The 54231-nt window shown below is 71.0% G+C and carries 56 protein-coding genes, 2 pseudogenes and 1 riboswitch (1 of these 59 only partly in view); of the genes and pseudogenes, 26 read left to right on the top strand and 32 right to left on the bottom strand.

Going from position 1 to position 54231, the window contains the following annotated elements:
- The 5 genes from AB0N07_RS28665 to AB0N07_RS28685 all read right to left on the bottom strand — a co-directional run.
- The coding region (locus AB0N07_RS28665) for a hypothetical protein (protein ID WP_365839866.1) at window positions 1-504 on the bottom strand (504 nt) is incomplete at its 3' end.
- 239 nt (window positions 505-743) lie between these two features.
- Window positions 744-1199, bottom strand: coding sequence for a DoxX family protein (locus AB0N07_RS28670; RefSeq protein WP_365839868.1), 456 nt, complete (start codon window positions 1197-1199; stop codon window positions 744-746).
- 83 nt (window positions 1200-1282) lie between these two features.
- Entirely contained in the window at window positions 1283-3241 is a 1959-nt protein-coding gene (locus AB0N07_RS28675; RefSeq protein WP_365839970.1) for an FAD/NAD(P)-binding protein, read from the bottom strand.
- A 79-nt stretch (window positions 3242-3320) separates the two neighbouring features.
- Window positions 3321-4964: an alkaline phosphatase D family protein gene (locus tag AB0N07_RS28680; protein ID WP_365839870.1), complete on the bottom strand. Its 1644-nt coding sequence runs from the start codon at window positions 4962-4964 to the stop codon at window positions 3321-3323.
- A 157-nt stretch (window positions 4965-5121) separates the two neighbouring features.
- A complete protein-coding gene (locus tag AB0N07_RS28685; RefSeq protein WP_365839872.1) occupies window positions 5122-5766 on the bottom strand; it encodes an HNH endonuclease family protein in 645 nt (214 codons plus the stop codon).
- Window positions 5767-6143: 377 nt separating this feature from the next.
- On the opposite strand from AB0N07_RS28685, the gene AB0N07_RS28690 reads away from it, so the two are divergent.
- Entirely contained in the window at window positions 6144-6725 is a 582-nt protein-coding gene (locus tag AB0N07_RS28690; RefSeq protein ID WP_344406542.1) for a TMEM165/GDT1 family protein, read from the top strand.
- 162 nt (window positions 6726-6887) lie between these two features.
- Complete coding sequence (locus tag AB0N07_RS28695; protein ID WP_365839875.1) at window positions 6888-7547, top strand: HAD family hydrolase; 660 nt, start codon at window positions 6888-6890, stop codon at window positions 7545-7547.
- Between the two features lie 109 nt (window positions 7548-7656).
- Here the strand turns inward: AB0N07_RS28695 and AB0N07_RS28700 are convergent, their stop codons facing one another.
- On the bottom strand, window positions 7657-8604 hold the full coding sequence (locus AB0N07_RS28700; protein ID WP_365839877.1) for a peptidoglycan-binding domain-containing protein: 948 nt from the start codon (window positions 8602-8604) through the stop codon (window positions 7657-7659).
- A 168-nt stretch (window positions 8605-8772) separates the two neighbouring features.
- Between AB0N07_RS28700 and AB0N07_RS28705 the strand changes: the two genes are divergently transcribed.
- Complete coding sequence (locus AB0N07_RS28705) at window positions 8773-10854, top strand: MFS transporter (RefSeq protein ID WP_365839879.1); 2082 nt, start codon at window positions 8773-8775, stop codon at window positions 10852-10854.
- On the opposite strand, the gene AB0N07_RS28710 is transcribed toward AB0N07_RS28705, so the two are convergent.
- A complete protein-coding gene (locus AB0N07_RS28710) occupies window positions 10847-11338 on the bottom strand; it encodes a GNAT family N-acetyltransferase (protein WP_365839880.1) in 492 nt (163 codons plus the stop codon). The two genes, AB0N07_RS28705 and AB0N07_RS28710, sit on opposite strands and share 8 nt — an antisense overlap.
- Window positions 11339-11386: 48 nt before the next feature.
- Entirely contained in the window at window positions 11387-12004 is a 618-nt protein-coding gene (locus AB0N07_RS28715) for a riboflavin biosynthesis protein RibD (protein ID WP_365839882.1), read from the bottom strand.
- A 258-nt stretch (window positions 12005-12262) separates the two neighbouring features.
- Between AB0N07_RS28715 and AB0N07_RS28720 the strand changes: the two genes are divergently transcribed.
- Together AB0N07_RS28720 and AB0N07_RS28725 are read left to right on the top strand one after the other, a co-directional pair.
- On the top strand, window positions 12263-12937 hold the full coding sequence (locus AB0N07_RS28720) for a hypothetical protein (protein WP_365839884.1): 675 nt from the start codon (window positions 12263-12265) through the stop codon (window positions 12935-12937).
- 5 nt (window positions 12938-12942) lie between these two features.
- Entirely contained in the window at window positions 12943-13383 is a 441-nt protein-coding gene (locus AB0N07_RS28725) for a hypothetical protein (protein WP_365839886.1), read from the top strand.
- Here AB0N07_RS28725 and AB0N07_RS28730 read toward each other — a convergent pair.
- Window positions 13372-13824, bottom strand: coding sequence for a DUF1992 domain-containing protein (locus AB0N07_RS28730; RefSeq protein WP_365839888.1), 453 nt, complete (start codon window positions 13822-13824; stop codon window positions 13372-13374). The genes AB0N07_RS28725 and AB0N07_RS28730 overlap by 12 nt on opposite strands.
- Before the next feature lie 81 nt (window positions 13825-13905).
- Between AB0N07_RS28730 and AB0N07_RS28735 the strand changes: the two genes are divergently transcribed.
- Complete coding sequence (locus tag AB0N07_RS28735; RefSeq protein WP_365839890.1) at window positions 13906-14298, top strand: hypothetical protein; 393 nt, start codon at window positions 13906-13908, stop codon at window positions 14296-14298.
- A 22-nt stretch (window positions 14299-14320) separates the two neighbouring features.
- Here AB0N07_RS28735 and AB0N07_RS28740 read toward each other — a convergent pair whose 3' ends face one another.
- Window positions 14321-14992, bottom strand: coding sequence for an O-methyltransferase (locus tag AB0N07_RS28740; protein WP_365839892.1), 672 nt, complete (start codon window positions 14990-14992; stop codon window positions 14321-14323).
- Window positions 14993-15316: 324 nt separating this feature from the next.
- On the opposite strand from AB0N07_RS28740, the gene AB0N07_RS28745 reads away from it, so the two are divergent.
- Window positions 15317-17383 carry a bifunctional glycosyltransferase 87/phosphatase PAP2 family protein gene (locus AB0N07_RS28745; protein ID WP_365839894.1) on the top strand — a complete coding sequence of 689 codons (2067 nt, stop codon included), beginning with the start codon at window positions 15317-15319 and terminating at the stop codon, window positions 17381-17383.
- Here the strand turns inward: AB0N07_RS28745 and AB0N07_RS28750 are convergent.
- Complete coding sequence (locus tag AB0N07_RS28750; protein WP_365839895.1) at window positions 17365-18600, bottom strand: cytochrome P450; 1236 nt, start codon at window positions 18598-18600, stop codon at window positions 17365-17367. The two genes, AB0N07_RS28745 and AB0N07_RS28750, sit on opposite strands and share 19 nt — an antisense overlap.
- 250 nt (window positions 18601-18850) lie before the next feature.
- Between AB0N07_RS28750 and AB0N07_RS28755 the strand changes: the two genes are divergently transcribed.
- Window positions 18851-20020, top strand: coding sequence for a steroid 3-ketoacyl-CoA thiolase (locus tag AB0N07_RS28755; RefSeq protein WP_365839897.1), 1170 nt, complete (start codon window positions 18851-18853; stop codon window positions 20018-20020).
- Between the two features lie 46 nt (window positions 20021-20066).
- Window positions 20067-20309, top strand: a complete 243-nt coding sequence (locus AB0N07_RS28760; RefSeq protein ID WP_365839899.1) for a hypothetical protein — start codon at window positions 20067-20069, stop codon at window positions 20307-20309.
- Here AB0N07_RS28760 and AB0N07_RS28765 read toward each other — a convergent pair.
- Together AB0N07_RS28765 and AB0N07_RS28770 are read right to left on the bottom strand one after the other, a co-directional pair.
- On the bottom strand, window positions 20293-20490 hold the full coding sequence (locus AB0N07_RS28765; protein ID WP_365839901.1) for a DUF397 domain-containing protein: 198 nt from the start codon (window positions 20488-20490) through the stop codon (window positions 20293-20295). The two genes, AB0N07_RS28760 and AB0N07_RS28765, sit on opposite strands and share 17 nt — an antisense overlap.
- Complete coding sequence (locus tag AB0N07_RS28770) at window positions 20462-21298, bottom strand: helix-turn-helix transcriptional regulator (protein ID WP_365839903.1); 837 nt, start codon at window positions 21296-21298, stop codon at window positions 20462-20464. Before AB0N07_RS28770 ends, AB0N07_RS28765 begins: the two co-directional genes overlap by 29 nt.
- Window positions 21299-21426: 128 nt before the next feature.
- Here AB0N07_RS28770 and AB0N07_RS28775 point away from each other — a divergent pair, with 128 nt between their 5' ends.
- From AB0N07_RS28775 to AB0N07_RS28790, 4 genes are all read left to right on the top strand, one after another.
- Complete coding sequence (locus tag AB0N07_RS28775; protein ID WP_365839972.1) at window positions 21427-21789, top strand: ATP-binding protein; 363 nt, start codon at window positions 21427-21429, stop codon at window positions 21787-21789.
- A 12-nt stretch (window positions 21790-21801) separates the two neighbouring features.
- Window positions 21802-22329 carry a GNAT family N-acetyltransferase gene (locus AB0N07_RS28780; RefSeq protein WP_365839905.1) on the top strand — a complete coding sequence of 176 codons (528 nt, stop codon included), beginning with the start codon at window positions 21802-21804 and terminating at the stop codon, window positions 22327-22329.
- Window positions 22330-22558: 229 nt separating this feature from the next.
- Window positions 22559-22858 (top strand): hypothetical protein, encoded by a 300-nt coding sequence (locus AB0N07_RS28785; protein ID WP_365839907.1) that lies wholly within the window; start codon window positions 22559-22561, stop codon window positions 22856-22858.
- The gene (locus AB0N07_RS28790) at window positions 22845-23303 is read left to right on the top strand and encodes a pyridoxamine 5'-phosphate oxidase family protein (protein WP_365839909.1); all 459 of its coding nucleotides are present in this window, start codon (window positions 22845-22847) and stop codon (window positions 23301-23303) included. Before AB0N07_RS28785 ends, AB0N07_RS28790 begins: the two co-directional genes overlap by 14 nt.
- Here AB0N07_RS28790 and AB0N07_RS28795 read toward each other — a convergent pair.
- Entirely contained in the window at window positions 23276-25555 is a 2280-nt protein-coding gene (locus AB0N07_RS28795) for an NB-ARC domain-containing protein (protein WP_365839911.1), read from the bottom strand. The genes AB0N07_RS28790 and AB0N07_RS28795 overlap by 28 nt on opposite strands.
- A 163-nt stretch (window positions 25556-25718) precedes the next feature.
- Between AB0N07_RS28795 and AB0N07_RS28800 the strand changes: the two genes are divergently transcribed.
- Window positions 25719-26552 (top strand): alpha/beta hydrolase, encoded by an 834-nt coding sequence (locus tag AB0N07_RS28800; protein ID WP_365839913.1) that lies wholly within the window; start codon window positions 25719-25721, stop codon window positions 26550-26552.
- Between the two features lie 42 nt (window positions 26553-26594).
- Here AB0N07_RS28800 and AB0N07_RS28805 read toward each other — a convergent pair whose 3' ends face one another.
- The gene (locus tag AB0N07_RS28805) at window positions 26595-27275 is read right to left on the bottom strand and encodes a YoaK family protein (protein WP_365839915.1); all 681 of its coding nucleotides are present in this window, start codon (window positions 27273-27275) and stop codon (window positions 26595-26597) included.
- A gap of 173 nt (window positions 27276-27448) precedes the next feature.
- On the opposite strand from AB0N07_RS28805, the pseudogene AB0N07_RS28810 reads away from it, so the two are divergent.
- Window positions 27449-27736 (top strand): annotated as a pseudogene (locus AB0N07_RS28810) (alpha/beta hydrolase); the annotation flags it as partial.
- A 15-nt stretch (window positions 27737-27751) separates the two neighbouring features.
- Here AB0N07_RS28810 and AB0N07_RS28815 read toward each other — a convergent pair.
- The 6 genes from AB0N07_RS28815 to AB0N07_RS28840 form a co-directional block, all read right to left on the bottom strand.
- Entirely contained in the window at window positions 27752-28171 is a 420-nt protein-coding gene (locus tag AB0N07_RS28815) for a transglycosylase SLT domain-containing protein (protein ID WP_365839917.1), read from the bottom strand.
- Window positions 28172-28490: 319 nt separating this feature from the next.
- A complete protein-coding gene (locus AB0N07_RS28820; protein WP_365839919.1) occupies window positions 28491-29303 on the bottom strand; it encodes an ECF transporter S component in 813 nt (270 codons plus the stop codon).
- Window positions 29300-31018 carry an ATP-binding cassette domain-containing protein gene (locus tag AB0N07_RS28825; protein ID WP_365839921.1) on the bottom strand — a complete coding sequence of 573 codons (1719 nt, stop codon included), beginning with the start codon at window positions 31016-31018 and terminating at the stop codon, window positions 29300-29302. The genes AB0N07_RS28820 and AB0N07_RS28825 overlap by 4 nt, the downstream gene beginning before the upstream one ends.
- The gene (locus tag AB0N07_RS28830) at window positions 31015-32139 is read right to left on the bottom strand and encodes an energy-coupling factor transporter transmembrane component T (protein ID WP_365839923.1); all 1125 of its coding nucleotides are present in this window, start codon (window positions 32137-32139) and stop codon (window positions 31015-31017) included. The genes AB0N07_RS28825 and AB0N07_RS28830 overlap by 4 nt, the downstream gene beginning before the upstream one ends.
- Complete coding sequence (locus tag AB0N07_RS28835; protein ID WP_365839925.1) at window positions 32132-32767, bottom strand: SCO2322 family protein; 636 nt, start codon at window positions 32765-32767, stop codon at window positions 32132-32134. Before AB0N07_RS28835 ends, AB0N07_RS28830 begins: the two co-directional genes overlap by 8 nt.
- Window positions 32764-33957 carry a prenyltransferase/squalene oxidase repeat-containing protein gene (locus AB0N07_RS28840; RefSeq protein ID WP_365839927.1) on the bottom strand — a complete coding sequence of 398 codons (1194 nt, stop codon included), beginning with the start codon at window positions 33955-33957 and terminating at the stop codon, window positions 32764-32766. The genes AB0N07_RS28835 and AB0N07_RS28840 overlap by 4 nt, the downstream gene beginning before the upstream one ends.
- Before the next feature lie 327 nt (window positions 33958-34284).
- Between AB0N07_RS28840 and AB0N07_RS28845 the strand changes: the two genes are divergently transcribed.
- Window positions 34285-34941, top strand: coding sequence for an aminoglycoside phosphotransferase family protein (locus AB0N07_RS28845; RefSeq protein WP_365839929.1), 657 nt, complete (start codon window positions 34285-34287; stop codon window positions 34939-34941).
- An 8-nt stretch (window positions 34942-34949) separates the two neighbouring features.
- On the opposite strand, the gene AB0N07_RS28850 is transcribed toward AB0N07_RS28845, so the two are convergent.
- The 3 genes and pseudogenes from AB0N07_RS28850 to AB0N07_RS28860 all read right to left on the bottom strand — a co-directional run bounded on the left by AB0N07_RS28850 (window position 34950) and on the right by AB0N07_RS28860 (window position 36962).
- Window positions 34950-35285, bottom strand: a complete 336-nt coding sequence (locus AB0N07_RS28850) for a RidA family protein (protein WP_365839974.1) — start codon at window positions 35283-35285, stop codon at window positions 34950-34952.
- An 81-nt stretch (window positions 35286-35366) separates the two neighbouring features.
- Window positions 35367-35804, bottom strand: a pseudogene (locus AB0N07_RS28855) (nuclear transport factor 2 family protein); the annotation flags it as partial.
- A gap of 42 nt (window positions 35805-35846) precedes the next feature.
- On the bottom strand, window positions 35847-36962 hold the full coding sequence (locus tag AB0N07_RS28860; protein WP_365839931.1) for an MBL fold metallo-hydrolase: 1116 nt from the start codon (window positions 36960-36962) through the stop codon (window positions 35847-35849).
- Window positions 36963-37151: 189 nt separating this feature from the next.
- On the opposite strand from AB0N07_RS28860, the gene AB0N07_RS28865 reads away from it, so the two are divergent.
- From AB0N07_RS28865 to AB0N07_RS28875, 3 genes are all read left to right on the top strand, one after another.
- A complete protein-coding gene (locus AB0N07_RS28865; RefSeq protein WP_365839933.1) occupies window positions 37152-38609 on the top strand; it encodes an aldehyde dehydrogenase in 1458 nt (485 codons plus the stop codon).
- A 6-nt stretch (window positions 38610-38615) separates the two neighbouring features.
- Entirely contained in the window at window positions 38616-38849 is a 234-nt protein-coding gene (locus AB0N07_RS28870; protein WP_365839976.1) for a ferredoxin, read from the top strand.
- Window positions 38850-38916: 67 nt separating this feature from the next.
- A riboswitch (TPP riboswitch) is annotated at window positions 38917-39104 on the top strand.
- A 56-nt stretch (window positions 39105-39160) separates the two neighbouring features.
- The gene (locus tag AB0N07_RS28875; protein ID WP_365839935.1) at window positions 39161-40024 is read left to right on the top strand and encodes a tetratricopeptide repeat protein; all 864 of its coding nucleotides are present in this window, start codon (window positions 39161-39163) and stop codon (window positions 40022-40024) included.
- 49 nt (window positions 40025-40073) lie between these two features.
- Here AB0N07_RS28875 and AB0N07_RS28880 read toward each other — a convergent pair whose 3' ends face one another.
- Window positions 40074-40724 carry a TetR family transcriptional regulator gene (locus AB0N07_RS28880; protein WP_365839937.1) on the bottom strand — a complete coding sequence of 217 codons (651 nt, stop codon included), beginning with the start codon at window positions 40722-40724 and terminating at the stop codon, window positions 40074-40076.
- Window positions 40725-40934: 210 nt separating this feature from the next.
- On the opposite strand from AB0N07_RS28880, the gene AB0N07_RS28885 reads away from it, so the two are divergent.
- Genes AB0N07_RS28885 through AB0N07_RS28895 form a run of 3 tightly spaced genes read left to right on the top strand, consistent with a single transcriptional unit; the run spans window position 40935 to window position 44166 of the window.
- On the top strand, window positions 40935-42359 hold the full coding sequence (locus AB0N07_RS28885; protein ID WP_365839939.1) for a glycosyltransferase family 4 protein: 1425 nt from the start codon (window positions 40935-40937) through the stop codon (window positions 42357-42359).
- Window positions 42353-43087 carry a class I SAM-dependent methyltransferase gene (locus AB0N07_RS28890; RefSeq protein ID WP_365839941.1) on the top strand — a complete coding sequence of 245 codons (735 nt, stop codon included), beginning with the start codon at window positions 42353-42355 and terminating at the stop codon, window positions 43085-43087. Before AB0N07_RS28885 ends, AB0N07_RS28890 begins: the two co-directional genes overlap by 7 nt.
- The gene (locus AB0N07_RS28895; protein ID WP_365839943.1) at window positions 43084-44166 is read left to right on the top strand and encodes a prenyltransferase/squalene oxidase repeat-containing protein; all 1083 of its coding nucleotides are present in this window, start codon (window positions 43084-43086) and stop codon (window positions 44164-44166) included. The genes AB0N07_RS28890 and AB0N07_RS28895 overlap by 4 nt, the downstream gene beginning before the upstream one ends.
- A 10-nt stretch (window positions 44167-44176) precedes the next feature.
- On the opposite strand, the gene AB0N07_RS28900 is transcribed toward AB0N07_RS28895, so the two are convergent.
- The 4 genes from AB0N07_RS28900 to AB0N07_RS28915 all read right to left on the bottom strand — a co-directional run bounded on the left by AB0N07_RS28900 (window position 44177) and on the right by AB0N07_RS28915 (window position 47470).
- Entirely contained in the window at window positions 44177-44464 is a 288-nt protein-coding gene (locus AB0N07_RS28900; RefSeq protein ID WP_365839944.1) for a hypothetical protein, read from the bottom strand.
- A 48-nt stretch (window positions 44465-44512) separates the two neighbouring features.
- Complete coding sequence (locus AB0N07_RS28905; RefSeq protein ID WP_365839945.1) at window positions 44513-45523, bottom strand: LLM class F420-dependent oxidoreductase; 1011 nt, start codon at window positions 45521-45523, stop codon at window positions 44513-44515.
- 118 nt (window positions 45524-45641) lie between these two features.
- Window positions 45642-46421, bottom strand: a complete 780-nt coding sequence (locus tag AB0N07_RS28910) for a hypothetical protein (protein WP_365839947.1) — start codon at window positions 46419-46421, stop codon at window positions 45642-45644.
- Window positions 46422-46504: 83 nt separating this feature from the next.
- Window positions 46505-47470, bottom strand: coding sequence for an N-acetylmuramoyl-L-alanine amidase (locus tag AB0N07_RS28915; RefSeq protein ID WP_365839949.1), 966 nt, complete (start codon window positions 47468-47470; stop codon window positions 46505-46507).
- A 130-nt stretch (window positions 47471-47600) separates the two neighbouring features.
- Between AB0N07_RS28915 and AB0N07_RS28920 the strand changes: the two genes are divergently transcribed.
- Both AB0N07_RS28920 and AB0N07_RS28925 read left to right on the top strand, forming a co-directional pair.
- On the top strand, window positions 47601-47876 hold the full coding sequence (locus AB0N07_RS28920) for a type II toxin-antitoxin system prevent-host-death family antitoxin (RefSeq protein ID WP_030932105.1): 276 nt from the start codon (window positions 47601-47603) through the stop codon (window positions 47874-47876).
- Complete coding sequence (locus tag AB0N07_RS28925; protein ID WP_030932107.1) at window positions 47873-48133, top strand: Txe/YoeB family addiction module toxin; 261 nt, start codon at window positions 47873-47875, stop codon at window positions 48131-48133. The genes AB0N07_RS28920 and AB0N07_RS28925 overlap by 4 nt, the downstream gene beginning before the upstream one ends.
- A gap of 45 nt (window positions 48134-48178) precedes the next feature.
- On the opposite strand, the gene AB0N07_RS28930 is transcribed toward AB0N07_RS28925, so the two are convergent.
- A complete protein-coding gene (locus tag AB0N07_RS28930; protein ID WP_365839952.1) occupies window positions 48179-48829 on the bottom strand; it encodes a class I SAM-dependent methyltransferase in 651 nt (216 codons plus the stop codon).
- A gap of 123 nt (window positions 48830-48952) precedes the next feature.
- Window positions 48953-50686: an MFS transporter gene (locus tag AB0N07_RS28935; RefSeq protein WP_365839954.1), complete on the bottom strand. Its 1734-nt coding sequence runs from the start codon at window positions 50684-50686 to the stop codon at window positions 48953-48955.
- 283 nt (window positions 50687-50969) lie between these two features.
- Between AB0N07_RS28935 and AB0N07_RS28940 the strand changes: the two genes are divergently transcribed.
- Complete coding sequence (locus tag AB0N07_RS28940) at window positions 50970-52409, top strand: MFS transporter (protein ID WP_365839956.1); 1440 nt, start codon at window positions 50970-50972, stop codon at window positions 52407-52409.
- Window positions 52410-52415: 6 nt separating this feature from the next.
- Here AB0N07_RS28940 and AB0N07_RS28945 read toward each other — a convergent pair whose 3' ends face one another.
- A complete protein-coding gene (locus tag AB0N07_RS28945) occupies window positions 52416-53048 on the bottom strand; it encodes a response regulator transcription factor (protein ID WP_365839978.1) in 633 nt (210 codons plus the stop codon).
- 260 nt (window positions 53049-53308) lie between these two features.
- Between AB0N07_RS28945 and AB0N07_RS28950 the strand changes: the two genes are divergently transcribed.
- Window positions 53309-54231: the 5' portion of an alpha-L-arabinofuranosidase B gene (locus AB0N07_RS28950; RefSeq protein ID WP_365839958.1), read on the top strand. It continues 625 nt past the right edge of the window; the window shows 923 of its 1548 coding nt (coding positions 1-923); the start codon lies at window positions 53309-53311; the stop codon falls past the right edge of the window.

A 54231-nucleotide genomic window follows, 5' to 3' on the forward strand; every position in this document is an offset into this window, starting at 1 on the left:
GCGGCGGGATTCCCCGCGTCCCCGTTTTTCGGCCGCCGTGGACGGGGCGGCGGGGGCGCCGCGGGGCCGGTGTGGGGCGGCGGGGCGGGGGGCCCCCCCCGCGCCCAGGGAGACGACCGAGCGGCCGGCCGGGGCGAAACGGGCGAGGATGACCAGGGCGCCGCCGCCGCGGGCCAGGGCGGCGCCGAGACGTTCCTGCGCGGTGGTCAGTCGGCGGGAACGGGCGATGGCGCGGTCCAGGCGTTCGCCGCCGCGCCAGGCCAGGCGGTATGCCACCAGGTCGCCGACGACGGACGCGATGGCGGCGCAGAGCGTCAGACCCAGGATGTCGGGGACCGCGTGCGGTACCTGGCCGCTCGCCGAGCCCGCGGCCGCCGCCGTGGCGGCCGTGATCACCAGCACCCCGCTCGGCAGGACCGGCAGGAACACGTCGAGCAGGACCGACAGCGCCACCATGGCGTAGATCCATGGGCTGCCGGTCAGCAGCTCCACACTCTCCAGCACCGCGAACTCCCCGTGACTCCCCCGTGGACCGGACCGTGCCGCGAACGTCGCGAGGGAGCGGCAAGAGCGGCCATGACAGCCATACAGCGTACGCCGGGGCTGTGACGGGTGATTCATGGGGGGTGCGTGGGATCGGCACAGGACGTTCACCGCCGCCGTCGGCCCTTGAACGCACAGGCCTTGAACGTGCAGGGCCTCCCCCCACCGGCGGGGGAAGGCCCCGGGATCAGCGCACAGGATCAGGCGGCGACCGGCGCCTGCTCCGCCGCGGTCTTGTCCTGCGCCGTGGCGCGCTTTGCGAACAGCCGGTCCAGGCCGAAGGCGCCGGAGCCGGTGAAGACCAGCAGCAGCAGGGTCCAGCTGAACATCGCGGCGGCCTCGCCGCCGTTCTCGATCGGCCACAGGGCGTTCGGCTGGTGCACCTTGAAGTAGGCGTACGCCATCGCGCCCGAGGCTATGAAGGCGGCTACGCGTGTAGCGAGCCCGAGCAGCACGAGGATGCCGCCGACCAGCTGGATGACGGCCGCGTACCAGAACGGCCAGGCGCCGGTCTGGACGGTGCCGCCGTTGGTGCCGGGCACACCGCCGAGGACGCCGAAGAGCGAGGCGGCACCGTGGCAGGCGAAGAGCAGGCCGACGACGATGCGGAACAGTCCGAGGGCGTACGGCTGGGCGTTGTTGAGGCGAGCGGTCATGTGGGGGGTGCTCCTTCGGTCGGGCCGGTCCGGGGCGGACCGGCCTGGGGACGAGCCGAGCGAGTAATTCACCGTAGGTCCGCTCAATCGATGCTTGCAAGTTCAACATTCGGCCATCGGTTCGGTTCCGTTTCCGGTTCCGTTTCGCCCGTAGCCGCACGTAGCAGCGCCCTGGCCACCGCGTCCGCGTCCGAAAGTGTGACCGAATCCACTCCCGGCCGGGCCCCGGCCGCCGTCACCCAGTGCACGCCTTCCGTGGGCACCCCGAACGCGAACCGCCTTGAGTGCGGCCGTCCTTGACGGTCCGTCAGACGATAGGGCCGCTCTGTCACGTCCAGCCCGCCGGTCTCGTAACCGTCGACGGAATGCGGCCTGCACTGTCCCGTCTTCAGCAGCCGGGCGAGGAGTTCGTCGGCGGTGCGTCGCAGATCAGGTTCCGGTAGGCGGGCCTCTATGAGGGTTGTCACGCGCACCGCCGACCCCGGCACCTCGGGAGAGCGTGCCACCCATGCCCCCTGTTCGGGGCGCACTTCGAGGCGCGGCCCGAGCACCTCCACCACCCCGGCCTCCACCAGCGCGGCCAGCTCCTCGATGCGCCGCCGGGGCGGGCCGATGGACAGGAAGGCGTTGAGCGGGGTGTACCAGCGGTCCAGGTGCTCGCGGCGGGAGACACCGGTGAGGCCGCCGTGGTCGACGATCAGCCGCAGCTCGTTGCGCAGGTCGCGCAGCACGTCCAGGGCCGCTTTGAGCGGACCGTCCACATTGCCGAGGGCGGCCTGCGCCGCGTCCTCGTGCAGATACGCCAGCAGCCACGCCCGCCACTCCCGCCGATGCGTGAACTGCCCTTCCGCATACGGCCGGGAGATCCGGTCCCAGCTCCAGCGGTCGGCCGCCGGGACGCCGAACTCATCGAGTACGTACGCCTCTTGGGGATCGCGATGGGGCACGGCGAGGAAGCGGTCCGCGAAGTCCGCCCGCCCGGTGAGCGCCGCGTAGTAGACCGTCTCCACCTCCTTCGCCACCAGCGGCCATATCTCGGCGAGGAAGTCGGGCGCCTCACCGGAGTCCGCGCGCTTGCGGAAGCCCGCGATCACCTCCGGGGTGAGGATCAGCGCGGTGTGTCTGCCGTACGGCCCCTTGGCGTTGTCGCCGCGCGCCTGGTACGGGATGCCGCGCCGGGAGCCGGCGTACAGGCGCGGTTCGCGGCCGGAGGGGACGTAGCGCAGACCGCGGTGACCGGGGACGAACCGGCCGCCGCGGCCCGTGGTCAGCAGGGCCGTGTGGTCGAAGAAGTTGAGGCCGAGGCCGCGCAGCAGCACCGGTTCGCCGGGCGCTATGGGGGAGAGGTCGACGTCGGCCGGGTTGGCGGGCGGGAAGTGGAGCAGGCCGTGGCGGTCGGCGTAGTCCGCGAGGCGGCGCTGCTCCGCGTCCGCGGCGGTCGGCAGGTGGCCCTGGGCGAGGACGACGGCGGACAGGCCGGTCAGGGTGCGGCCGTCGTCGAGGGTGAGGGTCTGGCGGCCGTCGGGGGCGTCGTCCAGCCGTACGGCCCGCGCCCGGTGTGTCTCGACACGCACGGCGGGCGGCGCCTCGCGCACCACCTTCGCGAACACCCACTCCAGGTAGCGGCCGTACCGGGCGCGGGTCGGGTACTCGTCCGCGCCCAGCTCGCCGTCCGCCCACTCGTACAGGCTGGGGCCCCGCCGGACCGGCCCCGAGCAGTCCACGCTGTCGTCGGTGAACAGGGTCACCTGGCAGGCCACCGTGTTCATCAGCAGCTCGGGGGACTGGGTGGTGCGCCACACGCTGCCGGGGCCGGGCGGTGCGGGATCGACGACGTGGACGGTCAGTCGTACGCCCCGCGGGAGGAGCTCCGGCGCGGAGGCGCACAGGCGTTCAAGCACGCTGGTGCCGCGCGGTCCGGCGCCCACCACGGCAAGGGAGACGGTCGGGTGTTCTGCGAGCGGTGCAGACAAGGCGGGACTCCGGGCGTGGGGGCGCTTGGCAGCAAGACCGCCGGAACGGAAGCGGACGGTCCGCCTCATCATTGCCGTCACGCGCCACGGAAGCCAACGCGAGTCTCAGACACCCCGTTTGCCACTCATGTGTCCCGAATGTGCCGCTTCATGTGGGGGTGAGAGTGGACTCCTCCACGGTCTTCAGCACCCGGTTCGGCTGCGCCTGCTCCAGTCGCAGCCGCGCCGAACGGCCCTTCAGCGTCAGCGTCATCAGCTGGTTGCCGAACCAGGGCCCGCCCCTTTTGCGCCAGTCGACCGGCGGCCGCCCGCACCGCCCGTGCCGGGCGAGGCGCCGGCCCAGGGCGCGGGCCACCGCACTCCAGCCGAAGCGGAACCCGATCCGGATCGACAGCGGGACGGAGTTGTGGACCGGGGAACAGGTCAGCTGCAGGACGCGGGCGTCCGGTGTGGTGGAGGGCCAGACCGGCTCGGCCACATACGCGTGGTGCACGTCCCCCGACAGGACGAGCACCGTCGCCGGCGCCTCCGCTCCCGAACCGGCCTCGGCGATCAGCGCGGTCAGCGCGGTGAAGGAGGCCGGAAAGGCCGCCCAGTGCTCCAGGTCGGCCCGCCGCCGCAGATCCTCCCCGAACCGCGCCCAGCGCGCCCCGCGCTCGCCCCGGCACAGCGCCGCGTTCCACGCCTCGGCCTCGTGCACCAGGTGCGGCAGCAGCCAGGGCAGGGAGGTGCCGATGAGGAGATGGTCGTAGGACCCCCGTTCCGTCAGGGCCTGCTCGCGCAGCCACTCGCTCTCCCCGGGGTCGAGCATCGCCCGGTCGTCCTCGTCCAGGACGCGGGCCGCCCGGGTGTCCACCATCAGCAGGCGTACGCGGCCGAAGTCGCGCCGGTAGCTCCAGCGCACCGCGCTCGGGTCGGCGTCGGCCTTGCAGGCGAAGGCGCGCAACTCGTCCGTGCCGTCCGGCAGTTCGCGTACGCTCGCATACAGCGGGTCGGCCGCCAGCTCGGCCGGCGATAGGTTCCCCAGGTGCTGGTGCACCCAGTACGACATCAGGCCGCTCAGCAGCCGCTCCCGCCACCAGGGGGTGGCCCGCATGTCCTCCAGCCAGGCGGCGGAGGTGTTCCAGTCGTCGACGACGTCGTGGTCGTCGAAGATCATGCAACTCGGCACGGTGGACAGCAGCCAGCGCACCTCGGGGTCGAGCCAGGACTCGTAGTAGAGACGGGTGTACTCCTCGTAGTCCGCGACCTCGTTGCCCGGCGGGTCGCTCAGGTCGCGGCGGGCGGCCAGCCAGCGGCGGGTCGCGTCCGAGGTCTCGTCGGCGTACACCTGGTCGCCCAACAGCAGCAGCACGTCCGGCCGTTCGCCGTCCGGGTCGGCCGCGATGCGCGCGGCGAGGGTGTCCAGGGCGTCCGGGCCCACGGGGTCGTGCTCATCCGGCGGCGGGGCGGCCCAGCGGCAGGAGCCGAAGGCGACGCGGACACCGTCGCCGTCGTGCGGGGTGCGGATGACGGAGGGCGGGAACCTCCGCGGGGAGCCGGCCGCGTCGGGCGTCGGCCACACGGGCGTGCCGTCGAGGAGGACGTCGTACGGCGTCGCCGTGCCCGGTGTGAGGCCGGTGACCGGCACGAGGGCGTAGTGATGGCCCGCGATCTGGAAGGTGCGGGCCTCGCCGCGGGCGCCGTCAGCGCAGCGCACCTCGGCGGTGCACGGACGGCTCGCCTCGACCCAGACGGTCGCGGACGAGCCGTCGGCATACCTCAGCAGTGGACCCAGGCGCAGTTCGGCCACGTCATGCCCGCCCTTTCCATGGTCGGGCTCGCCTCCGGGGCGCCTCAGCCGGCGTCGCGCCCCTTCGGCTCGCCCTCCTCCGTCGCCCCGTACGGTACGGAACCACGGGGGCCGGCGGGGAGGTTCCTTTACAGAATCCGCCGCAACATCCGCGGGATCAGCAGCCGGAGAGGTAGCTGGTCAGCGCGGACTTCTCGGCGGAGTCGACGGAGAGGTCGTAGTAGTACTTCACCTGGACCCAGGCGCGGACGTAGGTGCAGACGTAGGCGGAGCGGGTGGGCACCCACTCGGCCGGGTCCTGGTCGCTCTTGGAGCGGTTGGAGCTCGCGGAGACGGCGATCAGCTGCGGGCGGGTGACGTCGTTGGCGAACGCCTGGCGCCGGGCGGTGGTCCACCCACTCGCGCCGGAGTCCCAGGCCTCGGCGAGCGGGACCAGGTGGTCGATGTCGAAGGTGCTGGGGTCGGTGGTGGTGACCCCGTCGTACTGCGAGTACCAGGAGCCGCTGGTGGCGGTGCAGGCGGAGTCGGTGACGACGTTGCTGCCGTCCCGCTTGATGACGTACTCGCGGGTGTTGCAGGTCCCCGAGATCGTGATCCAGGTCGGGAAGAGATCGCGGTCGTAGCCGGTGCGGTTCTCGCTCGCCACGGTGAGCGAGGCGAGGTAGGTGCGGGCGGTGGCGGCGCTGACCGGGGTGGGAAGCGCGGCGGAGGCGGCCGGACTGTTGAACAGTCCGGCGGAGGCTATGAGTCCGGTAAGAGCCGCGAGTATGCTGAGCCGTCGACGCGCGTAGAACTTCGTCATGCGAACTCCCTTGGGCTATAGGGGCGTTGGGTGCGAGCAGGGGAATGCTCGCGGCACCGCGTTGCGGAGAGGTGAGCGTTCGGTAAGAAGCTAATGTCGTGTGCATGACATGACAAGGTTTACGGTCGAACTTTCGCCCGCCGAGCGGTCGCGTACGATGAGTGGTGCAGAAGGGGAGTAGCTCTTCGCCGGACCGTCGACATACTGCTCAGCTCGTCTGAGCCGGCGCCCGGAGGCAGGCCTCGTCACGGGGCCGGCCAGCGAGACCTTCGGCAAAGCAGTGCACAACCGTGTCTTCCGCTGTGTGCTGCCGTGCCGAGGTGTCGTATCGCAGTCACAGCACTCTCGGCGGGGCGGCCCCGACCGATTGAGGAACCTTGATCAGCTTCACCGTCACGGCGCTGGTGTTCGGCGTCGTCTTCCTTGCCGAACTGCCGGACAAGACCGCGCTCGCCGGGCTGGTGCTCGGCACCCGCTACCGCGCCTCGTACGTCTTCGCCGGCGTGGCCGCGGCCTTCGCGCTGCATGTCGCGCTGGCCGTGGCGGCCGGAAGCGTGCTCACCCTGCTGCCCCAGCAGATCGTCCACGCGCTGACCGGCGTCCTCTTCCTGGGTGGCGCGGCGGTCCTGCTGATGAGGAAGGGCGAGGACGAGGAGGAGATCCGGGGGCCCGGCAACCAGTCCTTCTGGAAGGTCGCGGGCGCCGGGTTCATGCTCATCCTGGTCGCCGAGTTCGGGGACCTGACCCAGATCATGACGGCGAACCTCGCGGCCCGTTACGACGACCCGCTCTCCGTCGGCCTCGGAGCGGTACTGGCGCTGTGGGCGGTCGCCGGGCTCGGGATCGTCGGCGGGAAGGCCCTGATGAAGCGGGTGCCGCTGGCCCTCATCACCAAGGTCGCGGCGCTGCTGATGCTGGCGCTCGGTGTGTGGAGTCTGTGGGAGGCCGTCGCCGGGTGAGTCGGGCACCGGGTGAGCTGAACACCGGGTGAACTGTCTCCGGGGGTACTGGCGGATGCCGGACGCGTTTTGTACCGTAGAGAAACAAAGTGGCTCCCGCTCGTTTTCCCTGACCGGCGGGCGGGGCCGCCTTGTTTCCTCCCTCGCGCCTTGGAGCTGCCGATGACGGTCACCACCGTCCTCACCGCCCGCGCCCTCCTGCTGGACATGGACGGCACCCTCGTGAACTCCGACGCCGTCGTCGAGCGCATCTGGCGCCGCTGGTCCGAACGGCACGGGCTGGACGCCGACGAGGTCATGAAGGTGGTGCACGGGCGCCAGGGCCATGCCTCCATGGCGCTGCTGCTGCCCGACCGGCCGATGGAGCAGAACCTCGCCGACAATGCGCGCATGCTCGCCGAGGAGACGGCGGACGTGGACGGTGTCGTGGCGATCCCCGGCGCGCCGGAGTTCCTCGCCTCGCTGCGGGGGCTGCCGCATGCCCTGGTGACGTCGGCCGACCTGGCTCTCGCCACGGCGCGGATGGGGGCGGCGGGGTTGTCGCTGCCCGAGGTGCGGGTGACTGCCGAGTCGGTAGGGGCGAGCAAGCCGGATCCCGAGGGGTTTTTGAAGGGGGCGGCTGAACTGGGGGTCGAGCCGGGCGAGTGCGTTGTCTTCGAGGATTCCGCTGCGGGGATCGAAGCCGGGCGGGCTGCGGGGATGCGGGTTGTGGGGGTGGGGGCTCGGGCGGATCTGTACGAGCCGGACGTGGTGGTGCGGGATCTGACGCGGGTGCGGGTTGACGCTGCGGCCGGCGGGGGGATTCGGCTGCACGTCGGGTGACCTGTGCCGGGGGTTGGGTCTTCAGCCCGTCCGGTGTTTGAGGACGAGGCCGTTCAGGCCGACAGCGGGGGTCTGGGGGCGGCAGCCCCCAGACCGGGGGCGCGCGGCCTCACGGCTGCGTCGTCTCCGACTCCAGCCGCGCACGCGTCACCGCCCCGTACACCCCCAGCTCGTCCCCCTGGATCCCCCGCGCCCACTGGTAGCGGCTGACCGCGTCCTCGACGCCCTGGTCGTAGTGGCCGGTCGGCGTTCCCGTGTAGAGGCCGAGCTGGGTCAGGCGCAGTTCGAGTTCGACGACCTCGGGGCCCTCGGAGCCGCGGCGCAGCACGGGAGGTGCCGACTGGCGGCTGTCGCTCGCGCCGATGCTGGCGCTCGCCGTGGCCGTCGGCGGGGTCCGGCTCGGCTCGGGCGAGCGGGACGGGCTCGACGAGGCGCTCGTCGCCGACGGAGACGGCGAGAGCGACGGGCGCGCGCTGTGCACCGGTGCCGGCGGTGCGGGCCGTACCGACGTGGCGCTCTTCGACGGTGATGCGGACTCCGGGCTCGGCGACACGTCCGGCACGCTCGCCCGTACGTCGTCGGGCAGCGCGGTGTCCCGCGTCGGCGCCTCGTAGGAGAACAGCCCGCTCGCCATCCCAGCCGCCGTCATCACCGCCACGACCGCCCCACCGACACCGAGCAGCACGGTGCGGCGTCTGCGCCGCGCCCTGCCCGCTGCGTCGTCCTCGTCGTACGGCTCCTCGGTGCCCTCCGTGCCCGCGCCGTCGAACAGGCGTAGCTCGCCGGCGCCCGGCACCTCGGCATCCACCGCCCGTAAGCGCATCGTCGCCTCGACCGCCGGCATCGGAGGAGGCACCGCGGGCTCGTTCCCCGCGCCCTCCAGCTCGACATACGGCCGTATCCGCAGCGGGTCGAAGTCCTCCGCCGCGGCCTGCTCGGCCGTACGGGCGGCGCGCAGGGCGTCGGACGCCCGTTGAGTGCAGCCGCAGGACGGGGTGTTGTCCACCCCTCTGGGCGCCCCGCACTCCGGGCACCGGTGACCTTTCGGGTCTGTCACGCGTTCGTCCCTCCCTTCACGCTCCCCTCGCGAACTTCAGAGGTTATCCAGATCATCTTCATGCCGTGCCGGTAGCCCCCGGAATATCGGCTTCCATGAGGACTCAACAGGCCATAACCGGTCACACCGACCACCATGGACGTGTAACGAGAGCCGCAGGAGGTCTTCATGGCCGGGGATGCGCACGGTATGACGGGGAATGTGCGAGGCGCACAGGCATCCGCGAAGCCCCCGCAGCGGGGCAGCGCCGCCCAGGAGCACGTGTCCGGGAACGTACTCGTGTCGATCGGCGCCCTGCTCCTCGGGATGCTGCTCGCCGCCCTCGACCAGACCATCGTCTCGACCGCGCTGCCCACCATCGTCAGCGACCTCGGCGGCCTCGACCATCTGTCCTGGGTGGTCACCGCGTATCTGCTGGCCTCGACCGCCGCGACCCCGCTGTGGGGCAAGCTCGGTGACCAGTACGGGCGGAAGAGGCTGTTCCAGGCCGCGATCGTGATTTTCCTCATCGGTTCCGCGCTCTGCGGAATGGCGCAGAACATGCCCCAGTTGATCGCGTTCCGGGCGGTGCAGGGACTGGGCGGCGGCGGGTTGATGGTGCTGTCGATGGCGATCGTCGGGGATGTCGTCCCGCCGCGTGAACGCGGCCGCTACCAGGGCCTGTTCGGGGCCGTCTTCGGCGCGACCAGCGTGCTGGGACCCCTGCTCGGCGGGCTGTTCACCGAACACCTCAGCTGGCGCTGGGTCTTCTACGTCAACCTTCCCGTCGGCGTCGTCGCGCTCGCCGTGATCGCGACCGCCCTGCGCATCCCGCGCCGGACCGCGCAACACGCCATCGACTACCTCGGCACCTTCCTCATCGCGGCGGTCGCCACCTGTCTGATCCTGGTCGCCTCCCTGGGCGGCACCACCTTGGGCTGGGGTTCGCCGCAGATCATCGGGCTGATCGTGCTGGGCGTCGCACTGGCCGTCGTGTTCGTGGCCGTGGAGCGGAGGGCCGCCGAACCCGTTCTGCCGCTCAAGCTGTTCCGCATCCGCACCTTCGCCCTCTCCGCGGTCATCAGCTTCATCGTCGGCTTCGCCATGTTCGGCGCGATGACCTATCTGCCGACCTTCCTCCAGGTCGTCCAGGGTGTGACGCCGACCATGTCCGGCGTGCACATGCTGCCGATGGTGTTCGGCATGCTGCTGTCGTCCACCGCGTCCGGCCAGATCGTCAGCCGCACCGGCCGCTGGAAGGTCTTCCCGATCGCGGGCACGGGCGTCACCGCACTCGGCCTGCTGCTCCTGCACCGGCTCGACGAGCACAGCTCCACGGCCGAGATGAGCGTCTACTTCTTCGTCTTCGGCCTCGGACTCGGCCTGGTCATGCAGGTGCTGGTCCTCATCGTGCAGAACGCCGTCTCGTACGAGGACCTCGGCGTCGCCACCTCGGGCGCGACCTTCTTCCGCTCGATCGGAGCCTCCTTCGGCGTGGCGATCTTCGGCACGGTCTTCGCCGGCCGCCTCGGCGACAAGCTGACGGACGCCTTCCGCGGTGCCCGGCTCCCCGCCGGTATCTCCCCGGACGCGCTCAAGTCCGACCCGCGTGGCATCGGTTCCCTGCCGCCCGCCCTGCGCGGGCCCGCTCTGCACGCATACGCGGCGTCCATCGCCGACGTCTTCCTGTACGCCGCCCCCGTCGCCGTTCTCGGCTTCGTACTGGCCTGGTTCCTCAAGGAGGACAAGCTGCGCGGCTCCGTCACCGCCCCCGACGTCACGGAGACCCTGGCCAGCAATCCCGTCCAGCGGTCCTCGTACGACGAGGTGTGCCGCGCGCTGTCCGTGCTGGGCACGCGGGAGGGCCGGCGCGAGATCTACCGGAAGATCACCGAACGGGCGGGCTACGACCTGCTGCCCGCAGCGAGCTGGCTGCTGCTGCGGATCAAGAAGCACGGGTGGGCGGAACCGGCCGTGCTCGCCGAGCGCAGCACGCTGCCGCTCCAGGTCGTCATCGCCGCCGCCCGCCAGGTCGAGGAGCGGCGCCTTGCCACCCGGGAGGGTCTCGATCTGCTTCTCACCGAGCAGGGCCTCGAGGTGGCCGAACGGCTCGCGCAGGCCCGTGAGGAGTCGCTCGCGGAGCTGCTCGGCGACTGGTGGGGCCCGGACCGGCCGACCGATCTGAACCGGCTGGTCAAGGAGCTGAACGAGGAGATGTGCGGCTCGGACCAGGAGCAGCCGCACAAGGAGCCGGCGGCGAGGTTCAGTTGAGGTTCTTGCGGAACCAGTGCTCGGCGTACATGTCGTCGTTGTGCGGCCCGGTCTCCGTGTAGCCGAGCCGTGCGTACAGGGCGCGGGCCTCCGTGAGGTCGCTTCGGGTGTCGAGGACCAACTGCTCGGCACCGAGGTCCCGGGCGGCCTCCTCGGCGGCGCCCACGAGGAGCGCGGCCCCGCCCCTGCCGCGCATCCCCTCGTGCACGAACACCCGGGTGAGCTCTGCGGTCGTGGCGTCCAGCAGCCGTACACCCGCGGACCCGGCGGGCTCGCCGCCGTACCGTGCGATCAGCAACCGCCCGGTCGGCGGGGCGAGTTCGGCACCGGTGTGGGCCGCGATCTCCCGCTCCAGCTCGGCCGGATCGGTCCGCCGCCCCTCGTGCAGGAGGTAGTAGCGGTCGCTGACCTCCGTGTAGTACGCCCGCCAAAGGGCGGCGGCCGCGGGGGAGTCGACGGGTTCCGGGGCGATCGTCCAGGTCATCCGGTCATTGTGCGGAGACGGTGTGCGGGGCGCGCAACCGAATATGGGTCACCCCCGGCGAGTCCAGGACCTGGGTCTTCTCCCACTCGATGTGCTGGTCGCCCAGGTCGTCGAAGAGCCTGCGGCCCCCGCAGGCGAGAACCGGCACGACGTGCAGGAGGAGCTCGTCCAGCCATCCCGCCCGGATGAACTGCTGCACCGGTCCGCGCCTCCCCCAGCCCTTAAGGGGCCGGGGGGACCCCCAGCCAGCGACACGTCCTTGGCCCCGGCCGCCTCCCTGGCCAGCTCCAGTGCCCGCCCCGGGCCCTCGGTGACGAAGTGGAAGGTGGTGCCGCCCTTCTTCACCAGCGCCTCGCGGGCATGGTGCGTGACGACGTACACCGGCGCGTGGAAGGGCGGCTCCTCGCCCCACGGGATCTCCCCGGTGATGTACATGCCGTGCCCCATCACGACCGCACCGGGCCGGGCGACATGCTCGGCGATCAGGTCGGCGTCCGGTCCGGTGTCCCCGCCCTGCATCCCCTGCATCTGCCGGAACGACCGCAGCCCGAACACCCACGAGTGCAGCCGCTCCCCACCGATCCCGAGCGGGTGCTCACGCCCCGACTCGGGCCCCGCGATGTACCCGTCGAGCGACATGGCCAGCCGTGCGATGACCTCACCCATGACAACCTCCTCAGTGCGCCTGCGAACCTCTGTACCCCTGCGTCGATCGGCGGCCCGCGGAATCGACACACCGCTCGCATGAATCCGAAGCCGCGTGGCCGCGGTCCCGGGGGAGGCGACCGGCGCGGTGCCGCGCCGGCGGCTTCGGTGCCCGTCTGTGCGGCGAGGGCGGGAGCGGGCGGCCGCCGTTTGAGGGGTGGCTTGTGGGCAACCCGGTCGAGGAACCGGCCCGAGGGGCCGACACACCGGAAGGCACCCATGTCCACAGGCATGATCATTGCTCTGATCGTGATCGTGGCGGCCGTGGTCGTTGTCGCGGCCGCCCTCACTCTGCGTGCCCGGGGCGGGTACGGCGGCCGGGACCTGAAGCGGCGCTTCGGGCCCGAGTACGACCGGACGCTGGCCCGGCACGACGGGGACACCAAGGCCGCCGAGCGTGAGCTCACGGAGCGCGTGCAGCGGCACGGATCGCTGCGCGAGAAGCCGCTGGAGCCGGCAAGGCGCGAGGAGCTCACGGCCCGTTGGACGGCCGCGCAGGAGCGCTTCGTCGACGCGCCGCGGGAAGCGGTCACCGAGGCGGACCGGCTGCTCGCCGAGCTCGCCGCCCTCCGCGGCTTTCCCGACGCCGGCCACTACGAGGAACAGCTCGCCGCCCTCTCCGTCCACCACGCCGACCACGTCCACGGCTACCGGCACGTCCACCGTGTCGCACGCGTCGGCGTGAGCGGGCAGGACGGCGACCGGGCCGCCGACACGGAGGAGATGCGCGAGGCCATGGTCGAGGCCCGGGCCCTCTTCGAGGACCTGACCGCCCCGCCCCGCCGCACCGAGAAGGCTCCGGCGTCCACCGCCACCCGCACCAAGGCCCACAGGCACGAGAGCCGCGGCCATCTGCCCTGGGCCATCAACCGACGTCATGCCAAGGGGAGTTGAGCCATATGACGGACGCGACGACCGGCCCCGCAGCCGAAGGCACCGAGGCCGAGGACAGGACCAACCGCACCACGGTGACACCCACCCCGCACGAGGTCACGGAGGAGGCAGGCCAGGGTGGGGCCCGCGAAGGCACGGCTTTCGGCCGGACCACCGGGACTCCCGGCACCACAGCGCCCACCAGCGGCCGTCTCCTCCCGCAGGACGAGTGCGACAAGCTGGATCTCCGTCTTCGCCAGGCGGTCTCCGGGTTCGTGGACGGGCCCCGGGACTCCGTCGAGGAGGCCGACCACGTGGTCGAGGAGATCGCCGGGCGGTTCACCGAGGCCCTGACCCGGCGCCGCCGCACCCTGCGCATGTCCTGGCAGGACGGCGAGGACACCGAACAACTCCGGCTGGCCCTGCGGGACTACCGCAACCTGGCGGAACGACTCCTACACGGGTGACCCGTTCGAAGTACCCGTATCCCTCTCAGGATTCCCTGCCGCCGCCCGGCGCTCCCGCCACTCCCGTACGACCTCCTCGACGTCGTACGGCTTCATCCCGAGCGGGGGGCCGGGCGGCGGCTTGAACATCATGTCGCGGATCTTGACGTTGACGTCGGTGACGATCTTCCGCGCGATCCGCTCCGAGGGCGCCGCATACGCCGCCGCCAGCGCATCCTCGGCCTCCTTGCGCAGGGCGAGCGTGGGCGGCAGCACGGACAGGCCCTCGCGGGCCATCTTCTGCTTGACCCACCACAGTTCGTCGTACGAGGTGTCGGTACCGGAGGGCAACGGCTTGCCCGCGCCGGGCAGTCGGGCGAACTCGCCGCGTCCGACGGCATCACGGATCTGCTTGTCGACCCAGGACTCGAACGGCACACCCGGTGGCTTTCGCTCGGTCATGACTCCATTGTGCCGGACGCGGCATGCCCGGGCGATTTATCATGCGGCCGCCGTGTTAGGACACTTCAAGAGGAGCAGCGCGTGCTCGAACTGACCATGGCCACCGTCTCCGGGGCGGAAGAGGGGGCCACGGCCGGCATGCTCATGGCCGACGCACCCAGTGAGCCCGGCGCCGTGCTGCGGGTGGGGCGGGACACCTCCGTGTGCCGGCTTGCGACGCCCGACGACTGGCTGTTCATCTCCCGGGTCCACCTGGAGTTCCTGTGCGGCCCCGAGGGGACCTGGCAGCTGACCTGGCTGCGCGGCTCACAGCCCGACCCGTCCTCCGAGGTCCGGCTGATCGTCGGCGAGTACGCGCAGCCGCTCGTCTACGGCGGGACCGTGGCGCTGCCCAGGGGCGGCAGCGGCGAGATCGTCGTCCAGGACCGCACCGCCCCGCGCAGCGTCAACGTCGGCTTCTACCACGAGTTCTGAGCAACAGCCGAGGACGCAAGGGCTACGCCAGCACGCGCGCCAGCGCGAAGCCGTCGTAGCCCTTGCTGCCCACCGTCTGGATCGCCGTGCCGCTCAACCGCGGGTGCGAGCCGATCAGTTCGAGGGCGGCGCGGCTGCCCAGCACGTCGGGCGATTTGCTGTCCGCATCGGCGATCCGGCCGTCACGTACGACGTTGTCCACGACGATCAGGCTGCCCGCGCTGGTGAGTCTGAGGGCCCACTCCACATAGTTCGGGTTGTTGACCTTGTCGGCGTCGATGAAGACCAGGTCGAAGGGGGGCGGGTTCTCGTCGGCCAGCTTGGGCAGCGACTCCAGGGCGGGGCCGACCCGCACCTCGACGATCCGCTCCAGGCCCGCGCGCGCGATGTTGCGACAGGCGACCTCGGCGTGCTTTGCGCTGTACTCGAGCGAGACCAGACGACCGTCCTCGGGCAGCGCACGGGCCAGCCAGATGGTGCTGTAGCCGCCGAGGGTGCCGATCTCCAGGATGTTGCGGGCGCCCTGGATCTGGGCGAGGAGCTGCAGGAACTTGCCCTGGAGCGGGGTGACCGCGATCTGCGGGAGCTCGGCGGCGTCGCTGTCGCGGAGGGCCGCTTCGAGGATGTCGTCGTTCCGTGAGAGGTGGGTGGTGAAGTACTCGTCCACGTCGTCCCAGAGCTGCGGCTCGCTCATTCGCTGTGCCTCCCGTGTTATTTCTTAGCGCTTCTAACTAGCTGCCCTAATGAATATAGCCGCGGGCCGGTGCCCCGTCAGGGAGATCATGACGGCCGGGTTCAACTGATCGGTGGAGGCGCGTGCGCAGCCGACCCTCGTAGATCGCCTGCTGGAACGGGGTGCCCGCGGCCGACTCGGCCGGCGGGCCCGACCTCGCGATGACCCGTCCGCCGCCCTTCCCCGAAGTCTGCGTGCCGCCGTGGACAGGGCTTCACCCGGTACGGGGGCCGTGGCGGTTCCGGAGGCGACCCCATGTCGGGCGCACTATGGTCATCCCGACAAATGGAGCGAAAGCGTCAGGTGAACGTGGAGCACAGCGGGCGACCGGCGGAAAGCTTCGAAGCGGCAGCCGTCGAAGGCGCTCCCAGACACCTGCATGTGGTCCGCCTCGGCCTGTGGCTCGTCACGGCCGTGCTCGCCTTACGCCAGATGACCGTCGTCCTCAGTACGCCCAGTGGTGAACGGCTGACGGATCTGGAGACCTGGGTCGGTCCCCACGGCGTCCTGCATGTGAAGGACTCGCTGTACGACTCGACGCGCTTCACCGGCACACCGTTCGCCGGGCTCGTCCTCAAGCCCCTCACCCGGGCGGCCGAACAGGCCCTCGGCTGGGGCTGGACCTTCGGCACGCTGCTGCTGGTGGTCGCGCTCGGCCTGATCGTGGCCCGTGCACTGCCGCAGCCGGTGAGCCGGCGGTCCTCCCTGTTCGCCGCGCCGCTCGCGATCAGCCTGCTGATGCTGTCCCTGCCGGTGCGCAACACGCTGTGGCTCGGACAGACCAGCATCATGCCGGTCCTGCTGGTGCTGGTCGGCTGCTTCGTCGTCCGTGGCGAGCGCGCCGGCGGTCTGCTGATCGGGCTCGCGGCCGCCCTCCAGCCGACCGTGCTGCTCTTCGCCCCGCTGCTGTGGTTCACCGGGCGCCGCCGCGCCGCCGCCACCACCGGGATCACGTTCACCGCCTGCATGGTGCTCGCGTGGGCCGCGATGCCGCACGACTCGTCCATCTACTGGGTGCACCACATGGCCGGCGCCGGTCTCGGCGGCAGGGCCGACGGCCTCGCCAACCAGTCCCTGCACGGCGCGCTGCTCCGGCTCGGACTCTCCGGCCCCGTGGAGATCGTCCTGTTCTTCGCGCTGGGCGCGGCGGTCGCCGTTCTCGGGGTGCGCCGCGCCGTGCGCTACGCGCGCGACGGACAACTGCTCCTCGCCGTCGCCGTCACCGGCTGCGCGGCCATCGCGGCGTCGCCGACCGCCTGGCAGCACCAGTTGGTGTGGGTGCTGCTCGCGGTGGTCGGACGGGTCGGCGAGCGGGCGTCCGACCGGTATGTGTGGCCGGTCGCCGTCATCCTGGTGATGACACTGCCGGCGGACATGATGCTGCCGCACCTGGAGCTGCTGTTCACGCTGCAGGACAACATGGTGCTGGTCGCCGCTCTCGCCGCGGCCACCTCCGTGCCGTTCCTGTCCCGCACCTCGCCGCACTACCGGTCCCCGGTCCCGGCCGAGTACGCCGCCCCGGTCCCGTCCCGCTTGCGGCACGTGCCCGTCGTCCCGTTCCTGCGCCGGGTCCTCACCCGCCCGAACCTGCTCCTCGAACTCCTCCTGATGCGCGTCACCTACGCCGCCTACCAGCAGGTCCGGGTGGGGGTGACCGGCGACCGGGCCACCGCGGAACGCCACGGGCACCAGATCCACCGGATCGAGCAGTGGCTGTCCGTGGACTTCGAGCACTGGGTCAACCACGCCGTCGTCAAGGTCGGCTGGCTGCGCGGTTTCCTCGACTACTACTACCTGTCGTTCCACTTCGCCGTCCCGCTGACCGTCCTCGCCGTGCTCTATGTGCGGCGCCCGGCGGGCTACCGCTGGGCGCGCTCGGCGCTGGGCCTGGCCACCGTCTTCGGGCTGATGGGCTTCTGGCTGTACCCGCTGGCGCCGCCGCGCCTGATGCCGGGGCTCGGGTTCATCGACACCGTGCACGGCGTCCAGGACTTCTCCAAGCCGAACTACGGCATGCTGACCGAGTACACCAACCAGTACGCGGCCATGCCGTCCCTGCACTTCGGGTGGGCGCTGTGGTGCGGCATCGTGATCGTGGTCCTGGCGCCGTGGTGGATGAAGCCCGCGGGGCTGCTGTATCCGCTGTTCATGCTGTTCTCGATCATCGCGACCGGCAACCACTGGTTCCTGGACGCGGTCGGCGGTGCCGCCGTGGTCGGGGCCGGCTTCGGGCTGCAGTCCCTGCTGTGGGGTCCGCGGGCGGCCACCCGAGCAGGGACGGGCCGGCGGCGCCGGGAGGCCGCCGGCCCGAGACCATCGTCAGCCGGACGCGGTCAACGGACCTCGACCTGAAGGTGCTTCACTCCGTTGATCCAGGCCGAGCGCAGCCGGGACGGGTCGCCGGCCAGGGTGAGGCCCGGCAGGGCGTCGGCGATCGCGTTGAAGATCAGGTCGATCTCCAGGACGGCCAGGGACTTGCCCAGGCAGTAGTGCGGGCCCCCGCCGCCGAACCCGAGATGGGGGTTGGGGTCGCGCAGGATGTCGAACGCGTCGGGGTCGGTGAAGACCTCCGGGTCGTGGTTGGCGGAGGCGTAGAAGATCCCGACCCGGTCCCCCTTCTTGATCTGCTTCCCGCCCAGTTCGGTGTCCTGGGTGGCCGTCCGCTGGAAGGAGTTGACCGGGGTCGCCCACCGCACGATCTCCTCGGCGGCGGTCTGAGGGCGCTCCCGCTTGTACAGCTCCCACTGTTCGGGATGGGTCAGGAACGCGTGCATCCCGTGGGTGATGGCGTTACGGGTCGTCTCGTTGCCTGCGACGGCCAGCATCAGCACGAAGAAGCCGAACTCGTCGGAGTTGAGATTGCCCTCGTCCTCGGCCGCCACCAGCGTGGTCACGATGTCCTTGGCCGGGCACTGCTTGCGGTCGGCGGCCATGTTCATGGCGTAGGCGATCAGCTCGGTGGCCGACTCGGCGCCGACCTCCTCGGTGATCGCGTACTCCGGGTCGTCGTACGAGATCATCTTGTTGGACCAGTCGAAGATCTTGGCCCGGTCGTCCTGCGGGATGCCGATGAGCTCGGCGATCGCCTGCAGGGGCAGTTCGCAGGCGACCTCCGTGACGAAGTCGAAGGAGCCGGTCTGTGCGCGGGCGGTCCGCGCGATGGCGTGGGCGCGCTCGCGCAGCCGGTCCTCCAGCGCCCGTATGGCACGCGGAGTGAAGACGCGCTGCACGATCTGGCGGACCCGGGTGTGCTCCGGCGGATCCATGTTGAGCAGGATCAGCCGCTGGGCGTCGATGGCGTCGCGCTCGATGTGCTCGTTGAAGCGGATGATCGCCGTGTTGAGGTACGAGGAGAACAGCTCCGGGTGGGTGGAGACGTACTTGACGTCCGCGTGCCGGGTGACGGCCCAGTACCCCTCGTCCTGGAAGCCGGCGAGGTTGCCCGACTGCGGGATCCAGCGGACCGGTTCGGCCCGCCGCAGCTCGGCGAACTCCGGCAGGGGCACACGGTGGTGCAGCAGGTCGGGGTCGGTGAAGTCGAACCCGTCGGGAAGAGCTGGACAGGACATGGGCGACTCCGGCTCGAAATTCTGACGGACCATCAGGTATCAGGTTTGCCGTGAAGGTAGTAACGGGTTCTACAAGAGGCAAGAGGTGCGACAAGCTGAATTGGAGCCGTATTGCATGCACGGCTCTTGCGGTTGTGGATGCGCTGTCAGCAGACTGCTGCCAGAACTAGAACACGTACTAGTTCAGCGTGGCGGGGTCGGCCGGGACGCCCCCGCGCCGCGCGGGTACCGGAGGAGAGGATCCCCCACCATGGCCGCGGAACCCGTCATCGTAGAAGCCGTACGCACCCCCATCGGCAAGCGCGGCGGCGCGCTCGCCAACCTCCACCCCGCCTACCTCCTGGGCGAGACCTACCGTGAACTCCTCGGCCGCACCGGCATGCCCGCCGACGCGGTCGAACAGATCGTCGGCGGTACGGTGACGCACGCCGGCGAGCAGTCCATGAACCCCGCGCGCACGGCCTGGCTGACCATGGGCCTGCCGTACGAGACGGCGGCGACGACGGTCGACTGCCAGTGCGGCTCCTCGCAGCAGGCCTCGCACATGGTGGCCAACATGGTCGCCGCGGGCGTGATCGACGTCGGTATCTCGTGCGGTGTCGAGGCGATGTCGCGGGTGCCGCTGGGCTCGGGTTCGAAGCACGGCCCCGGAAAGCCGTTCCCCGACGAGTGGAACGTGGACCTGCCGAACCAGTTCGAGGCGGCGGAGCGGATCGCGCGCCATCGCGGCCTGACGCGCGAGAACGTCGACTCGCTCGGCCTGATCTCGCAGGAGCGGGCCGCCGCGGCCTGGGCCGAGGAGCGCTTCAAGCGGGAGACGTTCGCGGTCCAGGTCCCGACGACGGAGCAGGAACAGCGCGCCGGACAGGGCATGTGGCGGCTCGTCGACCGGGACGAGGGCCTGCGCGACACGACCATGGAGGCGCTCGCGGGCCTGAAGCCGGTCATGCCGACGGCCATCCACACGGCGGGCAACTCCTCGCAGATCAGCGACGGCGCGGCGGCGATCATGTGGGCGTCCAAGCGGATGGCCCGCGCGCTGAAGCTGAAGCCGCGGGCGCGGATCGTGGCCCAGGCGCTGGTCGGCGCCGACCCGCACTTCCACCTCGACGGACCGATCGACGCGACACGGGCGGTGCTGGGCAAGGCGGGCATGTCCCTGAAGGACATCGACGTCGTCGAGATCAACGAGGCGTTCGCGTCGGTGGTGTTGAGCTGGGCGCAGGTCTTCGAGCAGGACCTGGAGAAGGTCAACGTCAACGGCGGCGCGATCGCGCTCGGGCATCCGGTGGGGGCGACGGGAGCGCGGTTGATCACCACCGCGCTCCATGAACTGGAGCGGACGGACAAGGAGTTCGCGCTGATCACCATGTGCGCGGGGGGTGGGCTGGCCACGGGCACGATCATTCAGCGCCTGTAAGCGTAAGTCGGTAGCGCGGATTGACGCGGACTGGTCAACTTGCCCAATGCTGATCAACGTAATCCTCCGCGTCCTGCCCTTCTACCTCCGCGAACCCATCATCATCGCCATCAGCCTGTCCTTCGCCGGCCTGGCCCTCTACTACTTCGTGCAGGTAGGAGGCTGGGGCCGGGGCGGCTTCGGTCTGCTGTTCCTGGCGATCGCGGTCCTGCGCGCCTACTTCTTCCGCAGGGAGTGGAGAGCCCACCGGGCGGCGAAGGCAGGGGGTGCGGTCAGACCTCAGGTGTAGTGCCGCTCCAGGAGACGAAACGGCGGAACGCGTCGGGCCGGAGGGTCAGTACCGGCCCGGCGGGGTTCTTGGAGTCGCGGATGGCGATGGTGGAGTGGGGGGATTCGGCGACTTCGAGGCAGTTGCCGCCCTGATCGCCGCTGTAGCTGGACTTACGCCACTGAGTCGCTTGGTTCTCCATAGCGCTCCTCCATTACTCGCCGCATCAGCTCCGCCGAGTCCTTGAGGGAGAGCGCGGCGGCTTGGAGATGATCGTAACGGAGCGAGCAGTCCTTGACGGTGTCCGGATTGGCGGTCGGATGCCCGCTCCCGTACCCCTCGGTGTAGACGATGGTCGGGTCGCTCGAAAAACGGTAGACGTCGAACGAGCCCTGCATGCCTGCATGGGCCCCGGCGGAGAACGGTAGGACCTGGATGTTGATCCGGGGGTTCTGCTCGAAACTCAACAGGTGGGCCAGTTGGCCACGCATGGTCTCCCGACCGCCGATCTCCTGATACAGGGTGCCCTCGCTGAGGATCGCCCAGAAGACGGGCGACTCGTCCTTCTCGAAGACACTCTGGCGGGCCAGCCGGACGGCGGTGCGGTCCTCGAGGTTGCTCTGGTTCAGCACACCGAGCACGGCGCGCGCGTACCCGGCGGTCTGCAGGAGACCGTGGATCAGGTGGTCCTCGAAGGAGCAGATCTCCATGGCCCGCGCCTGCAGCTCGGCCACCTGCCTGAACCAACCCGGCAGTTGACTCCGCATCACCAGCTCAACGAGCCGCGACAGCGCCCCGCCCGTCCCCAGCGCCGCGTCCGCCCGCTCGCTGAAGTCCTGTGTCGGCAGTTTTCTCGCCGTCTCGATCTGGCCGATCATCGAGCCCGTGTAGTTGACGATGTCCCCGAGCTGCCGCTGCGTCAGCCCTGCGGCGTCGCGATACCGACGCAACTCGTAGCCGTAGTAGTCGAGCGGCGAGGCGCCCGGGTCGAGGGTGTTGATCTGGGTCACGTGTACGGCCCCCTGCCTGTGCAACAACTCCGCCCACTGCGGGACTGGTTGTGCTCGTCCCGTAGCCCAGAGTAGTTGCGCAAGGTCAAGCTCGTCCTGTGAATCAATTCATTCCCCCCACCTACCGCATGAGCCTCACCGTCGGCGCCCACTCGGCCGGCCACATCCGCCGTATCGTCCGCTCTCTGCTCGACGAGTGGGAACTCGCGGAGCTGACCGACGCCGTGGAGCTCGGCGTGACCGAGCTGGTCGCCAATGTCGTACGGCATGTTCCGGGCAGGCGCTGTGTGCTGCTGGTATTGCGGTCGGCGGCCGGAGTCAGGGTGGAGGTGACCGACGGATGTCCTCAACTGCCATGTATTCCACACGAGTTGTCACCAGAGGTGGAAGGTGGCCGAGGACTCGTACTCCTCGACGCCGTGGTCGACAAATGGGGCGTGGGTCCGGCGCTCGGCGGTGGTAAGACGGTGTGGTTCGAATGCGTGAGGTGAGGTGGTGGGACCGTGGACGGGGTGACGGTGCGTGAGTTGACGCCGGAGGACGAGCCGCAGGTGGCAGCTCTGTTCGCGTCCTGCGAGGACTACTTCGTCGCCGCGACCGGCGGTCCGGCCCTCCCGGCGGACGTACAGAGCCTGTACTACGCGCTTCCCGAGGGCGCGGACCTCGACCAGAAGCGGCTGCTGGTGATGTGCCGGGGCGCGGATGTCGTCGGGCTGGTCGACGTCGTCGACCGGCATCCCGATGCGGAGAGCTGCGCGGTCGGGGTGTTCCTCGTCGCTCCCGGGGCGCGGCGCGAGGGAGTCGGTACGGGAGTCGCCGTTCGGTTGCTGGAGGAGGTCGCCGGGCGGGGGATGCGGAGGGTGACCGCCACGTGTCCGGCGGGGTGGGAGACGGGGCTCGGCTTCCTGCGGAGCCTGGGCTTCGAGGTCGTGGCGGCGCAGGACGGGGCGGGCGCGACGGTGGGCAACCGGACGCGCGGTCGTGGGGAGACAGGCCTGTGCGCGGCGACGCTGAGTCTCGGGGACCGATGAGTTTCCCTCGCGGCCGCCGTCTGCCTCTGTGAGAAGGAGGTGTTCGCGATGGACGCGACGGCACGGCAGGAAGCCCTGAAGCGGCTGGAGGCGCTGGTCGGGGAGTGGGTGGTGGAGGCCGAGTTCCCGGGGCTCGAGGTGCCGCCCGGCCGCTGTGTGTTCGAGTGGAGTCTTGACGGGCACTTCCTGGTCCAGCGCTCCGAGGCCCCCCCATCCCGTTCCGGACAGCATGTCGGTCATCGCCGCCGACCCGGAGACGGGCGGGTACACGCAGCACTACTTCGACTCGCGGGGAGTCGTACGGACGTATGCCATGACCTTCGACGGTGAGGTCTGGCAGCTGCTGCGCGAGTCGCCCGACTTCTCGCCGCTGAGCTTTCGGCAGCGGTTCGTCGGGCGGATCGGTGACGACGGCGACACCATCCGCGGCGCCTGGGAGAAGCGGACGGACGCATCGGCCGACTGGGAGTTGGACTTCCCGCTCTCGTACCGCAGGAGCAGCGCGGGAGCCGTCGATGAACCGCGGTGAGATCGCCCGCGCGGTCGTCGACGCCGGCCTGTACATGGTGCTCGCCACCGCCGACGGCGACGGACGGCCCTGGAGCTCCCCGGTCTACTTCGCTCATGAGGGCCACCGCGCGTTCTTCTGGGTCTCATCGCCTGACGTCCGGCACTCCCGCAACATCGCCGTGCGGCCCGAGGTGGGGATCTCGGTCTTCGACTCGTCGGCGGCCATCGGCACCGGTCAGGGGGTGTACATGTCCGCCCTCGCCGCGCGTGTGGAGGGGGAGGGCCTCGCGCACGGGCTGGACGTCTTCTCCCGGCGTTCCGTACGGCACGGCGGGCGGGTCTGGACAGCCGAGGACGTCCGGGGCGAGTCCGGCATGCGGCTGTACCGTGCCGTCGCCGACGAGCACTCGATCCTGGCCAAGGACGGGCAGCCCGATCATCGGGTGGCGGTCGACCTGGGGTGACGGGCGGCGTCGGCCGGGCGGGTCCGCTCGATCGCGGCCGCCGTCTGTGCGGCGGAGGTCGTGTCGCCGAGCGCGGTGTACAGGGCGTGGGCCCGGGTGTAGTGGGTGTGGGCCTCTGCCAGGTCGCCGCAGTGTTCCAGGGCGGTGGCCAGGCCGGAGAGGGCGCGGGCCTGGAGGTGGTCGATGCCCTTGTGGGTGGCGGGGACGGTGACGGCCCGGTAGGCCTCGGCGGCTTCGGGCCAGCGGCGCAGGGCGAGCAGGTCCAGGGCCGTCTCGTGCTGGAGGATGGCCCGCATGTAGTTGTCGAGGTCGGGCACGTCACCGGCCCGGGCGCCGAGCAGGGCGCGGTGGATGGCCAGGGCCTCCTCCGGGCGGCCGGCTTCGCGCAGTGCGCTGCCGCGGGCGCGCTGGGCGACCGCCTTTCCGGTGGTGTCGCCGGTGGCCTCGAAGAGCCGTATGGCGTTCTCGGCCGCCTGCTCCGCCTCCGCGGGGCGTTCCAGGTTCATGCGGGCCCCGGTGAGGTAGGCCCAGGCCCAGGCCTGCTGCCCGACGTCGCCGGCCTCGGTCGCCAGCGCCAGGGCGCGTTCGGCGAGTTGCTCGGCCTGCTCGTACTGGTAGCTGAACGAGTGCGCCCAGGCGAGACAGTTGAACTGGTGGGCCTCGGCCGCCCGGTCCCCGAGCGCCGCAGCGCTCCGGGCGCCGTACGAGAACAGGCTCTGCCACTCGGGCCACTGGTCCCAGCGGTCGGAGAACCAGTACAGGGTGCGTGAGGTGTGGAGGATCTCCCGGTGCCGGCCCGCCTCGAACATGAGGGGCAACGCGCCGACCCAGTGGGGCCGTTCGGCCGTCAGCCACGCCTCCGCCTCGTCGGCCGACGCGGGCGCGAAGGCCGGGACCTCACCGGGCCACGGCTCAGGCGCACCCGGCGCCTCGAACCAGCGGCCCGCCGCGGATGCCGAGCGCAGCAGCCAGTCCGCCATGCGGAGGCCCACCGACCGTGTCTCCTCCTCGTCGAGTTGCTCACGGGCGAAGAGGCGCACCAGGTCGTGCAGGCCGTACCGGCCCGGTGCCGGCTCCTCCAGCAGGCCGCGGTCGACCAGGACGTCGAGGGAGTCCTCGGTCGTCCACACGTCCTCGCCGGTCAGGACGGCCGCGAGGCCGGGGCCGGTGTCGGGCCCGGGCAGCAGCGCGAGCCTGCGCAACAGCAGCCGGTGCGGGACGGTGAGCTGGCCGTAGGAGAGGGCGAGGGCGCTGCGCACGGCGAGGTCGCCCGCGACCAGGCCGCTCAACCGCCGCTCCTCGTCGCCGAGTTGGTCGGCCAGCCGGGACGGGGTCCAGCCCGGGCGGCTGGAGAGGCGGTTGCCGACGATCCGCAGGGCCAGCGGCAGATGCCCGCACAGTTCGGTCAGCCGGGCGATCGCCTCGGACTGGCCGTCGGTGCGCGGGGCGCCGAGGATGCGCTGCAGCAGCGTCGCCGACTCCCGGCCGCTGAGTCCGCCGAGCCTGATGCGCCGTACGCCTTCCAGTCCGGCCAGCGGCCGCCTGCTGGTGACCAGCACGAAGCTGCCCTCGGCGTCCGGCAGCAGCGGTCTGGTCCGTTCCTCGTCGGCCGCGTCGTCGAGGACGATCAGCGCTCGGCGGGAGGCCAGGGTGGACCGGTAGACGGCTTCCCGGGCGGCCAGGTCCACCGGGATCCGGTCGGGCGGGTGACCGAGCGCCGTCAGCACCAGCACCAGTGCCTCGGTGGCGGGCAGCGGTGACTCGCTCATGCCGTGCAGCCGCACACCGACGCAGCCGTCCGGGAAGTGCCCGGCCAGCCGCCGCACGGCCTCCGCGGCGAGCGTCGTCTTGCCCTGCCCGCCCGGCCCGAAGAGCACCGCGGCCCGGGAGCCGGCGGTGGTGGCGAGTGCCTCCAGATCGGCCAGTTCCCGCTCGCGGCCGGTGAAGTCGGCGACGGTGCGCAGGAGATGGGGCGGTGTGGTCGGGCCGCCGCGTCCGCGGCCGGCGTCGGCCAGCCGCTGTAGGCGCTCGCGCTGTCCGCCGTCCAGTTCGAGGGCGGCGGCGAGCGCGTCGACGGTACGGCGCTGCGGTCCGCGGCTGCGGCCGCGCTCCAGGTCGCCCAGCGCGCGGACGCTCACCCCGGACGCCTCGGACAGCCCTTCCAGTGTCAGCCGGGCGGCCCGGCGCAGGGAGCGCAGCGTGACGCCGAAAGCCGTACCGCTCTGAGAAACATCCGGATCATTTCTGGTCATCACGGCAATTAGAACAAGCATCCATCCGTCGTGGAGCCGGAATGTCGGACGCCGTTTGGCCGATCGACCGTACTTCCGCCTGTGCTTCTGCCTGGTGACCACGAATCACCGGTGGTGTGCTGGTGGCCGTTGGCAACGTCCCGCCCATGGAAGGGGAACCGACATGCCGTACATCACCGTCGGCGAAGAGAACAGCGCGCCCATCGAGCTCTACTACGAGGACCACGGCACCGGACAGCCGGTCGTGCTCATCCACGGCTACCCGCTCGACGGCCACTCCTGGGAGCGGCAGGTGCCCGCGCTGCTGGAGGCCGGCCACCGGGTCATCACCTACGACCGGCGCGGCTTCGGCCGCTCCTCGCAGCCGACCAAGGGCTACGACTACGACACCTTCGCCGCCGACCTGGACAAGGTGCTGACCACGCTGGACCTGACGGACGCGGTCCTGGTCGGCTTCTCGATGGGCACCGGCGAGGTCGGCCGCTACCTGGGCACCTACGGTTCCGGCCGAGTGGCGAAGGCCGCCTTCCTGGCGTCGCTCGAGCCCTTCCTGCTCAAGACCGACGACAACCCGGCCGGCGTCGACCAGCAGGTCTTCGACGGCATCCTGGAAGCCGTCAGCAAGGACCGGTACGCCTACTTCACCGCGTTCTACCAGGACTTCTACAACCTGGACGAGACGCTCGGCAGCCGTATCAGCGAGGAGGCCGTGCGCAACAGCTGGAACGTGGCGGCCGCTGCCTCGGCGCACGCCTCGGTGGCCTGCGTGCCGACCTGGATCACCGACTTCCGGGCGGACGTGGCGAAGGTCGACGTGCCGACGCTGATCCTGCACGGCACCGGCGACCGCATCCTGCCGATCGACTCGACCGGGCGGCCCTTCCGCGCCCTGCTGCCCTCCGCCGAGTACGTGGAGATCGAGGGCGCCCCGCACGGCCTGCTGTGGACCCACGCGGAGGAGGTCAACACCGCGCTGCTGGCCTTCCTCGGCAAGTGATCGGCAAGTGATCGGCAAGTAAGCGGCACCGGTGCGTCGGGGTCACTCCCGCCCCGACGCCACCACCGCCAGCACGGCCACCGCCACCGCCGCGACCAGCAGCGGAATGCCCAGGCCGTGGTGGAGGACCAGCCAGGCGCCGAGGCAGGCGCCGGCGGCCATCGCGACGACCGCCGCCGAACGGCGCGGCGAGCGCCGGCCCGAGCCGCCGCCGGCCCGGGAGTCGGCGGCCAGGCTCGTCAGCGTCATCGTCAGGACGGTCGTCGTGGTGAGGCCGGGGACGTCGAGCTTGCGGACCGTCGCGTTGCGCAGGCCCATCGCGACGGCCGTGAGCCCGATGACGGCGTAGCGGGTGGCGGTGGCGTGCGGGGCGGCGAACGCGGCCGCGGCGGCCCCGCCCACCAGCACCGCCTCGACGGCGAGCGTCAGCCGCGCCCAGGTGCGCTTCGGACCGTCGCCCAGCCGCCGCGTGACCCGCCCCCCGGCCACCGCGCCGAGCAGGAAGCAGACCAGCGAGGTCGCGGTGTGCGGTACGGAGAACCCGGGCGCCCCGGCGGCGGCGAAGCCCAGCACCACCACATTGCCGGTCATGTTCGCGGTGAAGACGTGCCCGAGCCCCAGATAGCTCACCGCGTCGATCAGCCCGCTGACCACGGTCAGCCCCAACAGCACGAACACCAGGCGCAGTCCGCGCGCCCCCTGTTCGCTCTCACTCACGCTCATCAACTCTCCGGGCAGCCGGACGGGCAGGGTGCACTCAAGTCCACCACGGACGCGGGGGCCGCTCGGATGCCGACATCCGACGCGCGTCCGTAGCGTCGACGCCATGACCGATCAGATGCACAAATCCTATGAAACACCGGCCAGTTGGCGGACCCGGAGGGCTCTCGCCGCCGCCCGCCTTCCAGGAGCGGCTGCGACACCTGTCGGGCGGGCTGCTGGAGGCGACGCGCGCCGCCGACCACACCTGTGACTGGAAGCCGGACGTGCCGGTGCGGCTGTACGCCGGTGCCGACGACACCGACGTGCCCATCGGCAACGCCCGCACATGCGCCCGCACCCTCGCCGGTCAAGGAGCGAGGGTGCGGGTGGTCGATCAGGGAGCCGTGGACCACTTCGGTTCCTTCGCCGTGTCGGCCCCGCAGGTGGTGCGGTTCTTCGACGGCGTACGGGCTCGGGGCTGAGCCGGGTCCGGCGGCTCAGTACCAGTTGTGGGCCTGCCAGAACGACCAGGCGGCGGCCGGGCTGCCGTAGCGGGAGTTCATGTAGTCAAGGCCCCACTTGATCTGGGTCCTGGGGTTGGTCTTCCAGTCCGAGCCGGCGCTGGCCATCTTCGAGCCCGGGAGGGCCTGGACCAGGCCGTAGGCGCCGGAGGAGGAGTTGGTGGCGGTGACGTTCCAGCCGCTCTCACGCTCGACGATCTTGCTGAAGGCGTTGTACTGCGCCGCGTTCGGGATCATCTGGTGCGCGATCGCCTGAGCGCTGGCGGCCGAGTTGGCGGTCGCGGCGTGAGCAGGAGCCGCGGTCAGCGCCATGCCAGCGGTGGCGGCGGCCACGGCGGCGGAGGCGAGGGCCTTCTTCGGGGACGCGATGCGGCGGGCGATGCGGGAGACGAACACGAGAAACCTTTTTCTTCGGGGGCATGGGGTCGCACGCAGTCCCGGAGTCCCGGTGAACCCGGGAGCCCCGTGGGGCATGCGTCGGCGCCGTGGCCCTGTGGGCACATCGGCGCCGTGCGACGTCATCCAGAGAAGCAGGCTCGGAGGGGGTCCGCAATGACCGTATTTGCTAGTTGTGGTCGTATATGGGTGAGGCGATGGTCGTGTGACCTGGCTCTCAAAGTGCAGGTCAGGGGCCGTTATGGCGTGGACATGGCGTCCGGTTTGTACTACTAGAGCAGATAGTGGGTGATGTGGGTCATGTGGGGTGGTTCACCGGTCAGTGGGGGTCGAAAGTGACGGCGGTCTCGAACGCGGCCCGGCGGGTGGCTCTGCGTAGTGCCCTGAGCACGGCCGGGCCGAGCGTGAGCGTCAGTACGACGGTGACGACCGCCCGGCCCAGGTCCCAGCCCAGCGAGGTGGCCGCGCAGTACGCGAGGAAACGGGCCAGGTTGGCGGGGACGGCGGCCTGCGGGTCGAAGGCGATGCCCGAGGCGAGCGCGCCCATGAAGGGCCAGCCGGCCAGGTTCATGATCGTGCCGTAGGCGAAGGCGGCGAGGAAGCCGTAGCAGGCCAGGAGCGCGAGCTCGCCGCGGCCGCGCAGGCGGTCGGGCCCCGGGAGCAGCCCGGCCCCCGTCGTGAACCAGCCCATCGACAGCATCTGGAACGGCATCCACGGACCCACACCGCCCGTGAGCAGCGCGGACGCGAACATGGTGAGCGAGCCGAGGGTGAAGCCGAAGCCCGGGCCGAGCACGCGTCCGCTCAGCACCATCAGGAAGAACATCGGCTCGATGCCCGCGGTCCCGGCGCCCAGCGGGCGCAGGGCCGCGCCGGTCGCCGCGAGCACCCCGAGCATGGCGACCGCCTTCGGGCCGAGCCCTGACTCCGCGATGGTCGCGGCCACGACGGCGACCAGCAGCACCAGCAGACCCGCGAAGAGCCAGGGGGCGTCCTGGGCGTGGGCGCCGAGCTGTGAGCTGGGCGGGGCGAGGAAGGGCCAGCCGAAGGCGGCCACTCCCACGGCGCTGACCAGGGCGAGGGCCGTGAGGGAGCGGGGGCCCAGGCGGATGGGGCGGGCCTGCGGCGTCATCCCAGGGCCTCCCGTACCTGGGCGACCGTGAGCCACTGCTGCGGGGCGAGGATCTTGGTGACCTGCGGGGCGAAGGACGGGGACGAGACGACGACCTCGGCCGTCGGTCCGTCGGCGATCACCTCGCCGTCGGCGAGCAGGACCACTCGGTGGGCGAGTTCGGCGGCCAGTTCGACGTCGTGCGTGGCCAGGACGATCGCGTGTCCTTCGGCTGCCAGGTTGCGGAGCAGGGTCACGAGGCGGGCCTTTGCCGCGTAGTCCAGGCCGCGGGTGGGTTCGTCGAGGAGGAGGAGGGGTGGACGGGCGGTGAGGACGACTGCCAGGGCGAGGGTGAGGCGCTGGCCTTCGGAGAGGTCGCGGGGGTGCGTGACCTCGGTGACCTCGGTGATGTCGGGGAGGAGCGCTGAGAGGAGGGTGCGGCAGGTGCCGGGGGCGGCATCGGCGTCGCGGTCGGCTGCGGCGCACTCGGCTGCGACCGTGTCCGCGTAGAGGAGGTCACGGGGTTCCTGGGGGACCAGGCCTACGTGGCGGATGAGGGTGGGGGGCGGTGTGCGGTGGGGGGCGAGGCCGGCGACGCTCACTGAACCCGTGGTGGGGTGTGTCAGGCCTACGAGGGTGTTGAGGAGGGTGGATTTGCCGGCGCCGTTTCGGCCCATCAGGGCGAGGGTTTCGCCGGGGGCGATGGTCAGGTCTATGCGGCGGAGGGCTTGGATCTGGGCTCGGCGGACGGACAGGGAGCGAACTTCCGCAGGAAGGTCGGGAGTTCGTTCGGGCTGAGCCTTCTTACGTCGGCGCAGCCAGGTGGAGGTTGCTGTCGGGGTGGGTTCGCCGGCCCGCGCTTGTGGGGTGCCGCCTCTCTTCGGGTCGGGAGCCGCCCCAGCGGCACGACTGCCCGCAGGCTGAGCGAGTTGGTCGCGCAGTGCCCCCGCCCGGCGACGTGCGTCCCTCACCGTCAGGGGAAGTGGGGACCAGGATGCCAGGCGGCCGAGAGCCACCACAGGCGGATACACCGGTGAGACGGCCATCATGTCGGCCGGGGTGCCGAGTTGCACGGGGGCTCCCGGGGCCGGCAGGACGGCGACCTGGTCTGCGTACTGGATGACCCGTTCCAGGCGGTGTTCCGCCATCAGGACTGTGGTGCCCAGGTCGTGGACCAGGCGTTGGAGGACCGCCAGGACCTCTTCCGCCGCCGCTGGGTCGAGGGCCGACGTCGGTTCGTCGAGGACCAGGACCCGGGGGTGCGGGGTGAGGACCGAGCCGATGGCGACGCGTTGCTGCTGGCCGCCGGAGAGGGTGGCGATGGGGCGGTTGCGCAGGTCGGCCAGGCCGAGGAGGTCGAGGGTCTCCTCGACGCGGCGGCGCATCACCTCCGGTGCCAGGCCCAACGACTCCATTCCGTAGGCGAGTTCGTCCTCGACGGTGTCCGTCACGAAGTGGGAGAGCGGGTCCTGGCCCACCGTGCCCACGACGTCCGCGAGTTCGCGTGGCTTGTGCGTACGCGTGTCGCGGCCCGCCACCGTGACGCGGCCCCGCAGGGTGCCGCCCGTGAAGTGCGGGACGAGACCGCTGACCGCGCCGAGGACGGTTGACTTTCCCACTCCCGACGGGCCGACCAAGAGTACCAGTTCGCCTTCCGGGACCTCGAAGTCCACGCCCCGCACGGTGGGTTCGGCCGCCCCCTCGTACGTCACGGAGACATCCTCGAAGCGGATCACGACGCCTCCTTCGGGGCGATGAAGGCGGGCAGGAGAGCGAGGAGTACGGCCGCCGCCGGCCACAGGGGAAGGGTGGGGGCGACGAGCGGGACGACACCGGGGTGCAGGGCCGCCGGATCGGCGTCGGCAGCGAGGGTGAGCAGCGCGGCGACCGCGGCGCCGGAGGCCGTGACCAGCCAGGCGCGGAGGTCCCAGCGGTCGGGCCGGTATCGGGTACGAAGGCTGCGCCGACCGCCCAGCCGCAGACCGGCCAGGGCCGCGGCGACCCCGGCGAGCAGCAGGGGCAGGCCGTACGTGCCGCCTTCGGCGGTGAGCAGTCCGTACGTTCCCGCGCAGACGCCGATCAGGCCGCCGAGGGTGAGGGCGGCGGTGGTACGGCGTACGGCGGGCGTGACCTCGGCGGTGCGGCCGTAACCGCGGGCGTCCATGGCGGCGGCGAGGGCGACCGAACGCTCCAACGCGCCCTCCAGGACGGGGAGTCCGACCTGCAGCAGACCGCGGATGCCGCTGTCCGGGCGGCCGCGCAGACGGCGGGCGGCGCGCAGACGCTGGACGTCGGCGATGAGGCTCGGGGCGAAGGTGAGGGCGACCACCACCGCCACGCCGGCCTCGTACAGGGCGCCCGGCAGCGACTTGAGGAGACGGGACGGGTTGGCGAGGGCGTTCGCGGCGCCCACACAGATGAGGAGCGTGGCCAGCTTCAGGCCGTCGTAGAAGGCGAAGAGCAGTGACTCGGCGGTGACTTTGCCGCCCAGGCGGATGCCCTGTGCCCAGTGGGGGAGCGGGAGTTCGGGGAGGGTGGCGATCACGTGGGTGCCGGGGACGGGGGAGCCGAGCGCCACCGCGAAGACGAGGCGGATGAGGAGGACGGCGAGGGCGAGTTCGAGGAAGGCGGAGTAGGAGTGGGACCAGGGGGTTCGGGCGCGGCAGGTGGCCACGACGTACGCGGACGCCGCGATGAGGAGGGCGAGGAGGAGGGGGTTCGTGGTGCGGGTGGCTGCGGTGCCCAGGCCCAGCGACCAGAGCCACCAGGCGCCGGGGTGGAGGCCGGGACCCGCCCCGGCGGCACGATTTCCCGCAGGCTGCGTCGGCTGCTCGGGCTTGGCGGCGCGGCTACGCATGCCTGCGTCGCCGTGCCTGCCACACGGCTGCTGCGGCCAGCGTCACGACGGCGCCCGCCCCCACGAACAGCCCGACCGACGGGCCGTCCGTCCTGTCCCCCTTCCGTGCGGCAGCGGTCGGTTTCTTCCCGCCGGAGACCTGCTCCCCGCACCCCCTCCCGGGATACCCGGCGATGGCGCACAACAGCGCGTTCGTGTCGTACCGCAGCGGCTTCGCCACCGCCGCCAGCGCATCCGCCGTCGTGCCGTCGGCAGACACCCGCGCGCAGACCGTGCGACGGGCCGGCGGTGTCTCCCCGGACGGTGCGTCGGCCGCCGTGCCGAAGTCGAGCACGAACGCCACGCGCTTCTTGCCGTCCTGCGCGGGGGTCCGCGCGCAGATCACCGGGAACGACACCGCCCCGCGCGGCTTCGCCGAGTCGCCCGAGTCCTCGCTCACCGAGAAGCGGAAGCCCTGGACGGCGCCGTCGGAGGGGCGGGTGGTGGCGGGGCCCTGGGTGGCGTACGTCCAGTGACCGGCGTCGTAGTCCCAGAAGGACCAGTAGCGGTAACCGGCGGCCTGCGCCTGGCCGCTGCCGGTCAGGGTCAGGAACAGGGCGGCGAGGAACGGGAGGAAGCGGCGTATCACGGCTGCGCCTTCTTCTTGCGGCCGCTGATCAGGAAGCCGACGCCGATGCCGCCGACGAGGCCGACGCCGATCATCCACCAGACGCTGACGCCGGAGTCGTCCCTGTGTGCTGCCTTGTGCCGGTGCCTGGCGGGCGCGGGGCCGGTCGCGTCGAGGAGCTTGACCAGGTCCTGGCCGCCGAAGTGGTGGACGTCGAAGTTCTCCGCGTGCGCCGCGAGGATCAGCTGTGCATACGCGGCCGGTCCGGCCTGCCGGGCCCACGCCGCGGAGTTGGTCTCCAGCCAGCGCATGGCGTCGGCAGCCTTGTCACCGTGGCCCGCGGTGGCGAGGGCGAGGACCGCGTCGGCCGTGTTGCCGTAGTCGGGCTGGGGCTTGGCGCCGGGCAGCGTCGACGTCAGGTGCTTGTCCTTGGCCAGGGCCTTGAGGAGGTACCCGGCACCGTTCTGGGCGGCCTGCTCGCGGCCGGTGGCCTTCTTGCACGTCGGAGTGGCGCCGGTGGGTTTCGGGGAGTCCCCGGTCAGCCCCTTGCCGAGGGCGCCCACGACCGCGGCCGCGCTCGCGTCCGCGTTGGCGGACAGCTCGCCCTTCTTGTCCGGCTGGAAGGCGAAGGCGCCCGAGCCGTCCCCGCCGCAGGGCAGGGCGAGCCTCAGCAGGGCGTCGTAAGGGGACCTGTCGTCCTTCACGACCTGGTCCGGCTTCTCGCCCACGGCGGTCAGCGCGCCGATGACGACGGACGTCGAGTTCGCGTCACTCGCTCCGCCCGGGGCGTAGCCCCAGCCGCCGTCCTTGTTCTGCACGGACTTCAGCCAGGAGACCGCCTTGCCGGTGACGCTCCCGTGTCCGCCGAGCGCGGCGAGGGCCTGGACGGCGGCGCCCGTACTGTTCGTGTCCACCATGAGCTTCGCGTCACAGGCCTTCACCGTGTCCGCGCGGAACGGTGCGAAGGCCCCGTTCGCACACTGCTGTCCCGCCAGCCAGTCCACCGCCTTCGCCGCCGGCTTCACCCCCACGGTGTCCTGCGCGAGCAGCGCCAGCGACTGGCGCCAGACGCCGTCGTACTTCGGGTCGGACGTGCCGTACAGCCCGCCGGGCAGGGACGGGGAGGGGGACGCGGCGAAGGCGGGGACGGCTGCGCCCAGTACGACGGCGGTGGCGGCCAGTACCGCGGCGCTGCGGCGGACGACGTTCATGATCGGCGGGTGCCTCTCCCTGCGGGAGCGGGCAGCACGGGACGACCCCGGCGGCTCGGCTCCGTATGCCTCGACGGTGCCGCACGCCGACGGGTGCCGACGCACGTGAGCCGGTCACAACCGCGCGGGGCAATCCGGCTGGCCGCCCGGTGCGGGCGGGTCACGGGTGGGGGCACCGCCCAGGCCCTTTAGGCACTGGGGGAGGGTCAGCGCCGGAATTGCACCGGCTTCCCCCCGTACGGCGTGATGACGACCCGGCCACTGTACCGGCTCGTAGGAACACGCTGAGAGCCGCCTGTGGGGCGCAGGCGGCGGTAGCTTCGGACCATGGCAACGGGGAGGCTGCTCGGCACGGGCCGGGTCAACGACGTGTACGAGCTCGACGCGGGATGGGTGCTGCGGCGCAACCGCGAGGGATGGGGTGACGCTCTCGCCGAGGGGGCCGTGATGGAGCACGTACGCGCGCACGGATACCCCGTGCCCCGGGTACGGCTGTCCGACTCCACGCCCACCGAGCTGGTGATGGAGCGGCTGTCCGGGCCGACGATGCTTGAGGCCTGCCTGGCCGGTCCACTCGGCGCCGAAGAGGCCGGCGCGATGCTCGCCGAACTCCTGCGCCGACTGCACACCGTCCCCGCCCGCGATGCCGCCGACTGCCGCGTGCTCCACCTCGATCTGCACCCGGACAATGTGATTCTGACGTCCGAGGGCCCGTACGTGATCGACTGGAGCAACACCGAGGAGGGGCACCCGGGCCTGGACTGGGGCATCTCCGCCGTGATCCTCGCGCAGGTCGCCGTCGGAGACGAACCGCTCGCCGACGCCGCCCGCGCCATGCTGGCCGCGCTCCTCGCCGACCCCTCCCAGCTCACCGACGACGGCCTGGCGCAGGCCCGACGACGGCGCGCGGCCAACCCGACGATGAGTAGACGGGAGGTCCAACTCCTCGGCAAGGCAGAGGAGTTGGTCCGTACGATCGCGTAGGCGCGCGCTCAGCCGACGACGGCCACCGCGTCCACCTCGACCAGCACCCCCTCCCGGACCGGCCGCGCCACCACCGTCGTACGGGCGGGCAGGGGCGAGCAGTCCGTGAAGAACTCCCGGTGGACGCGGTTGAACTCGGCGAAGTGGGCGCGGTCGGCCAGGTAGCAGGTGCAGCGTGTGATCGACCGCCGGTCGCCGCCCGCCGCCGCGACGACGGCCTCGACGTTGGCGAGCACCTGCCGCGCCTGCGCGCCGAAGTCCGCGGACATCTCGCCGGTCGCCGGATCCAGCGGCCCCTGGCCCGAGGTGAACAGCAGCGGACCGCTGCGCACCCCTTGGGACAGCGGTGGCGCGCTGCCGTCGGCGAAGGGGACGAAGGGCGCTCGGTCGGTGCGGACGGGTTCGAGGGGGCCGCGGCCGACGTGCGGGGTCGGGCCGCCGAAGGGGAGGTGCAGGGTGCGGGAGGCGAGCAGCCACCGGCCGTCGACGCGGCGGAAGGTGTCCTCGTAGCAGCCCACTTGGACGGGCGGACCGGCCGGGACCATGCCGCCCGTCCAGCCTTCGATCCGGTACGTCGTGAAGTACGAGGTGGCCTCGGCCGTGTCCGGCGAGGTCACCGTGGTGCGGATGTTGGACATGATCCGCCGCGAGAGCTTGTCGACGGGTCGTGCGCCGAAGTACTTCCGCAGCGCCTCCCGCCGCTCGGACCGCCGCCCGTCGCCGGGAGGCGGCCACTCCCACCAGCCGTCCTCGGTGAACAGCTCGGCCACGGAGGCGGGTTCGCCGAGGTCCAGGCGGTGGACGAAGTCGAGGATCAGACGCTCGCAGGCGCGTTCGGCGAGGAGTTGCTGCAACGGGTCCATGGGACCGTTGGTACCAGCGGCGGATCACCGGGCGCGACCGGTTTACTCAGCTTCGCCTCGCGCCGCCGGCGATCCCGGCCGACCTGCTTTTCTGCTGGGGGTCCGGGGGTTATCCCCCGGAAAGGCACAGCACACCGCCACGTACGTCACCGGATCGCTCCCCGCCACCGCCTCCGCCCGCCCCAGCTTCACCAACCGCCGCAGATGCGCCTCGGCCTCCGAGACCGCGATGTTCCGCGAGCCGTACGGGATCTGGGCCCAGGGCCGGTTCCACTCCATCCGCTCGGCGACCTGCCAGGGGGTGAGCGGCTCCACCAGGAGCGACCGGAGGCCGGTGAGCCGGTCCTCGTGATGGTCCAGCAACTCCCGTACGCGGGCGGGCGCGTCGGCGAACACGTGCTGGTGGGCGGGGAGCACCTCGGCGGGGGCGAGACGGCCGACGCGTTCGAGGGAGTCGAGGTAGTCGCCGAGGGGATCGGTGACCGTGGTGTCGTCGGGGTCCTCGTACAGGCCGATGTGCGGGGTGATCTCGGGAAGCAGGTGATCGCCGGAGAACAGCCTTCCGTGGCCCGGCAGTCGGGCCGGATGCTGCTCCTCCAGGTGCAGGCAGACATGACCGGGGGTGTGCCCCGGCGTCCAGATCGCGCGCAGCCGGCGGCCCGGGAGGCCGAGCAGCTCGCCGGGGACGATCTCCCGGTCGGGCAGCGCGGGGGAGAAGCCCGGCAGAGTGGTGCGGGGCGCTGCGTCGCGCAGCGGTGCCACGTGCTCCTCGGGGGCGCCGGCGGCGACCAGCTTGGCGGTCATGTACGCGAACCAGCGCCCCGGCCGGGTGTCGCGGGTGCGCCGCACGATCGCCGTGTCCGCGGCATGCATGGCGATCCAGGCGCCGGACGCCTCGCGCACCTTGCCGGACAGGCCGTGGTGGTCGGGGTGGTGGTGGGTGATGACGACGCCGTGCACCTCGCCCACCGCCGTACCGCAGGCCGTCAGCCCCTCGGCGAGCGTGTCCCAGGAGGCGGGGTCGTCCCAGCCCGTGTCGACCAGTACGGGCCCGCGGTCGGTGTCGACGACGTAGACCAGCGTATGGCCGAGCGGGTTGTCCGGGATGGGGACCTCGATCGACCGGACGCCTCCGCCGTGGTCGTACACCTGCGTCATGGGCTCCCCAATCACCGCGGACCGGCCACGCTCGGCCCACTATAACTAGAACGCGTTTCGATGGGAGCCCAAGTCACCTGTCCACGCGGTCAACTCGTGTGCGGCCCGTGGACTCCTCCGAGGGGAACTGGTATCAGTGCCGTATCTGATGAACCGTCAGAGACAGGCGCTCCGGGGAGGCAGTCGGCCATGACCGAGCTCGTGGAACACGGACAGCTGTTCATCGGCGGGGAGTTGACCGACCCCCTCGGCAAGGACGTCATCGAGGTGATCTCACCGCACACCGAGGAGGTCATCGGGCGGGTGCCGCACGCCTCGCGGGAGGACGTCGACCGGGCCGTCGCCGCCGCCCGCCGCGCCTTCGACGAGGGGCCCTGGCCGCGGATGACCCTCGACGAACGGATCGAGGTCGTCACCCGCATCAAGGACGCGATCGCCGTACGGCACGAGGAGATCGCCCGTGTGATCTCCTCCGAGAACGGGTCCCCGTACTCCTGGAGCGTCCTCGCGCAGGCGCTCGGCGCGATGATGGTGTGGGACGCGGCGATCACCGTCGCCCGGAACTTCACGTATGAGGAGCAGCGCGACGGCGTGCTCGGGAAGATCCTGGTGCGGCGCGAGCCGGTCGGGGTCGTGGCGGCCGTGGTCCCCTGGAACGTCCCGCAGTTCGTGGCCGCCGCCAAGCTCGCGCCCGCGCTGCTCACCGGCTGCACGGTGGTGCTCAAGCCGTCACCCGAGTCGCCGCTGGACGCGTACATCCTGGCCGACATCACGCGCGAGGCCGGGCTGCCCGAGGGCGTGCTGTCGATCCTGCCCGCGGACCGCGAGGTCAGCGAGTACCTGGTCGGGCATCCCGGGGTCGACAAGGTCGCCTTCACCGGTTCGGTGGCGGCCGGCAGGCGCGTGATGGAGGTGGCCTCCCGCAACCTCACCCGCGTGACACTGGAGCTGGGCGGCAAGTCGGCGGCGGTCGTCCTGCCGGACGCGGACGTGGCGACCACCGTCGCGGGCGTCGTCCCGGCGGCCTGGATGAACAACGGCCAGGCGTGCGTGGCCCAGACCCGCATCCTGCTGCCGCGCTCGCGCTACGACGAGTTCGCCGAGGCCTTCGCGGCGGCGGCGAGCGCCCTGGTCGTCGGCGACCCCCTGGATGCGGCGACCCAGGTCGGCCCGCTCGTGGCGAAGCGCCAGCAGCAGCGCAACCTCGACTACATCCGCATCGGCCAGGAGGAGGGCGCCAAGATCCTCACCGGTGGCGGCCGCCCGCCGGGCCTGGACCGCGGCTGGTACGTCGAACCGACCCTCTTCGGCGACGTCGACAACTCCATGCGCATCGCGCGGGAGGAGATCTTCGGCCCGGTGATCTGCCTGCTCCCGTACGGCGACGAGTCCGAAGCCCTGAAGATCGCGAACGACTCCGAGTACGGGCTCAGCGGCAGCGTGTGGACGGTGGACGTGGCTCACGGCATCGAGGTGGCTCGGCAGGTCCGCACCGGCACGTACTCGGTGAACACCTTCAGCCTCGACATGCTCGGCCCCTTCGGCGGCTACAAGAACTCCGGCCTTGGGCGGGAGTTCGGGCCCGAGGGCTACGGCGAGTACCTCGAACACAAGATGATCCATCTCCCGGCAGGCTGGGAGGGCTGAGTGACCATGGGCGACCGCTGGCACGTCGAGGTCGACCGCTCCGTCTGCATCGGCTCGGCCCAGTGCGTCCACCGCGCGACCGGGGCCTTCCGCCTCGACTCCGCCATGCAGTCGCACCCCGTCGAGCCGGAGACGGACGCCGACGAACGCATCCTGGAGGCGGCGGAGAACTGCCCGGTGGAGGCCGTCGTGATCACGCTGCTGGGGAGTGGGGAGCCGGTGTTTCCGCCGGAGGAGTAGAGCCAGAAAAAGTACCATTTCAGGGGTTTCATTCCAGGTCGGATGTTCTATTCTGGGAATTGGCCTACGGGACGAGTGAGGGAGCCCGAACCGGAGTAGCCGATTCTGGCGTGAAGCAGTCAGTCCGCTGGGACCGACGTCGACGGTCCGGGCTGAGAGGCCGGAAGGCCGTGGATCGCAAGGTCCACGACTGGAAGGCGACCTCCACCACCTGACCCGGGTAGCACCGGCGAAGGGAACCCGTCTCGTAGGTCCTTGGTGTGCCCGCTACGCTCCAGCGGTTGCCGTAGGAGCGATCGGGGCGGGGAAGAGTGCGAAGGTCCGAGGCCAGAAAGCTGATCAAGCAGGCTCGTGAGGCGTGGCAGGCCGAGGCGTGGCCGCGCGCCGCCGGCCTCTACGAGCAGGTGCTCGCCCATTTCCCGGACGAGAAACCGAGCGCCAACTGGTGGTACAACGCCGCGCTCGCCCACAAGTTCCTGCGGAACTGGGCGAAGGCGTACGAACTCGGACGCGAGGCCGCCGCGCGCTCCCCGCGCGGTGAGGGCGACCCGGCGTACTGGAACCTGGGCATCGCGGCGACCATCCAGCGCGACTGGGCCACGGCCCGCGACGCCTGGGCCGGCTTCGGCATCGCCCTCCCCGACGGTGAGGGCGAGATCGTCGGCAGCTTCGGCAACGCATGCGTACGGCTCGACACCGGCGGCAAGCGCGAGGTCGTGTGGATCGAGCGGCTGTGCCCGACGCGGGGGCGGGTGGTGAACGTCCCGGTGACCGGAGGGCGGCGGTACGGCGAGATCGTCGTCCACGACGGCGAGCCGAAGGGGGAGCGGATCCTCGACGGCGTGACCTTCCCCGTCTTCGACGAGCTGCTCCTCTTCGAGGCCTCCGAGCTGCCCACCATGGAGGTGACCGTGGCGGCCGGCGAGGCGGTCGACCTGCGGGCCCTGCTCGACCTGTTCGGCGAGCACGGCTACGGCGCGGAACCGGCCAGCAGCGCCCGCGTGCTCTGCGGCTGCTGCAGCGAGGGCACCCACCAGCAGGACCGGAGCCTGCCGACAGGCGCCCAGACGGTGTCCCTCGCGGCCCCCGAGGAGGAGGCGCGGCGGCTGCTGGCGCAGTGGGCGGACGGCGCGACGATCGGGCGGAGCTGGAGCGGGCTGGCGGCGGTCGGCTGAGACGTGCCCCGGGGCGCCGCCGAACCGCGGCCGGCTTCCTCCGCTCTCCTCAGGACGGTTTCCCGGACGCCTTCGGATCCGTCAGGTCGATCAGCCGGCAGACCGTCTCGATGTCGATCTTGACCTGGGCGATGGAGGCGCGGCCCGAGAGCCAGGTGATCAGGGCCGAGTGCCAGGTGTGCTCGATGACCCGGACCGCGGAGAGCTGCTCGGGGGTCGGGTTCTCCTGGCCCATCGCGTCCAGGATGATCAGGGTGGTCTGGCGGGAGACCTGGTCCACCTCGGGCGAGACGCTGCGGTCGGCGAAGGTCAGCGCACGCACCATCGCATCGGCCAGATGCGGCTCGCGCTGCAGCGCGCGGAAGGCCCGCATCAGCGTCTCGGCGACCCGCTCGGCCGCCGTCTCGCCCTGCGGCGGCTTCTTCCGCAGCGTGCCGTGCATGTGCTCCAGCTGGTCCTGCATGGTGGCGACCAGCAGATGGATCTTGGACGGGAAGTAGCGGTAGAGGGTGCCGAGGGCGACCTGCGAGGACTCGGCGACCTCGCGCATCTGCACCGCGTCGAAACCGCCCCGGCTGGCCAGCTGCGCGCTCGCGTGCAGGATGCGCCGACGACGCGCCTCCTGCCGCTCCGTGAGGGGCGGGGAGGCCGGCTGCGAGGTACGTGCTTCCACCTTGGCCACCTTCGCTTGCGCAGGCATGGATCCCGTTCCGTGACAGTCGGTGAGGGCTGGTGATCGCACCGAGTTTGGCAGGGCCTCGGCCGTGGCGCGAATCACCTGATCCACTGCTCACCGCACCCCTACCTGCCGGTAGATTCAGAGCCTCCTGGACGATCAAGTCTGAAACTTGTTCTAGATTAGCGTCCCGGCGTAATCTCGCGGGACAGTGCAGGCAGAAGGGGGCCCAGAGTGACCGCTGAGGCCAGTCAGGCGGGTCCCCGGGAGGACCTCGCCGCCGACGGCGAGCGACCGCTCCACATCGCGCTCCTCACTTATAAAGGGAACCCGTTCTGCGGCGGACAGGGCGTCTACGTCCGCCACCTCTCGCGTGAGCTGGCCCGCCTCGGCCACCGCGTCGAGGTCATCGGCTCCCAGCCCTACCCCGTGCTCGACGAGGGCGCGGACTACGCCGGCCGGCTGAGCTTGACCGAGCTGCCGAGCCTCGACCTCTACCGCTCGCCGGACCCCTTCCGCACCCCGGGGCGCGACGAGTACCGCGACTGGATCGACGCGCTGGAGGTCGCGACCATGTGGACCGGCGGCTTCCCGGAGCCGCTGACGTTCTCCCTGCGCGCCCGCCGTCATCTCCGCGCCCGCCGCGGCCAGTTCGACGTCGTGCACGACAACCAGACGCTCGGATACGGGCTGCTGGGTGATGTGGGCGCCCCCCTGGTGACCACCATCCACCACCCCATCACCGTCGACCGGCAGCTGGAGCTGGACGCGGCCGAGAACTGGCAGCAGCGCTGGGGCAAACGGCGCTGGTACGCCTTCACCCGCATGCAGAAGCGCGTCGCCCGCCGCCTGCCCTCGGTCCTCACCGTCTCCGGCACCTCGCGCGCCGAGATCGTCGACCACCTCGGCGTACGGGACGACCGTATCCACGTGGTCCACATCGGCGCCGACACCAACCTGTTCTCGCCGGACCCGTCGGTGCCCGTGGTGCCCGGCCGGATCGTGACGACGTCCAGCGCGGACGTGCCGCTCAAGGGCCTTGTCTTCCTCGTCGAGGCACTCGCGAAGGTCCGCACCGAGCGCCCGGACGCCCACCTGGTCGTCGTCGGCAAGCGGCCCACGGAGGGCCCCGTCGCCCAGGTCATGGAGCGCTACGGCCTCGAAGGCGCCGTCGAGTTCGTGAAGGGCATCTCGGACGCCGAGCTGGTCGACCTGGTCCGCTCTGCGGAGGTCGCCTGCGTACCGTCCCTGTACGAGGGCTTCTCCCTCCCGGCGGCCGAGGCGATGGCCACCGGCACGCCCCTGGTCGCGACGACAGGCGGCGCGATCCCGGAGGTCGCGGGCCGCGACGGCGAGACGTGCCTGGCGGTGCCGCCGGGTGACCCGGGCGCCCTGGCGGCAGGCCTCAGCCGCCTGCTGGGCGACCCGGAGCTGCGGGTACGGCTCGGCCGCGCCGGCCGTGAACGGGTGCTGCGGCACTTCACCTGGGCCCGCGCCGCCGAGGGAACGGTCGCCAGATACCGCGAGGCCATCACCGGCTCCCCGGCGCCGGAACACAGCGCGCCCCAACCGCCGAAGACCGTCGTGGAAACCGTGGAAACCACAGAAGCCGTAGAAGAACTAGCCGCCCCCCACTCCGAAAGCAGGGCCACGTGCTGACCGTCGACTTCTCCCGGTTCCCGCTCGCCCCGGGCGACCGCGTCCTGGACCTCGGCTGCGGGGCCGGCCGGCACGCGTTCGAGTGCTACCGGCGCGGCGCCCAGGTCGTGGCGCTCGACCAGAACGGCGAGGAGATCCGCGAGGTCGCGAAGTGGTTCGCCGCGATGAAGGAGGCGGGCGAGGCCCCGGCGGGCGCCACCGCGACCGCGATGGAGGGCGACGCCCTGGCGCTGCCCTTCCCCGACGAGTCCTTCGACGTCGTCATCATCTCCGAGGTCATGGAGCACATCCCGGACGACAAGGGCGTACTCGCCGAGATGGTCCGGGTGCTCAAGCCCGGCGGCCGCATCGCCATCACCGTCCCGCGCTACGGCCCCGAGAAGGTCTGCTGGGCGCTGTCCGACGCCTACCACGAGGTCGAGGGCGGCCACATCCGCGTCTACAAGGCGGACGAGCTGCTCGCCAAGATCCGCGAGGCGGGCCTCAAGCCCTACGGCACCCACCACGCGCACGCACTCCACTCCCCCTACTGGTGGCTCAAGTGCGCGTTCGGCGTCGACAACGACAAGGCGCTGCCGGTGAAGGCGTACCACAAGCTGCTGGTCTGGGACATCATGAAGAAGCCCCTGGCCACCAGGGTCGCCGAACAGGCCCTCAACCCCCTGATCGGCAAGAGCTTCGTGGCCTACGCGACCAAGCCCCATCTGCCCTCGGTGGACGCCCGGTGACCACTCCCCGGACAGAACACCTCGTCCTGCCCGGGGTCCTCACCGCCGAGCAGGCTGCCGCGACCGTCCGCGGCATCCTCGCCGTACAGCGGGAGGACGGTGCGATCCCGTGGTTCCGGGGACACCACCTGGACCCCTGGGACCACACCGAGGCCGCGATGGCCCTGGACGCGGCGGGCGAGCACGAGGCCGCCGAGCGGGCGTACGAGTGGCTGGCACGGCACCAGAACGCCGACGGTTCCTGGTACGCGGCCTACGCCGACGGCGATTTCGCGGACGTCACCGACCACGGCCGAGAGACGAACTTCGTCGCGTACATCGCGGTGGGCGTCTGGCACCACTACCTCTCCACGGGCGACGACACCTTCCTGGACCGCATGTGGCCGGCCGTCTACGCGGCCATCGAGTACGTGTTGCGGCTGCAGCAGCCCGGGGGCCAGATCGGCTGGAAGGGCGAGGAGGACGGCAGCTTCACCACCGACGCCCTGCTGACCGGCTCCTCCTCCATCCACCACGCCCTGCGCTGCGCGCTCGCCGTCGCCGAACAGCGCGAAGAGCCGCAGCCGGACTGGGAGCTCGCGGTCGGAGCGCTCCGCCATGCGATCCGTCGCCACCCGGAGCGGTTCCTGGACAAGCACCGCTACTCGATGGACTGGTACTACCCGGTGCTGGGCGGTGCGCTGACGGGTACGGAGGCCAAGTCCCGTGTGGAGGAGGGCTGGGACCGCTTCGTCGTCCCCGGCCTCGGGGTGCGCTGCGTCGTCCCCAACCCGTGGGTCACCGGCGGAGAGTCGGCCGAACTCGCCCTCACCCTGTGGGCGATGGGCGAGTCCGACCGCGCGCTGGACATCCTGCAGTCGATCCAGCACCTGCGGGACCCGGAGACCGGCCTGTACTGGACGGGCTACGTCTTCGAGGACAAGGCGATCTGGCCGCGCGAGCTGACCACCTGGACGGCGGGATCGCTCCTGCTGGCGGTCGCAGCCCTCGGCGGCCACGAGGCGACCTGCACGGTGTTCGGCGGGGAGCCGCTGCCGAGGGGGCTGGATCCGGACTGCTGCGGTTCGGTGGCGCCCTGAACGGGCGCGCTCAGTGCCGGGTCATCCGTCCGGCGATCGCGTGGCCGATGAACAGGTAGACCACCGCCGCCAGGCCGTAACCTGCGACCACGCGGGCCCAGGCCCTGTCGAAGGTGAACAGGTCACGCGACCAGCCGGCCAGCCAGTTGGCCACGTTGTGGACGAACTGCACCAGCTCGTTGGCACGGTTGGCGTCCAACAGGTACATCAGGATCCACAGGCCCAGGATGAGGGCCATGACGTCGGCGACGATCGCTATGACCGCGCCGGCTCGATTACCGCTGCTGTATCGAGACATACTTTCCGGATTGCCGCCGGATGCTTTATGAAACCCGGACGGGTTCCCTCAGGAGTTGAGTTCCGCCAGCACCCGCAGCGACTCCCGGTCGGGGGAGAGAGCCAGCAGGTCCGTCACCGGCCCCTTGCGCCACAACTCCAGGCGCTCGGCGATCCGTTCACGCGGCCCTACGAGGGAGATCTCGTCGGCGAAGGCGTCCGGCACGGCGAGGACGGCCTCCTCGCGCCGCCCGGAGAGGAACAGCTCCTGGATGCGCCGGGCCTGTTCCTCGTACCCCATCCTCGCCATCAGATCGGCGTGGAAATTGCGCGCCGCGTGGCCCATGCCACCGATGTAGAAGCCGAGCATGGTCTTCACGGGCAGCAGGCCCTCGCTCACGTCGTCGCAGACCCGGACCTGTGCCATGGGTGCGATGAGGAAGCCGTCGGGGGCGTCGGTGAGCGAGGCCTCGTAGACCTCTGGGCGGGTCGGCGACCAGTACAGGGGGAGCCAGCCGTCGGCGATACGGGTCGTCTGCGCGACGTTCTTCGGCCCCTCGGCACCGAGGAGGATGGGGAGGTCGGGACGCAAGGGGTGCGTGATGGGCTTGAGGGCCTTGCCGATGCCGGTGCCGTCCGCACCGCTGTACGGATGGGAGTGGAACCGCCCGTCGAGCACGACCGGCCCCTCCCGCCTGAGCACCTGCCGTACGACGTCCACGTACTCCCGGGTCGCCGTGAGCGGCGACTTCGGGAACGGCCGCCCGTACCACCCCTCCACCACCTGTGGCCCCGACAGTCCCAGCCCGAGCATCATGCGGCCGCCGGAGAGGTGGTCGAGGGTGAGGGCGTGCATGGCGGTGGTGGTCGGGGAGCGGGCGGCCATCTGTGCAACTGCCGTACCGAGCTTGATCGTTGAGGTCTGCGCCGCGATCCAGGTCAGCGGGGTGAAGACGTCGGACCCCCACGACTCGGCGGTCCACACGGAGTCGTATCCGAGCCGCTCGGCCTCCTGCGCGAGGGGCATGTGGTCGGGGGAGGGGCCGCGGCCCCAGTAGCCGAGGGCGAGACCGAGTCGCATGACGCCTCCATCAGGGATCTGACGGCCAGTCAGTTGCGGGCTGGGAGCTGCGACTGTACGACAGCGGCCCCCCGCCCGGAAGGGCGAGGGGCCGGTGACTGCTTGTTGTCGGCGGGTGTCAGCCGCGCTGGATCCCGGAGGTGTCCTGCAGTACACCGCGGCGGCCGTCCTGCGTCTGGGCGACCAGGGCCGGGCCGCGCTGCTCGACGGCCAGGTACCAGGTGCCCGGCGCCAGTTCGGCGATCGGCGTGGGCGAACCGTCCTCCGCGAACAGCGGCCGCGGCACCGGAACGGCGAACCAGAACGGCGAGAAGTCCCCGGCCGGCGGCTGCGCAGCCTGCGGCTGCTGCGGCTGGGCACCTCCGTAGGGCTGCCCGGGCTGCGGCTGTCCGCCGTAGGGCTGCTGCTGTCCGGCGCCGGGGTAGCCGTAGCCACCGGGGGGCTGGGCGCCGTAGGGCTGGGGGGCGGCGGGCTTGGGGGCGGGGATCAGGGCGGCCTGGAGGGCGGGGACCAGGGGGGTGGCGATGGCGGCGCCGGCCAGGACGAGGGCGGCGACGAAGCCGAGGATGAGACCGGAGCCGGCCTTCAGGGTGCCCGGGACATCGACGAGGGTCCAGAACAGGGCCCAGGCCGTCAGGACCGAGAACGCGGCGCCCACCTGGCCCAGTTCCAGGCCGGCGACCTTGCGCGGCTGCGGAAGGGCACGATTGACGACGATCAGGGCAGCACCGATGATCCCACCCACGTAGAGGCCGAGGGCGTCGCCGAGGTACTCCCAGGCGTTCGGGGCGCTGCTGATGCCGTCAGCGGTGTAGAAGCTGAGGAACGACGCGATGAAGAGCAACACCGCTGCTCCGATCACCACGCCGTCGCCTCGTGTGAGGGAGCGGATATTCACTTCAGGTCCTTCGTAAGTCGTCTCGTCGTCGGTAGACACTATCGTCCGTCCGAGCAAGGCGTCCGCCGGGATCAGCCCGCTGATCACGAACCGTGCAGGAAACTCACGATTCCATCAGAAATCCCTTGCGCGGCCTTCTGTCGCCACGCACCGCTGGTGAGCAGTGCCGCGTCCTTGCTATCGCGCATGTTCCCGCATTCGATGAACACCTTGGGAACCGTTGACAGATTGAGACCGCCCAGGTCCTTACGCGTGACGAGGCCGGTGCCGTCGCCGACGTAATTGGAGGGCGGTTCACTTGTGACGCGGACGAAGTTGCCGGCGATGTGCTCGCCGAGGTCGGCGGAGGAGGCGACGATGGGGCGGGTGTCGGCGGCGCCCGCGTGGACGGAGCCGGGAAGGATGACGTGGAAGCCGCGGTTGCCGGCCGCGGAGCCGTCCGCGTGGATGGAGATCGCGGCGTCGGCGTGGGCCCGGTTGCCGATCTGCGCCCGCTGGTCCACACAGGGGCCCCAGGCGGGGGAGTTGCCGTCGTGGGTCAGCTCCACCGTGGCGCCCAGTTTCTGCAACAGGGCCTTCAGGCGGTGGGACACGTCAAGGGTGAACTGGGCTTCCGTGTAGCCCGAGTTGGTGGACGTCCCCGTCGTGTCGCACTCCTTCTTGTTCGTGCCGATGTCCACCTGGCGGGCGATCTCGGTGGCGTGCTGGAAGTTGCCGGGGTTGTGGCCGGGGTCGATGACGACGACCTTGCCCTTGAGGGGGCCGGAGGCGGCGGGCGCCGACGAGGCGAGGGTGGGCGCCGGACTGTTCTGGTTCTTGTCGTCGCCGGCGGAGGAGGAGGAGGCGGGTGCGCCGGACGTCGCCGCGGCGGACGTCCGTACGGTCGCCTGGGCCGCCCCGCCACCATCACCGCCGCTCCCGCCCACGGTTTCGTACACGAGCCACCCGAGCAACGCGCCCGGCACGAGCGCGGCGATTGCCACGGTCAGGGGGCTGCGCCGGGGGCGGCGGGGCTGGGGAGGATCGAAGTCCGGGCCTACGTACGACACGTTGGCCACCCTACGGGCCGTCCACCCGATCCGCTGGGAACTCGAGTCCTTCGACTCACGACGGGTGGTACAGGAATCATGTACTGGTGTGGTACGTTTATCGCGTACGCTATGGGAGGAGAGTACACACATGTCGATAAGTGCCACCGAGGCCAGGAGGACGCTGTTTCCTCTCATTGAGCGCGTCAACACCGATCACACCCCCGTGAGGATCAGCTCGAAAAGCGGCGATGTCGTGTTGATGTCAGCCGACGACTACGACGCCTGGCAGGAGACCGTCTATCTGCTGCGGTCCCCTGCCAATGCCAGACGCCTCATGGAGGCGGTCGCGCGTGACAAGGCGGGCGAGGCGGCTGTCGCGAAATCGATGGATGAACTCCGCGACCTCGCCGGAGGCGAGGAGTGAGGAGTGTGTCCTTTGACCCGGATGGGTGGGAGGACTTCCTGTACTGGCTTGCCGCCGACCGCAAGACGGCGCGGAGGATCACGCGGCTGATCGGCGAGATCCAGCGGACCCCGTTCGAGGGGATCGGCAAGCCAGAGCCACTGAAAGGTGAGCTGTCCGGTTACTGGTCTCGGCGGATCGATGACGAACACCGTCTCGTGTACCGCGCAGATGACAAAGAAGTGAAGATCCTCAAGGCTCGCTATCACTACAGCTGAGCCTGGCCGGCGGTACTGCATCTGGTGCGTGCGCCGCACCGTGGCTCAGATTCCGGCCCCCATCCGCCGCAGAACCCGCAGGGAAGCCGTGACCGAGACTTCCGTGAACGCGCCGGACTCCAGTGCCCGAAGGTAGACGCGGTACGGCGCCTGGCCGGTGAACTCGTCCTTCGGGTTCGGGAAGACGTCGTGGATGAGGAGCAGGCCGCCTTCGGCCACATGGGGGGCCCAGCCCTCGTAGTCGGCGGTGGCGTGCTCGTCGGTGTGGCCGCCGTCGATGAAGACCAGGCCGAGCGGGGTCCGCCAGAACTTCGCGATCTGCGGCGAGCGGCCGACCAGTGCCACCACGTGTTCCTCCAGACCGGCGCGGTGCAGGGTGCGGCGGAAGGTCGGCAGCGTGTCCATCAGGCCGATCTCCGGGTCGACCGTCTCCGGGTCGTGGTAGTCCCAGCCCGGCTGCTGCTCCTCGCTGCCGCGGTGGTGGTCGAGGGTCAGCGCGGTGACCCCGGACTCGCGGGCTGCGTCGGCGAGCAGGATCGCGGACCGGCCGCAGTACGTACCGACTTCCAGCAGGGGCAGCCCGAGCGCCGCCGCCTCGACGGCCGCCGCGTAGAGCGCCAGTCCCTCGTCCGCGGGCATGAACCCTTTCGCGGCCTCGAACGCGGCCAGGATCTCCGGCTTGGGTGCCGCGGCCATGGGGTTCCTCCCGGTCGTACGTGTGTCTGCGGCCCCCATGCTGCCGCACCCCCCGTCAGCTGTATGACAGGGGGTGCGGCAGCGCTCTTAGGGGGCGCAGGGTTGCATCAATATGCGGCTGTTCTAAGCGGTCACGGCCCCACCGGGCAACGACAGATCCAACTCCACCGCAGCCTCCCCGGGGTGCGTGGCCGAAGACGCCAGCGGCCCATGGCCCACCGCCCGTGCGGCCAGCACATACGCCCCTTCGGCCGGCACCGCCAGCACATAGCTCCCGTCCTCGTCGGAGACCGCAGCTCCGGCCTGCCGGCCCCGCCGATCGATCAGCGTGACCTTCGCCCGGGCCACCGGAACGCCGTCGGCACCCAGCACACGCCCCCGGAACCCGCGCAGCACTTCCTCCGCAAGCTCCACGACGGAGTCGTCCTCCTCGCTGCTCGCAAGCAGCTGCGGAGCCCGGTTCGGCTTCGGCAGGAACAGGGCCATCAGCAGGCCCACGGCGACCGCGCCGGTCGCGATCAGGAAGGAGACGCGGAAGCCGTGCATGGTCGGGATCTCGACGCCGCCGACGTTGTTCGCGGTGTTGGCCAGCACCATGCCGATGACGGCACTGGACACGGACGTACCGATGGAGCGCATCAGGGTGTTGAGCCCGTTCGCCGCACCCGTCTCGGAGGCCGGGACCGCACCGACGATCAGCGCGGGGAGCGAGGAGTACGCGAGGCCGATGCCCGCGCCGAGCACCACCGCGATGACCAGGCTCTGCCACGGAGCGCTCATCAGGCCGAGCCCGGCGCCGTAGCCGATCGCGATGATCAGCAGGCCGAGGATCAGGGTGACCTTGGGGCCGTACTTCGCGGACAGGCGGGCGTAGACCGGCGCCGTGAACATCATCGTCAGGCCCAGCGGGGCCACCAGCAGGCCCGCGACGACCATCGACTGGCCGAGGCCGTAGCCGGTCGCCTTGGGGAGCTGGAGCAGCTGGGGAAGGACGAGGGAGACGACGTAGAAGGAGACACCGACCATGATCGAGGCAAGGTTGGTGAAGAGGACGGCCGGGCGGGCCGTCGTCCGCAGGTCCACCAGCGGGGCCTTCAAACGGAGTTCGAGAACGCCCCACAGGACGAGTACGACGGCCGACGCGCCGAACAGGCCGAGCGTGGTGCCGGAGGTCCAGCCCCAGTCGCTGCCCTTGGTGATGGGGAGAAGGAAGAGGACCAGGCCGGCCGAGAGGCCGAGTGCGCCGAGCAGGTCGAAGGAGCCCTTGGCGCGCATCGGGGACTCCGGTACGACCAGGAGGGTGAGGAGGATCGAGAGGGCGCCGAGGCCTGCGGCGCCGTAGAAGAGGGCGTGCCAGTCGGCGTGCTGGGCGACCAGGGCCGCGAGCGGCAGGGCGAGGCCGCCGCCGACGCCTATGGAGGAGCTCATCAGGGCCATCGCCGAGCCGAGCTTCTCGCGGGGCAGCATGTCGCGCATCAGGCCGATGCCGAGCGGGATGGCGCCCATCGCGAAGCCCTGGAGCGTACGGCCGGCGATCATCGTGAGCAGCTGGCTGGTGAGGGCGCTGATCAGGGCACCGACCACCATCACGGCGAGGCTGAGGATCAGCATGCGCCGCTTGCCGTAGAGGTCGCCGAGGCGGCCCATGATCGGGGTGGCGACGGCTCCCGAGAGAAGCGTCGAGGTCAGGACCCAGGTGGCGTTGCTGGGTGCGGTGTCCAGCAGCTGCGGCAGGTCCTTGATGACCGGGACGAGCAGGGTCTGCATCACTGCGACAACGATGCCCGCGAAGGCGAGTACCGGGACCACGGCCCCGCTCGCCCGCCGGGCGGGCTGTTCGGTCGTCGTGTGCGTCATGGGGTGAGGCCTCCAGGCCGTACGGGATGAAGAGCTGTGCGAGATAAGTGCTGGGTAAACCTCGTATGCACAGGCAACTATTCCGTTGCTTCGGGTCTCTAATGAAATCTTGACCCGGTCATGGGAATCTGATCAGTCGTCAGGCCTGGCGAGGTCGGGCTCGCGCACAACCTCGGGCTGGGCGGGGCGGCGGTGGTGACGCTCGTGCGGGCGGTGTAGGTCCTGCGGAGGAGGGCCCCGTCCGGCGAAATCCCGATGCAAGGACCGTAACCCGGTTGAGAGCATGACAGACATGCTGGAAGCCGCTGACGTCACCCGGAGCCCGTCCCGCCGTACTGCCCCTCCCACCTGGCTGGTCGTGGCGCTCGCCTGCGCCGGGCAGTTCCTGGTGGTGCTCGATGTGTCGGTCGTCAATGTGGCGCTGCCGTCGATGCGGGCCGACCTGGGGCTGAGCCCGCAGGGGCTGCAGTGGGTGGTGAACGCGTACGCGATCGCCTTCGCCGGGTTCATGCTGCTCGGCGGGCGGGCCGGGGACCTGTACGGGCGCAAGCGGATGTTCCTGGTCGGGCTCGCCCTGTTCACGGCCGCCTCGCTGGGCGGCGGGCTGGCGCAGGAGGGTGGTCAGCTGCTGGTCGCGCGGGCCGTGCAGGGGCTGGGGGCCGCGGTGCTCGCACCCTCGACGCTGACCATCCTCACCTCGGCGGTACCGGAGGGCGCCGCGCGGGCGCGGGCGATAGCGACCTGGACCGCGGTGGGCGCCGGTGGCGGAGCGGCCGGCGGGCTGGTCGGCGGGGCGCTGGTGGACGGGCTGTCGTGGCGCTGGGTGCTGCTGATCAACGTGCCGGTCGGGGCGCTGGTGCTGGCGGGCTCGCTGCGGTGGCTGGTGGAGAGCCGCAACGGGGGCGGGCGGCGGCTCGATCTGCCGGGTGCGCTGCTGGTGACGGCGGGGCTCGGGACGCTGGCGTACGGGATCTCGCAGACCGAGGCGGAGGGGTGGACGGCGGCGGCCACCCTCGTGCCGCTGGCCGCCGGGCTTGCACTGATCGCGCTGTTCCTGGTCGTGGAGGCGCGTACGGCGGCGCCGTTGATGCCGCTCGGGCTGTTCCGGGTGCGGGCCGTGTCGTCGGCGAACGCGGCGATGTTCGTGAACGGGTCCGCGATGTTCTGCATGTGGTTCTTCATGACGTTGTACGCGCAGAACGTGCTCGGCTACACGCCCTTCGAGGCCGGGCTGGCGCTGGTGCCGAGTTCCCTGGCGGTGCTGCTCGGGTCCAAGTCGGCGCCCCGCTTCCTGCCGGTGTTCGGCGCGCGGAACCTGGCCGTGCTCGGGACGCTCCTGGCGGCGGCGGGCTTCGCGTGGCAGTCGACGATGACGCCGCGGGGCAACTATCTGACGGAGATCATGTTCCCCGGGATCCTGATGATGCTCGGGGCGGGTCTCACGGCGACCCCGCTCGCCGCGCTCGCCACGTCCGGGGCGGCTCCGGGGGAGGCCGGGCTGGTGTCGGGGCTGGTCAACACCTCACGCACGATGGGCGGTTCGCTGGGACTCGCGGTGATGTCGACGATCGCGGCGACGCGCACGGCGGGCAGCGGTGCTCCCGGGGCGCTCACGGAGGGGTACGCGCTGGTGTTCCGGACGGGCACGGGGGTGCTGCTCGCGGGTGCGGTGCTGATGCTGGTGTGGCTGCCGCGCAGAATTTCCGCGAAGCCGGCGAAGTAGTTCCGCTCACAGCCACCCCTGCTGACGAGCCTCCCGCATCGCCTCCATCCGGTTGCGGGTGCCCGTCTTGCCGATGGCGGACGAGAGGTAGTTGCGGACCGTCGACTCCGACAGATGCAGCTTCGCAGCGATGTCGGCGACGGTCGCGCCGTCCACCGACGCCTTGAGTACGTCGCACTCGCGGGCGGTGAGCGGACTCGGCCCGGCGCTGAGCGCGGCGGCGGCGAGCGCGGGGTCGATCACGGTCTCGCCGGTCAGCACCCGGCGGATCGCGGCGGCCAACTCCTCGACGGGACCGTCCTTCACGAGGAAGCCGGCCGCTCCGGCCTCCATCGCGCGGCGCAGATAGCCGGGCCGTCCGAAGGTGGTGAGGATCAGCACCCGGCAGTCGGGGACCTGCTCGCGCAGCTCGGCCGCCGCGTCCAGGCCGCTCATGCCCGGCAGTTCGATGTCCAACAGGGCCACGTCGGGCCGGTGGGTCAGCGCGGCGTCCACGATCGCGTCGCCCGCCGCGACCTGGGCGACGACCTCCAGGTCCGCCTCCAGACCGAGCAGCAGGGCGAGCGCGCCCCGCATCATTCCCTGGTCCTCGGCGAGCAGGACCCGCACGTTCTTCGACGGCCGGTGATCCCGGGGCATCTCGTTCACGGTTTAAGAGTAGGGCGCGGACGGGGCCGTGGCCCGATTAAAGGCTCGTCTAAAGACTTGTCATTGTTCCGTTCCGCGAGTCTTGACGGTCTCCCGCGTCGGCCCAACAATCGCGTCTGCATTGGGAGTTCGCCTTTGCAATTCCTGTGTCTGCATCCCCACCCGCAATTGTTCGACATTTCGATCGTGGAAATAGTTCGGCATTTCGGTCGAACGCTGTTCGGTATGCCGGACATGAAGGAGGCTCCACCTTGTTCTCCAGGTTCTCCAGACTCAGAACCGCGGCCCTGGCCGCACTCTCCGCGCTCGTCACCGTCCTGGCGCTCGCCGTCGGAGTGCCGCAGGCGCAGGCGGCGGGCTCGCTGCCCTGCGACATCTACGCCGCCGCGGGCACCCCGTGCGTCGCCGCGCACAGCCTCGTCCGGGCCCTCTACTCGTCGTACAACGGCTCGCTCTACCAGGTGCAGCGGGCCTCGGACGGCGCCACCGCGAACATCGGGCTGCTGACTGCCGGAGGGTATGCCAATGCGGCCGCCCAGGACTCCTTCTGTTCCGGCACCACCTGCATCATCACCAAGATCTACGACCAGTCCCCGCGCCACAACGACCTGACGGTCGAGGGGGCGGGCGGGGCCGGCGCGGCCGACGTCGGGGCACCCGCGGACGCCCTGCCGGTGACCGTGGGCGGGCACCAGGTCTACGGCCTGGAGATCTCGGCCGGCATGGGCTACCGGGACGACTCCACCTCCGGTGTGGCCGTCAACGGGCAGGCCGAGGGGATGTACATGGTGACCTCCGGCACCCATGTCAACGGCAGGTGCTGCTTCGACTACGGCAACGCCGAGACGAACAACAAGGACACCGGCAACGGCCACATGGACGCCATCAACTTCGGCACCGAGTGCTGGTTCTCCCCGTGCTACGGCGGCGGCCCCTGGGTGCAGGCCGACCTGGAGAACGGCCTCTTCCAGTCGGACTCCGGCTACAGCAAGAACACCTCGAACACCGGCACCGGACCGCTGCCCTTCGTGACGGCTTTGCTGAAGAACAACGGGCAGAACCATTTCGCGCTGAAGTACGGCAATGCGCAATCCGGCAGCCTCACCACCACCTATTCCGGCGGTGAACCCACCACCAGCGGCTACTCGCCCATGCACCAGGAGGGCGCGATCGT

The sequence above is a fragment of the Streptomyces sp. NPDC051172 genome, assembly GCF_040682555.1.
In the GTDB taxonomy this organism is placed as follows: domain Bacteria; phylum Actinomycetota; class Actinomycetes; order Streptomycetales; family Streptomycetaceae; genus Streptomyces.

What these genes read in the sequence shown, in the direction of transcription:
- AB0N07_RS28785 (WP_365839907.1), top strand. Translation starts at nt 22,559, where the DNA reads ATGTCGGTCATCGCCGCCGACCCGGAGACGGGCGGGTACACGCAGCAC.
- AB0N07_RS28820 (WP_365839919.1), bottom strand. Translation starts at nt 29,303, where the DNA reads ATGACGCCGCAGGCCCGCCCCATCCGCCTGGGCCCCCGCTCCCTCACG.
- AB0N07_RS28695 (WP_365839875.1), top strand. Translation starts at nt 6,888, where the DNA reads ATGACGGTCACCACCGTCCTCACCGCCCGCGCCCTCCTGCTGGACATG.
- AB0N07_RS28705 (WP_365839879.1), top strand. Translation starts at nt 8,773, where the DNA reads ATGGCCGGGGATGCGCACGGTATGACGGGGAATGTGCGAGGCGCACAG.
- AB0N07_RS28720 (WP_365839884.1), top strand. Translation starts at nt 12,263, where the DNA reads ATGTCCACAGGCATGATCATTGCTCTGATCGTGATCGTGGCGGCCGTG.
- AB0N07_RS28740 (WP_365839892.1), bottom strand. Translation starts at nt 14,992, where the DNA reads ATGAGCGAGCCGCAGCTCTGGGACGACGTGGACGAGTACTTCACCACC.
- AB0N07_RS28755 (WP_365839897.1), top strand. Translation starts at nt 18,851, where the DNA reads ATGGCCGCGGAACCCGTCATCGTAGAAGCCGTACGCACCCCCATCGGC.
- AB0N07_RS28805 (WP_365839915.1), bottom strand. Translation starts at nt 27,275, where the DNA reads ATGAGCGTGAGTGAGAGCGAACAGGGGGCGCGCGGACTGCGCCTGGTG.
- AB0N07_RS28750 (WP_365839895.1), bottom strand. Translation starts at nt 18,600, where the DNA reads ATGTCCTGTCCAGCTCTTCCCGACGGGTTCGACTTCACCGACCCCGAC.
- AB0N07_RS28840 (WP_365839927.1), bottom strand. Translation starts at nt 33,957, where the DNA reads ATGAACGTCGTCCGCCGCAGCGCCGCGGTACTGGCCGCCACCGCCGTC.
- AB0N07_RS28860 (WP_365839931.1), bottom strand. Translation starts at nt 36,962, where the DNA reads ATGACGCAGGTGTACGACCACGGCGGAGGCGTCCGGTCGATCGAGGTC.
- AB0N07_RS28930 (WP_365839952.1), bottom strand. Translation starts at nt 48,829, where the DNA reads ATGGCCGCGGCACCCAAGCCGGAGATCCTGGCCGCGTTCGAGGCCGCG.
- AB0N07_RS28940 (WP_365839956.1), top strand. Translation starts at nt 50,970, where the DNA reads ATGACAGACATGCTGGAAGCCGCTGACGTCACCCGGAGCCCGTCCCGC.
- AB0N07_RS28800 (WP_365839913.1), top strand. Translation starts at nt 25,719, where the DNA reads ATGCCGTACATCACCGTCGGCGAAGAGAACAGCGCGCCCATCGAGCTC.
- AB0N07_RS28870 (WP_365839976.1), top strand. Translation starts at nt 38,616, where the DNA reads ATGGGCGACCGCTGGCACGTCGAGGTCGACCGCTCCGTCTGCATCGGC.
- AB0N07_RS28790 (WP_365839909.1), top strand. Translation starts at nt 22,845, where the DNA reads ATGAACCGCGGTGAGATCGCCCGCGCGGTCGTCGACGCCGGCCTGTAC.
- AB0N07_RS28900 (WP_365839944.1), bottom strand. Translation starts at nt 44,464, where the DNA reads ATGTCTCGATACAGCAGCGGTAATCGAGCCGGCGCGGTCATAGCGATC.
- AB0N07_RS28745 (WP_365839894.1), top strand. Translation starts at nt 15,317, where the DNA reads ATGGAGCGAAAGCGTCAGGTGAACGTGGAGCACAGCGGGCGACCGGCG.
- AB0N07_RS28765 (WP_365839901.1), bottom strand. Translation starts at nt 20,490, where the DNA reads ATGGAGAACCAAGCGACTCAGTGGCGTAAGTCCAGCTACAGCGGCGAT.
- AB0N07_RS28920 (WP_030932105.1), top strand. Translation starts at nt 47,601, where the DNA reads ATGTCGATAAGTGCCACCGAGGCCAGGAGGACGCTGTTTCCTCTCATT.
- AB0N07_RS28845 (WP_365839929.1), top strand. Translation starts at nt 34,285, where the DNA reads ATGGCAACGGGGAGGCTGCTCGGCACGGGCCGGGTCAACGACGTGTAC.
- AB0N07_RS28880 (WP_365839937.1), bottom strand. Translation starts at nt 40,724, where the DNA reads ATGCCTGCGCAAGCGAAGGTGGCCAAGGTGGAAGCACGTACCTCGCAG.
- AB0N07_RS28945 (WP_365839978.1), bottom strand. Translation starts at nt 53,048, where the DNA reads ATGCCCCGGGATCACCGGCCGTCGAAGAACGTGCGGGTCCTGCTCGCC.
- AB0N07_RS28775 (WP_365839972.1), top strand. Translation starts at nt 21,427, where the DNA reads ATGAGCCTCACCGTCGGCGCCCACTCGGCCGGCCACATCCGCCGTATC.
- AB0N07_RS28830 (WP_365839923.1), bottom strand. Translation starts at nt 32,139, where the DNA reads ATGCGTAGCCGCGCCGCCAAGCCCGAGCAGCCGACGCAGCCTGCGGGA.
- AB0N07_RS28795 (WP_365839911.1), bottom strand. Translation starts at nt 25,555, where the DNA reads ATGACCAGAAATGATCCGGATGTTTCTCAGAGCGGTACGGCTTTCGGC.
- AB0N07_RS28760 (WP_365839899.1), top strand. Translation starts at nt 20,067, where the DNA reads ATGCTGATCAACGTAATCCTCCGCGTCCTGCCCTTCTACCTCCGCGAA.
- AB0N07_RS28710 (WP_365839880.1), bottom strand. Translation starts at nt 11,338, where the DNA reads ATGACCTGGACGATCGCCCCGGAACCCGTCGACTCCCCCGCGGCCGCC.
- AB0N07_RS28730 (WP_365839888.1), bottom strand. Translation starts at nt 13,824, where the DNA reads ATGACCGAGCGAAAGCCACCGGGTGTGCCGTTCGAGTCCTGGGTCGAC.
- AB0N07_RS28675 (WP_365839970.1), bottom strand. Translation starts at nt 3,241, where the DNA reads ATGAGGCGGACCGTCCGCTTCCGTTCCGGCGGTCTTGCTGCCAAGCGC.
- AB0N07_RS28865 (WP_365839933.1), top strand. Translation starts at nt 37,152, where the DNA reads ATGACCGAGCTCGTGGAACACGGACAGCTGTTCATCGGCGGGGAGTTG.
- AB0N07_RS28905 (WP_365839945.1), bottom strand. Translation starts at nt 45,523, where the DNA reads ATGCGACTCGGTCTCGCCCTCGGCTACTGGGGCCGCGGCCCCTCCCCC.
- AB0N07_RS28715 (WP_365839882.1), bottom strand. Translation starts at nt 12,004, where the DNA reads ATGGGTGAGGTCATCGCACGGCTGGCCATGTCGCTCGACGGGTACATC.
- AB0N07_RS28935 (WP_365839954.1), bottom strand. Translation starts at nt 50,686, where the DNA reads ATGACGCACACGACGACCGAACAGCCCGCCCGGCGGGCGAGCGGGGCC.
- AB0N07_RS28725 (WP_365839886.1), top strand. Translation starts at nt 12,943, where the DNA reads ATGACGGACGCGACGACCGGCCCCGCAGCCGAAGGCACCGAGGCCGAG.
- AB0N07_RS28685 (WP_365839872.1), bottom strand. Translation starts at nt 5,766, where the DNA reads ATGACGAAGTTCTACGCGCGTCGACGGCTCAGCATACTCGCGGCTCTT.
- AB0N07_RS28670 (WP_365839868.1), bottom strand. Translation starts at nt 1,199, where the DNA reads ATGACCGCTCGCCTCAACAACGCCCAGCCGTACGCCCTCGGACTGTTC.